Here is a 57,671-nt window from a genome sequence, read left to right as displayed (position 1 = left end):
GGTAGAGGTTCTAAAAGTTGAGCAATTGCCCTCTATACTAGATAAATTCTATTACAATCAGAATATTAGCACTTGGCATTTACAGCATCTGCGCAAAAACTATCGTACAGTGACGACTCTCAGTTACGATTTACCCAAAGCGAGTGTCAATCAAGATGTATCTACTGCGATTCAACTGCCTAAAGAGCTGGCTGATGGATGGTATATCTTAGCCATTAAAGTAACTGGAGACTTTGGTTACGACAACTACGTGATCGGCCAAGTTCTTCTCACCGATATGGGTATTCAAGCGAAAGTGTTTGCTGATCATTTAGCAATCCAACTCAATTCTTTCTCAAATTCCAAGCTTGATGGTACAAGCCAAATTAAAGTGTATCGCCAACATAAGTCTGTCACTCTTGGTGACATGACTGGGTTACAAAAAACATTTGATTATAAAGTACATAATGGTGATATCTTATATGTACAAAATGGCAAACAAGTCAGTGTATTACCGTTAAAAGAAATCCCATTAGACCTTTCTGATTTTGCCGTCACTGGACGTGACTATCAATCAACAGAAGCGTTTGCCTATTCTAATCGTAACTTATTTAAACCCGGAGAAACTCTGCCACTGAACGTGGTATTACGAGACAAAGACGGTCAGTCGCTCCCGAAACAACGTTTATTTGTTGAATACCATAAACCCAATAGCAAAGTCGCGTTATCCCACTGGATGGAGCCGACCAATAATAATGCTGGCTTTTATCAAGATCATTTTGCCATCCCAAGTGGCGCACCTCTTGGGCAATGGATAGCAGAAATTAAAACAACAGCTGATGCGAAAAAACCACTGACTCGCTTTGCCTTTGATGTGAGCGAATTTGTTCCTGAACGTATGGATCTTCACGTCACTCTTCCTAAAGGACAAATTCATACAGGTGTAGAAACGTTACCTGTATCCGTTGAAGGTAAATACCTTTTTGGTGCTCCAGCTAACGGCAATAAATTGAACATCACACCAGCCTATATTCCTCAGCGTCATTTCCCTGGGAATTATCACGATTTTATCGTAGGTACAACGTTCAAAATCCAAAGCTGGAATGATGTACCCGAAGTGGATCCGATTGAACTGGACGAACAAGGCCATTCAACTTTTGACTTGCCACTCATTAAACAATCGTTGCTTAAATCTCCTGTCCTTGCGTCTTATAGTTTTGCTTTGCAAGAGACAGGTGGTGCCAGCGTCATTCGCAATCAACACTTTACGTTGTGGAATGGAAAATCGATCGCAGCATTACGTCCAGCCAAAAAGGAGTTTGATTCCTACGAAAAAGCCCATTTCGATATTGGCTTGCTCGATGGTCAAGGTCAAAGCATGATCGCAGGTAAAGTACAGTATCTGCTCGAACGTAACCATGGCGGTTATTATTGGATCTACAATCAATCTTCTGGGTGGGATCTACGACATGATTCCCATTGGCAACCCGTGTCTTCAGATATACTCAATATCACGAATGGAAAATATCAAGGCATTGATTTTAATGTTGATTGGGGAGATTACCGCCTAACGTTAACCGCACCGAGTGGCGTCACAACACAATACCGTTTTTGGGCTGGGTGGAGCGAAGAAAAGCAGGGGCAGCGTCCGGTAAAACCGGATCAATTGACCGTATCTCTAGACAAAAAAGCGTATAAAAATGACGAACAAGCTACCGTCACTATCAACTCTGACGTTGCTGGGCAGCTTAGCCTTGCATTAGAAGCAGACAATACGATTTGGACCCATCAAGCTACCATTCAGAAAGGTTCACACCAATATCACGTGCCGTTAACTGGCTTGCAGCGTCATGACTTATACCTCACTGCAACATTAGTCGGCAATGAAAATGGGATGCCACGCCGTTTGTTTGCTATCAAACCACTGCAGCTTGATCGAGAAGATCGGCGTCTACACGTCACTATCAATCACCCTGAGAAATTGCTTCCTCTGACAGGGGCAGATATTGTCGTTCAGCTAGATAAGCCAACCCAAGAACCCACTTGGGTCACTGTATCTATGGTTGATCGAGGGATCATAAACCTCGCTCGATATAAAGTCCCCAATATCCATCGCTGGTTCTTTGGTCAACGTCGCTACTCTGCGGATATACTCGACCTCTATTCACGTATTTACCAGCAGCGACCAGATTCGTTTTTAACGCACCGCTACGGTGGTGATACCGCTTTGGCCGCAAACCGCAACCCAGATCAAAGCGTCGAAAGTAAAACCATCACCTTTATGTCGCAATTGGTTCAGTTTGATTCGCAAGGACAAGCAACCATCCATGTTGAGGTTCCTGATTACAACGGCCAAGCTCAAATTGTGGCAATGGCGTTTAACCATAATCAATATGGACAAGCTCAATCTGATGTCATCATTGCTTCGCCTGTCGTTGCAGAATTGGCTGTGCCACGATTTTTAGCACCGGGGGATAACTCACAAACTCTGTTGGAAGTGTTCAACACATCAGATGACACTCAAACAGTCACCGCAACAGTTTCAGCTTCAGAGAACCTTAACTTAGTTAGCGCTCACCAACTCAACGTGACATTGAAACCGGGAGAACGACGTTCCTTAGCCGTGCCATTTTCTATAGGCGAAATTCATGGCGCAACAGGTACAGCAAAACTCAACCTCGCGGTCAACGCCTCTTCTAAATCTGGCAAAACCGTTACTCAGAATCGAAGTTGGTCGATTCCCGTTCGCGAAGCAAGACCAATCTTGACTAATAGCACGTCACTGACCATTGGCACTGAGTTAAATAACCACTCCGTCACCATTAATGACAGTTTATGGCGTAATATCGACACATCAGATATCACACAAACTCAGGTGTATTTTTCATCTTCACCTCAAATTAGCTACCTTAACTATGTCGATGGTCTGTTCCGTTACCCATATGGATGTGCGGAACAAACCACCAGCAAAGCCGTTCCTTGGCTATTAAAAGACACAAGTTTGAACTCGCTAAAGCAACAGGTCGAAAATGGCATCAGAGATCGTGCCATGATTGAAAAGGCACTACTGCGCCTTAACACCATGCAAAAAGGCAATGGTGGGTTTTCACTCTGGGATAAATACGGAGAAGAATGGCCTTGGGTAACGGTATATGTCACCGAATTTATGTTGAATGTTAACCAGCGTTTCCCTGGTTTGGTCTCGGATGAGATGTTGACTCCAGCTCTCCAACGCATTCAAAGTTATCCAACTAATAAAGACCTCACCACCACCAGCTACTATGCAGCATGGGTATTAGCGCGTGCTAAACGTTCTGATATTTCGAATCTCTACAGCTTGTACCGCCGGTTGGATAAAGAAAGCTTGCCTACCTCGGCATCAGCAGCCTACTTGGGCGGGGCTTTCTTGCTGGCTGGCGATAGACAAAAAGCTGATGAGCTGTTCGCCCAAATACCTAACACATCTCGCCGCTACTTCTGGGATGATTACGACTTTGGTTCTCAGCTGCGCGATGATGCGGATGCACTTAATGTATTACTGGAACTCAACAAAGAATTGAAGCTCAGCAATGAGCTACTCGCATTAAAAAACCGTCTTATTGAAAGTGTTATTCACCAAGCTGAAAAGCGCTCTTACTTAAGTACTCAGGAACAGTCCAGTTTAGTGAAAGCCGGGTTGAACCTAAAACAGGAAGCACAAGCCCCTGTCACTATTTCAACCAGTCATGCTGGTACGACAACAGAGCACTCAGCAAAAGGAACCGGAGCCATACAGGTAAAACCGTTCACAACCATTACCAATCAAGATAACAAACCCATTTATCTACAAATCAATACGTCAGGTAGGGCTAACAAACAGAGTCTTCACTCAACGATGGAAGTCATAGCAACGCGACAATTTCTAACCAAAGACGGCCAACCTTATGATGGAACACCACTAAAAATTGGTGACCAATTAATCGTTGAGCTGAAACTGGTCATGAAAGAGCCTGTTCACCAAGCCATGATTGTCGATTATCTTCCGACTGGTTTTGTATTGGACAATCCTGCGTTTACTAACGCTAACGATCTGCTAAAAAGCGTTGTAAAACAGAATCCAACCAAACCTGATATGGTGGAATACCGTAATGACCGTTTCGTGCTAGCCACGACGTTAGATTGGAATGACTGGAGTGAAGAACGCAATACGTACCGCTTTTACTATGTGATGAGAGCAGAAACTCCTGGGGTTTCTCATGTTCCTGCTATGTATGCTGAAAATATGTATCAACCTGAAACCTATTTGTATCAGCCACAACAAACCCACAGTAGTTTAGTGATCCAAAAGCCATGAGGACTACCGATGAAAAAAATAAGCATCATGTTCATCACTGTAAACCTCCAATGATTAGGGACAGTTATATTTCTCGAGGGCATCTCGCGTGATCCCAACGTGGTTTAAACGCGTTACTCAAATAGCGGTAGGGAGCATACTCTCTGCCGCTATGCTATGGGGCGTCCTCAACGTATTCTTTCCACTCAATCTCACTCAGCACACTGACCATTCCGTCACTGTCTATGCGTCTGATGGCAATGTGCTGCGTCAGTTTGCCAGTTCAAAAGGAATTTATCGTATTCCAATTACCCACGAGCACGTCTCTCATTGGTATATTGATAGCTTATTAGAATATGAAGATAAGTACTTTTTCCATCATATTGGGGTGAACCCATTTGCCCTCGTGCGTGCCGCAGCTCAACGACTCTATTACGGCCATATTATATCTGGCGGTTCTACGCTGACGATGCAAGTAGCGCGACTGTTTTATCCTCATCCGCGGACTTATTTTGGCAAAATCGAACAGATGTTCAGAGCCTTACAGTTAGAAGCTCATTACAGTAAGGAACAGATCCTTAATTTCTATCTTACCTACGCACCGATGGGAGGAAATATTGAAGGTGTAGAAGCGGCCAGCCAACGTTATTTTGCCAAACACGCCAGTGAACTATCACCCACTGAAGCCGCCACCCTGGTCGCATTGCCGCAAAAACCGTCCGTGTATCGCCCCGATCGCTATCCACAACGTGCGATTAGCGCCAGAAATAAAGTGCTTGAACGTGTTGCTCCAAGCCTCAGTATTTCGCCTAAGATGCTCGTTCTGCTCATGCAAACACCGATGACTGCCTATCGTCGCCCGGTTCCACTGCATGCGCCATTACTGGCACGCGAGCTCAAACAACACTGGCCACTCGAACACGATATTCATACATTTATTCGCTTTACTCTACAAAATGATGTTGAAAACATACTCTCCCAATACACCAGACGTTGGTCTGCGCCACTTTCCGCCTCAGTCATCATCATGGATAGCCATACTGGCCATGTTCTAGCCTACAAAGGATCTGCAGACCTTAATGACGCAGCACGCTTTGGGTATGTTGATATGACTAAAGCATGGCGCTCCCCCGGTTCAACACTGAAACCATTTATTTATGGTCTGGCGATTGATAAGGGTCTGGTCACTTCCGGCAGTTTAATGTCGGATGTACCAAGATCTTTTGATGGTTACCGCCCTCAAAACTTTGATCGCCGCTTTAATGGTGCAATGCGCCTTGATACTGCACTGCAAAAATCACAAAATATCCCTGCAGTGCAAACCTTTAATGCCTTGGGGCCAGACACTTTTATGCAGGCCCTCAAACAAGCAAACATCAAACTGTTGGTTGATAAACCCAATCTTGCCATGGCTCTTGGTGGCGAAGGCGCGCGACTTATCGATCTGGTCAGTTTATACAGCGCACTTGCCAATGGAGGCAAGGTGGTATCACCGCGTTTTACCGCAAATGATGTTCAACACAGCCCCCCCTTATTGTCTCCACAAAGCAGTTGGATTATTCACTCAATATTGGAAAAAATTGCACCGCCTGATCGTGTCAAAGCAGCGCACTCAAGGCATATTGCATGGAAAACAGGCACAAGTTATGGCTATCGTGATGCTTGGGCAATTGGAACTAGCTATCAGTATACCGTAGGCGTTTGGGTTGGCCGCCCCGATGGTGCGCCTTATGTCGGGCAAACAGGCGCAAATCAGGCCGGCCCTCTCCTGTTCGACATCTTTGATATGCTTCCTGCTGAAGATAAAGCCTTACCAAAGCCAGAGCACGTCACTCAAGAGACCATTTGTTGGCCAAGTGGACTCGATAGTGCTTTGGTTAAGGATAATGACTGTAAACAGAAACAGCACGTATGGACAATCGATCACCGCACTCCTCCCACACTTCGTCAGGATTCAGGCTGGGATCACTTACATCAATGGCCGCAATCTCTTGTCAATTGGTCTAAAAAGACGGGACGCGACATTATAGACAGGTCACAACCTGCCAAAACTCGCCACATTGCTATTTTATCGCCGACAAATCATAGCCAAATATTCTCTTATCCCGGACAGCAACTGCCCCTAACCGCTAGTGAAGATACGGTAAGTTGGTATATCGATGATCAAGCTATCACATCAAACCAGCTTTCATTGGATGCCATAACGAAAGGTACACATAAGATATCTGCTTGTCATGATACCTGTGCATCGATTGAAGTAACGGTGTATTAAACCTCGAGTAAAAAGAAAGCCCGCTCGGGCTTTCTTTTTGATTGGAACTGAACTCACTGATTTGCAACTTAGGATGGAGTTAACGTTAGCCTAAAATGGAATACCTTCTCGATCTAATGCAACCTTTAAAGTCTATTTTGGAAAAGGCATCGACGACGTAGAGCCCAAACTAACCCCAGCACAAATAGGAGGATCATGCCGGTGCTACCGCCACCACCACCGCCCGAGCTTGACTCTTCTTCTGTATCAGAATCGTCATCAGCATCACTGGATGTGTTAGTAAAATCCATTGGGTTAGAAGTAAATGAGTAAGTTAAACCGGTAGAGGTAATATCGTAGCCGCTACTGCTCATAAGCGTATCGATCGCACTATTTATCTCAGAGGCAAAGTAATTAATACTGCTATAACCGCCATAATAATACTGCCCATTAAGACGACAAGAACCACTATCCGTTGTGACATAAGAAGCGATGCCCACTAAACGGATACCATAATCGGCATCCGAAGCGTGATCTGGGTCTTGCCATACCAGTGGGCCACCACTATCACCGCTACAAATACCGTAGTTAGTGCTCGTAGTGGGACTCTGCACACAGACAATATCGTTACCAGAAACATTGTTAGACGCCAGTGATGAACACGTACTGGTTGGTATTCCCGTCAGCAACACGCGTTGTAACGTGCCTGACACTCCGTCCTCATCTTTACCATAACCACTTGCCATCACATTGGTTTCATTGTCTTGGTTAGCAACATACGTATTAGAAAATTCTTGATACATACTGGTCATATTGCTGCTATCCGCTACCTTGATTTTTTTCGCGTTGGCAAAATCAGCGGTGCTCAAATAAATGACTGCGGTATCATGGGAATCATCAAGTGACCCTGTCCAATTCGAGTTAACTGAAAACTGTGAAGATGAAGCCGTTGCCGTTTGCAAGGTCGGATTAGACGAATCTGAATAGTCTAAATAATAAACCGTGACTGAGGTTGTGCTATAAGTTCCTTCGTCTTCCAAACAGTGCGCGGCTGTCAGTACCACGGTATTGTCAATAATCGAGCCACCACAAAGATAATATTTAGACTGTGAACCGTTATTTTTTGTGATTGTTAACCGAACTTGATAAGGCACAAGAGATAAAGAAGTATCCACACCATTAAGAATTGCTGGAGACAAGTTAGCAGACGCAATCTCTAGTGATGCAGACGCAGAAAAGGATGCCATGATGAAACAGTTCATCGTGGTAAAAAGCGTTAATAACTTTCTTTTATTGATGTGAAATTTCATTTACTACCTACCAAATAACGAATCATAAACGAGATAATATTCACACAAATAAATATAGTATCAATATGACAATTTTATTAGTAAGCGCATATCACTAAAATAATAAAATCATGTGTAAAAACAAAAAATTAAATATACCCATTAATAAGTATTTACAATTTAAATACCGGTAACATTATTTAAAAATAGAAACTAAACACTAGCAAATGAATCCTTACATGATTGTCATCTCTATAGTGACTATTATTCAGAAAAAGTTAAGAAGCCCTTATGACTTCTTAACTTTATATGTATCTCCTAATGACTTCAGGATTCAGAGCCTTATCAAAGAGCCTAGAGCAAGTTTTATTCGCTCTTTAGGTCGATTAGTGATTACAACGACGTCTAATCATTGTGACCATTCCAAGTACAAGTAAAACGATCCAGCCGTTACTGCCACCGCCACCACTTGAGGTAGCTTCGCTGCCTGAATTGCTACTATCGGTAGACGTGTTACTCGACTCAGTAGACGAATCACTATCTTGAGCTAAGGTTTCGTTAGTAAATGCCATCGGGTTAGAATCAAAGGCGTAACTTAAACTGAGCGAATTAATATCGTAGTTCGTTCCACCGTTAAGGTTATATACCGCATTGTTGATCTCAGATTTGAAGAAATTGATGCTGGTATAACCACCATAATAATACTGTCCGTTCAGTCGACACGAGCCACTATCCGTTGTGACATAAGAAGCTACCCCAACAAGACGAATACCATAATCGTCATCCGAAGCATGGTCAGGGTCTTGCCACACCAGAGGACCACCGCTATCACCACTACAGATGCTAAAATTGGTATCTGTGGTTGGGCTTTGAACACAGATAATATTATTACCAGAGACATTATCAGAAGAGAGTGAATCACAGGTGTCCGTTGGAATTCCTGCTAATAATACACGTTGCAACGTTCCAGTAACGCCATCTTCGTCTTTGCCATAACCGCTTGCCATAACATTCGTGCTGTTATCCTGATTCGCAACGTAAGAACTCGAAAATTCTCGAAACATTGCCTCTATCTCATCGCTATCTGCCACCTTAATTTTCTTTGCGTTCGCAAAATCATCACTACTCAAATAGATAACCGCAGTATCATGAGACCCGCTGAGTGAACCAGTCCAATTAGGATTGACTTCAAATTCGCCTACGGTTGCTTGAGCGACCTGCTGAGTAGGGTTTGAAGAATCTGAATAATCGAGATAGTAAATATAAATGCGGGTCGTTGCGTAGCTTCCCTCATCCTCTAAACAATGAGCCGCTGTGAGTACAACCCCATCGTCAATAATAGAGCCACCGCATAGATAATATTTAGAACCAGAATCCGAGCTTTTCTGAATCGTTAATCGAACTTGATAAGGCACTGTCGATAAATCAGTATCAACACCATTAAGAATGGCCGGTGAAATAGCAGAAGATGCGACTTCTATCGAGCCGACTGCTGAATTAGAAATAGTACAGGCACATAATAATATGCCAAATGTTTTCACTGCTTTATTAAAAATATTATATTTCATTTATATACCACTAGTTTAAATCGGTTCAAATAAATGCTGACACAATTTAAATGTGCAATGTATATAGAAGTTTTTAATTAATAAACGAATATCACTAAATAACAGATAATTGACTAATTAAAAATTTCACAAGAAATGAAATAACAATACAATTAAAACCACACAACAAAAATAATATTAGATAAAAATATAACAAAAATAATACCTTACACTGTTTTAAAAAACTGAACGTTTTCCTAATTATTTTTTAAATTATTCTATATTTTATAGAAAATAGATATTTATGCACTTTGTTTTATATTTAATTTGTAATTTGAATTAATATCGCAATTAATTGTAATGGATTAATCATTCACACATAATTATTGAAGCAGAACTAAATTATAAAATTTGCAATTTGATATACCCAATATCCTCAAGATGCAGAATTCAAAAGTGACTGGTTATAGAGCAATAAAAAACCTGAGTGCAATATCACTTGCTACTCAGGCTAACTTGTTATGTTGGTAACACGTTTTTACTATGCGTAACTGGCAATCGTAAAAGCGAGTGCAGCTAATAAGATGAAAAGTATTTTCATATCCACCTCCGACACCTTTGAACACCTAACCTCTGGCTTTATTGCTATCGCCTCGGTTTCCAAAGCATCCATGCCGAACACTCAGTGATTAGGTATGCCTTCTCACTGAGCTGAATATAGGTAAATCTATTCTTCAATTTCGTGATAAAGGTGACATTTTGCGCACTATTTTATGCTCTTTTATTACCGATATCTCAATGGCCTCAAGATGTAATATTTGGGCGTCACCAACGAGAACTAGCTAAAAGATAAATCACTCCTTCGCAGACAACAAAAAATGCGCCAATTCGGCAAAGCCGTAGCCGCCATTTTGTCTCGTCATATATTGGGGTGGACACGCTAGTTTAGGCAGATATGGCGTAATATTATTGACGCCTACGCTATTGTTAATCCAAGAAAACATCGGTTCATCATTGCAAGAATCGCCAACATAAGCGACTTCCTCTTGATTAACTTCTCCATTTAACGCCTGACTAAGATAGGATTGACTCGAAGAGCGCTTGCAGTGGTTCCCAGTCCAAACGTTTATATGAATCGAGCTTTCTGTGGCTTGCACAGGGTCTCCAAATACCGTTAGATGACGCAACTGAAGGAGTAACTCTTCAATCAATTCAGCACTAAGCGGTGTTCGATCTTGGGCAATATTAACCGCCACATCGCAAAAACGAAAAGACTGATCATTAGCCAGAGTTAAACCTGGATAGGATGCTAGAACTTGCTTAACTTGCTCTAAAAGATACCGTTGTCGCTTGCGCATCTCAGAAAAAGGCACACTGTAATGATGATGAAATTGCTGCTCACGCTTAGTGATCCAAAAGGCGCCGTTCTCACCGATAACACCATGAACGGGCCATAAACGAGCAATTTGATCACACCACCCCGCACAAGCTCCGGTCACGGGGACCACATTAATTCCGGCTAAACTCAACTGCTGCATTGCATCGAGCGTTTCTGCTGGTAGTTTTCCTTGCCATGTTAATGTGTCATCAACATCAGTAAACAACCAAGTCACTCTCTTTGCCGCTTTTGGCGACCAGTCTGTCAATAATTTAGGCATTGATTCTCTCTAATACTGGTTCATCTCGTACAATAAACTCCACTCGCTTTTTTGTTTCACTATCAAACAGATGAATGCAATCTAAATCGATGGTGATACCAAGACGTTGCCCCAATTCCACATCACAATTGCCAGCGACGCGAACAACTAGCGGCTGAGAATTCAGCTCTTCCATTTTGCAATAGAGCAACAAATCAGCACCGAGGGCTTCCATCATTTCTACTTCAACATAAAAATCAGGATTATCTTGTGTGACTTTTAGATGCTCTGGTCGCAGGCCAATTTTCACATAACAAGTTGGCTTGGTCGGAAAAATAGGTAGTAACCAAGGTCCAATTCTTACGCCGTAATCGAGTAATGTAGCTTCCAAAATATTCATTGCAGGAGAACCAATAAAGGTAGCGACAAAAATGGACGCAGGATGACGATAAATATCAATCGGAGATCCAATCTGCTCAACATGCCCCTGATTTAACACCACTAATTTGTCGGCTAACGTCATCGCTTCTACTTGATCGTGAGTGACATAAATAGAGGTCGTATTAAGTCGGCGTTGCAAGCGTTTGATTTCGAGCCTCATCTGCACACGCAACTTGGCATCTAGGTTAGAGAGTGGCTCATCAAACAAAAACACCTTAGGTTGGCGAACAATCGCCCTGCCCATCGCAACTCGTTGGCGCTGTCCGCCGGACAGTTGCTTAGGTTTACGATCCAATAACGATTTGAGTTCAAGCATCTCGGCAGCTTCGTTAACCAAACGATCAATCTCTGCCTTCGGTGTTTTACGATTACGAAGCCCATAAGCCATATTGTTGTAGACCGTCATATGCGGATACAACGCATAGTTTTGAAATACCATCGCGATATCCCGTTGGCTTGGCTCTTCGTTATTCACCTGACGTCCATCAATTGTGAGCACACCATCACTGATTTCTTCAAGGCCAGCGACCATGCGCAGTAAGGTTGATTTGCCACAACCACTCGGCCCGACTAACACCACCATTTCGCCATCTTCGATATCAAGGTCTAACTGTGAAATCGCTTGGTATCCGTTGGGGTAACGTTTTGCAATATTTGTAAGAGTGACAGTAGACATTTATTTCTCCGAATCCACTAAACCTTTAACAAACGCTTTTTGCATTGCAATCACCACCAGCACTGGCGGTAGCATGGCAATAATCGTTGTCGCCATTATTTTGTTCCATTCCACTACCCCATCGTTCACATCCAGCATCTGCTTAATGCCCAATACGATGGTGTAATAATGCGTGTCCGTTGTGATAAGAAGTGGCCACAAGTATTGGTTCCAGCCGTAAATGAAGGTGATCACAAACAGTGCCGCGATATTCGTGCGAGAGAGTGGTAGCAAAATATCGAAAAAGAACTTGATTGGACCCGCACCATCAATACGTGCAGCCTCAATCAATTCATTAGGTATGGTCATAAAAAATTGCCGGAATAAGAAGGTCGCGGTCGCGCTGGCGATAAGAGGAATCGTCAACCCAGCAAAAGAATTCAGCATGTGCAGATCGCTGACCACTTCGAACGTGGGCATAATGCGTACTTCAACTGGCAACATCAGCGTGAAGAAAATCACCCAAAAGGCCAACATTCGGCAAGGGAAACGGAAGAACACCACCGCATAAGCCGACATGATAGAAATTACCAACTTACCAATAGTGATACAGATAGCCATGATAAAAGAGTTCAACAACATGCGGCTCACTGGCACCGCACTGCTACTCATATGAGTTGAACTCGTAAATAAATCTCTAAATACACTCAACCCCAGATCACCAAACCATAACGGAGCGCCAGTACCAAAATCACCATTGGCATGCGTGGTTGCCATTAATGCAACCCAAACAGGCAACGCCACCAACACGATGCCAAGCACTAACACAAGGTGACAACACACATTAAACCAAGGACGTTGTTCTACCATCAGTACGCCACCTTTTTCTCAACATATTTAAATTGCACCACGGTTAATAAAGCCACCAAAATCATCAACACCACTGATTGCGCAGCGGAAGAACCGAGGTCTAATCCGATAAAACCATCACGATAAACTTTGTAAACCAACGTAGACGTGCTATCACTCGGCCCGCCTTTTGTCATGCCATGGATGATGGCGAAAGTATCGAAAAAGGCATACACGAAATTCACCACCAATAAGAAAAAACTGGTTGGAGAAATCAGTGGGAAACTAATGGTGAAAAAGCGCTTTACTGGTCCACTGCCGTCAATCGCTGCCGCTTCGAGCAAAGACTTTGGCACAGACTGCAGCGCAGCGAGAAAGAACAGAAAGTTGTAGCTGATCTGTTTCCATGTTGCAGTAATCACGACCATCCACATCGCATCACTGCCGTTTAATTTTGGATTCCAATCCATACCGAGTGATTGCAGCAAACCGCTCACCAAACCAATGGTCGGATCGAACATGAATAGCCATAATGCGCCAGCAACCGCTGGAGCAACGGCATAAGGCCAAATCAATAAAGTACGATAAGCCGTAGCACCTCGCACCACATGTTCAGCAAACATCGCGAGGATCAAAGCACATACCAGCGCCAATACCGCCACACTAAGGCTGAAGATTAATGTCGTGGTGATCGACTCTAAGTAATGGGGATCATGAAATAAATTGGTAAAGTTTTCCCACCCAACAAACTCACTGCCCATGCCAAACGCATCTTGTAGCTGAGTCGATTGAAAGATCGCTTGCCCTGCTGGCCAAATAAAAAACACCATTGTGATTGCAAGTTGCGGAGCAATCAGCAATAGCGGCAGCCAGCGATTTTTAAAATAAACAGATGCAGACATCATAATTCCATTTAAAAACAAACAGGTAGGCAAGTACCCAATGGCGACTTACCTACCGGATAAATTCACCATTAATGTTGAGTGCGTTCAAAACGACGTAGCTGTTGATTACCGCGTTTAACCGCATTATCCAATGCCTGTTGAGCACTCTGCTTACCCGACCACACACCTTCTAATTCTTCATTGATGATCGAACGAATTTGTGAGTAGTTACCAAAACGAATGCCTTTCGAATTCGCCGTTGGTGTGCCAGCGCTCATTTGTAAAACAGCAACATCGGTACCAGGATTGTTCTGATAGAATCCCTGATCTTTGGTGAGCTGATAAGCTGCTTTCGTGATAGGTAAATAGCCGGTGAACTGGTGCCAATCAGCCTGAACTTTGGCACTTGAAAGATAAGTAAAGAACTTAGCGACGCCTTTATACACATCATCATTTTGACCACGTAGCACCCAAAGAGAGGCACCACCGATAATGGTATTTTTCGGCGAGCGAATGATGCTCGCATCGTAAGGCAGCTGAGCAACACCAACGTGAATTCCTTTCATGTTTTCACGAATACCAGCAAGAGATGCTGAAGATGCCATGGTAATGGCGCACTCTTGTTTATAAAACAGCGGCAAACCATCCGATTGACGACCACCGTATTTAAACAGCCCTTCTTTGCTCCACTGACCTAAACGCTCAATATGCTTCACAAACGGTTTCGCATTGAACTCAAATTGGGTGTCCAGCCCGCCAAAGCCATTGTTTTTAGTCGCTAATGGTAAGTTATTACGTGCGCCAAAGTTCTCAATTTGAATCCACGATTGCCACGTAGTGGTTAATGCGCATTTAGATCCAGATGCTTGAAGTTTTTTCGCCACCTCATCCATTTCTTGCCATGTTTTAGGCGGTGTTTTAATCCCCGCTTTAGAAAACATATCCTCGTTGTAATACATCACAGGCGTAGAACTATTAAATGGCATCGATAACATCTTGCCATCGTTCGTTGTGTAGTAACCCGTCACAGCGCTTAAGTAAGCGTTAGGGTTGAATTTTTCATGGGCATCTTGCATTAATTGGTACACAGGATAAATGGCCTTTTTCGCGCCCATCATGGTTGCCGTGCCTACTTCATACACCTGAACAATCGCTGGCTGTTTATGAGCACGAAAAGCCGTTATTGCACTGGTCATGGTCTCTGAGTAGGAGCCTTTATACACTGGCTTTACTTCATATTGTGATTGGCTTGCATTAAAGTCTGCCGCAATTTGGTCAACCTTATTACCCAAGGCCCCACCCATGGCATGCCACCATTCAATTTCCGTTTTAGCTTGTACTTGAGCACTCAACAATGCAGCAACAACTGCTAAGCCTGTCAGATGTTTTATGGACATTATCCGTTTCCCTATGGTTATCTTTGTTGTGGTAAAAACCAGCGCATGAAAAAGATGAATGCCATTTACACTAAGAGGCGGGGATGACGTTTCAATGACAGAAATGTATCAATTTGAACATCTTACATTTTCACTTTAATGACATATAAGAGTCACAAATACCTGCAATGCTGCTTAAAAAATCGAAATGAACATAATGGAGCAGTAAATGAAAATAACCGCACATCGCGGCTTATCAAGCCAAGCGCCAGAAAACACCATGAGCGCCTTTCTCAAAGCGATTGAATTTGGAGTTCCGTGGATTGAATTAGATACTCAGCTCTCTTCAGACGGTATCCCTGTGGTGATTCATGACCAAACCGTTAACCGTTGTACTAATGGCAGTGGTATTGTGACGCAAATGTCGTTAGCTGAGCTGCAATCTCTCGATGCTGGGCTGTGGTTTAGCGACACATTTCGCGGTGAAAAAATCCCAACCTTGGAGAGCGTATTATCTCTTACCAAGAGCCACTCTATTGCCATTAATATCGAGCTAAAAACCAGTCCTGGTGATGATGTACCAACACTATGTGAAAAAGTCGCCCAACTGATCATCGATAAACAATTCAATCCAGAGCAGCTGTTATTTTCTAGCTTTGATACTCGCGCTTTAATCGAGATAAAACGACATCTACCAACGATCCGTCGCGGCCATTTGTGGCAAGAAATCCCCGAAGATGCAGAAGCGACATTACATGAAATCGATGCCTTCAGTGTGCATTGTGATTATCGCTTTTTAACTAAACCACAAGCACGTCGGCTAAAAGCGCAAGGTTATGAGATTTACTGTTACACACCAAACTTTCCCACCCTTGTTAAAAGTTACTGGAATTGGGGCGTTGATATGATGATTACCGACACCCCACAGAGTTTTCTCGAAGCGAAACAAGATTAGGGGGCGGTGATGTTAGATAACAACTCGGCACCGTCATTAAGTCACCGTCAAAAACAGATTGTGCAATTAATTCAGCAAAGTGATTACTGCTCAATCGAACATCTAGCGCAACAATTCGATGTCACCCCACAGACAATTAGGAGAGATATTAACAGTTTATGCGATTTTGGCTTAGCTCGCCGCCATCACGGCGGTGTGGGGGCACCTGCCACATTGAGTAATCAAAGCTATCGATTACGACAAGAGACTCATCGAGAAGAAAAGCTAGCGATTGCACAGCAAGTCACACCATTGATTCCCAACGGCTCTACCATTTTCTTGGGAATAGGTAGCACAATCGCCCTAATTGCTGAGACACTTTACAATCACACTGAACTAAGAGTGGTCACTAACAATTTCGAAGCCGCCCACATTTTATCTCAATATAGCCATATTGAGACTTGGGTTCCCGGTGGAATGATTCGCCCAAAAGATCAAGATATTGTCGGCGAGTCTATCAGCCAGTTTTTCGGCCAATTTTATGCAGATATTGGTATTATTGGCTGCGCCTCGATTACCACTATTACTAACCCAACCAACAACCAAACCGAACAGTTCGCAATGGAGCATGAACCACGAGAAGCGATTGTAAGCCAAGCTATTCTCAATAATGCTCATCAAAAATGGTTGGTTGCGAGCAATGAAAAGTGGCAACGCCATACCAATGCAAAAGTGACAGCGTTAAGTACATTTCATCGTATTTTTAAATCTGGCGAATCATAACCTTGGGATTACTTGGGGATTTGAATATTACCATTCACGATATATAAAATTATAATTTCTCACTCACTTACTACGGAAATTATTTATTCAAATAGAGGCTTTATTGATAAGATAGCACCCCTAAATAATGATCATTCACTGATGTGATGTTGAGGCCCCAAATGACAGCAAATATCGCGCTAGATAACCTACCTAAAGATCCAACTGAACGTATGAATCTGTTTTTCAAAACCGTCGCAAGCGATCTAAAGATCTGGTTACTGATCGACGAACATGGCAGTGTATTGCTGAGCGCCGACGATGAAGACTGCGTTCCCGTGTGGCCAAGTGAAGAGCATGCCAAACAATGGGCAACCGATGAGTGGGAAGGATTCACTCCTGAAGCCATTTCAACAGCAAAATGGAAAAGCCGTTGGACTCCCGGCCTAGAAGACGACGAATTGTCTATTATTGTCTTCCCTGATCAACAAGGCGAAGGCATTGTGCTCTATCCAGAAGATTTTGAATTTGAACTAAAAAAACGCGAAACCAAACGTCGTTAATACCGTTGCCAACAATCTTAAAGTCCCCATAATTCATTAACGGTCCACAGCTTAACAACTTGCTAAGCTGTGGTTTTTATTAAAATCCTTTCACTATCCACAGAAACGACTCCCTCAATATGATGTAATTGCTGGCAAATCTATTGGGCCATTACAGGTAATTTTATGCGCTTTCATATTTTCGTCTCAAATGCCCAATCCGGTTCGATCAGTTGCTACCGATTAGAAAGTGAACAAGCTGATAACTGCAATGAACTCTTTTCCCGCGTGAGTGACATAGAGGTGGCACCGCTAGTGATGCCTATAGCGATAGATGAACACGCTCAACTTCTTTATGTTGTTAGCCGCTCTAAGCCTTACCAATTACAGACTTATAAAATCAACAATTCAAGTCTTGAGCTAGTCAACACTTTTCCTCTACCTGCCAGCATGGCAAATATCGAACTGACACCAGATAGAAACACGATTTGGATGGTGTCATTTAATGATAACCTCTTGGCGAGATTGGATGTAAGCAATCCATCAAATCATGAAACCATAACGTATTCGTGCGGTAAACATCCACATGCGATAAAAATCAGCCCAGATCTGCGCTGGTTTGTTCATACCGAATTAGGCTCAGATACCGTTAAAGTCATGCCTTATTCTACGCACAATGGTCCCGAATTCTCTCAACAAATCGAAGTGCCACTTTCCCAAGGTTCAGGGCCTCGTCATCTCATTTTTTCTCCATCAGGGAAGACCTTGTATGTTTTAACGGAAATGTCTGGTGAAGTCTTTGTTTACAGCGTAACTGATGGAAAATCAGAGAATGATCCGCCCCTTTCCTTTGTGACACAGAAGGCCATTCTTCCCTTTGAACACTTTGGTTTATTGCTTGGATTAATGCCAGAAAATCGCATCGCTGATAACGCCGCTCACCAACGAATATGGGCGGCAGATATCCAGATTACGCATAACGGACAGTTTCTATACACCACAGAGCGCAATTCAAGCCAAGTATCACTCTTTCATGTTAATGAACATCAGATACGTTTTGTTACTCGTTTTACGGTAGAAACCTGCCCAAGAAGTATCGCGATTACACCGGATGATAAGTGGTTAATTGTCACTGGCGAACATGCCAACGTTACTGGTTTATATGCCATTAATCCTTCTGATGGCAACTTAACCCACCAAGCCACCGCCCCGTGCGGACAAGGTGCAAGTTGGGTGTCGGTTATTAAAGCTTAAGAACAGTATTTCTAGTTTATTTTTAAAAAAACGTTTTAGAACAGTGTCTTAAATGCTTATATCAGATTAACAGTTCCAAAACTCTATTTTTTAATGGGGACACTCACCTTTACAACGGCGAGTAATCGTTCCGTTTGATATATCTCTCCATCTCGCTAAGAGAAAATGCGTTAAATGCGCATTCTGGCTATGGTTTTAATCTATGAACTGAATGAACAAGATCTTCGACACCTTGCCTAACTTGGGCTAACCCCTCTTGTACTTCACTAATGCTATCTTGTCCTTGAATAGCGATACCACTCACCTGAGATAAATTACTATCCATCTCATCTATCATATCGTTATTACTGTGAACAACAGTAGCGATCTCAGTCGTAGCTTCAGCTGTCCGTTTGGCAAGTTGCCTGACTTCATCAGCCACTACTGCAAAACCACGGCCCCTGTCTCCTGCTCGTGCAGCTTCTATTGCCGCATTCAATGCTAATAAATTAGTCTGCTCTGCAATCCCCTGAATTGTCGTAACTATATCATCAATACTCTTAGACTGAGTAATGAGCTTTGAACCAACTACACTCGCCTTTTTGACTTCCGATACTATATTTTCAGATGTTTTCACCGCTTCAGTTAAAATATCCACTGCCAATTTAGTTATAGCCGATGTTTCTTCAGATGTGCTTGATGCCATATCAATAGAGTCAAGGACGTTGTTAATCCTTTCTGTTATATTAGAAGCGAATTTTATCACTTTAACAACTTTACCTTTATCATCATAAATAGGGTTATAAGAAGCCTCTAACCAAATTAATTCATTATTTACATTTCTACGTTTAAACCGCCCTGTTTTAAATTCTCCCTGTTCTAATTCTTTCCAAAAATTAGGGTATTTTCTGTAAAACTCTTCTGAACAAAAAATTTTATGATGCTGATTTTTAATATCTTCAAGACGATAACCTACAGTTGTCAAAAAGTTATCATTAGCCGAAATAATAGTCCCGTCAGGATTAAACTCTATCACTGCAAGGGAACGATCAAGTGCATGTAGTATTGCTTTTTGAGATTTTCTTTGGAGAGTTTCTTCTGTAACATCCCTTGCGATTTTAATTACTCTGATGACGCTACCATTTTCATCCTGAACTGGAAAATAATCAGCAGAGATAAAAAGAGGTGAACCATCTTTTCTTACTCTTTCAAATACCCCGCTCATACTTTTACCGGCTCTTAGTTCTTCCCAGTGTTTTTGGTATTCTGTACTCGAACTAAGCGATTTTGAACAAAATATTGAATGATGTTTACCCTCAATCTCACGAAATTCATAACCTACAGCATGACAGAACAACTCATTAGCAAAAGTGATGTTACCTTGAGGACTGAAAACAATAAAAGCGGTATACTTAATGATAGCATTCATATTTAATTTTAAATCATATACATACTGATTTTCTAATTCTGAAGTGGGTACATCCTTTTTTTTACTAAACCACATATATTCCCTCACTAGCCGCAAATAAACTACGATATTGATGTATCAAGCTTCTGGTCCGGCAAATTCTGATTATGTTTTTGGAGTTAACCTAAAGTGAGTTAAGTCTAAGCGTTAGAAAAGTCAACTATCTAAGCCCGATACTTCAACAAAAATTGTGCGGTTTGTGTATACAATAATGCCATTACAGCAAGATATGAAAATTATCATGATGGCATGAGAAAGTGATCAATAAAAATTGACCACAGTTTTAGAGTTTTCCCTATATAATCCTTCTGACTTATGGGTATTAAACCACCTGTAGCATTATTAAAATTGGGTCAAATAAATCCTGCTACACTTCCTTCATACTAAATAACTAACAGGGTTAAAATGGAGCATTTTCGTGTCAGCGAAGATCTAACTAGCACGTTGATGGGCATTACTCTTCCATCCACAGATTCTGAGCTAGATTGTCACAACAACTCTAAACTGACACGGATTAACTAAATTGAAAATAAAGGTATCTTTAATTAAATAAACCTGTATAGTGATACTTGCTCTGACAAAGAGTTGTTTCAAGATAAAATATAAAGAAAGTTTTCCAGCGTTATCCCTAGCAAGTTTCTCTCTGTAATCTCCCTTAATTATCTATCCTAAAAATAATACCTATGTTCAGTGCACCTTAATTTTTATAAGTGGCATAATATGTCTAATCAAATCATTGCTAATGAGAATAGCATTAATAAAAATAAATCCATTCAAAATAAAGAAATTTCAACCGATGAAAAAGTAGAAATGGATGGCCTTCTTCAAAGAATTGCCAATGGTGAAGCTGGTGTTGTTTTGGAGGAATTACTTTGAGAAATAACGGCTCCTAAATTCTGTCTGCAGGACACTATTGATGGGATTATTGAGAAAAGGCGAGATTTCACAGGGCTTGTGTATTGTCATACCTATTATGAAATCAGTAACCCCCACCATTCGTTTTTTGCCCAATTGGGTTTTGGCTTTAATTGAGTCCTTTAGATGAGCCCCCCAAGCCCGGCGGTGTTCGTAAGATTTACCGGTGACAGCATCCTGGCCGCAGAGGAAAGAGCGGCATACACAGCGATAGATACGAAATACACCGGGAGAAAACTTATAAGTGAAATCAAAGGAACTGGAAAACGAGACGAAGATAGGGTGTATATCCTCGTTAACTAACAAATCACTCGCTATGCTAATTGCCCTATCAAAAGTGTGTAAGTAACTAAAAGAACCCTATAGGCAAATAGAAATCCAGTTCAAACTCTTCGTTTTGATTGAGAAAATGATTTTTAATGTAGTGAACATATGCCGGAGTTGGACGCAATTTAAAGCCGGATTCAGGTAGCCATTGTTCTAATATCAAGCTCAACTTCGGTAAGAGCTCACCATAAATCCCACTCAATGGAAATACTGCATGTAGTCCACCCGGGATAACAAATTGATTGACCACGCCACGCACTGAAATCGGCCTTTCTATCTCAATGCATGCCACATAACGACACTGCTCTAACGCCACCCATGCAGGATTCGAATGATGTAATCCATATTGAACGGAAAAATCACGACCTTCCGTCATCGCCCACGCTTTTAATAATAGCCAAGCATGTGAAATAGAACGGTTATAACCCGTGTGGCGAACATAAGCAGCCATACGACTTGGCACTTCAATTATCTTTGGCATGGGCAAATCATGATTCGCTACGCGCTCATATCCCAACGCAATTTCTTTATCCTTCAGGTATGGCTTATCTGATATCTGTAAATCGTGGTTACGCCATTCCTTTGGCGACATATTGAATACACTTTTAAATGCTCGATTAAATGATGAAGCGGAGCTGAAGCCACTCTTATTCACAATATCAATCACCTTTGCCTGCGGATCAAACATAAACTGGTTAGCCGCATATTCCATACGAATACGGCGAATATACTGATTTACCGATTCACCAACCACACGTTGAAACGTTCGATGAAAATGCTGCTCTGAATAAGACGCAACTTTTGCAAGCTCACGAGCTGTCAAATCTCTACTGATATCCTGATGGATATAGAAAAGCACATCATTAATTCTTGATTGTTGAAGCTTATTCATAGCGTAGAGATATATAGCATAAATGGACATGTTAGTGAGCATATATGGACCGACCTTCTTTGCCAATAGTCATTACTATTTTCAGACCAACCACAACAAAATTTGAGTCTTATATGGAAACTGCCTACTCAGTCCAACAAATACAATCTTCCTATATACGTGAAATCCTTGCTGCTGCCAGTGATAAAAATGTTATTTCACTTGCAGGCGGTTTACCCGATGAAAAAACATTCCCTATCCATTTAATGAAACCCGCTATAGAAGCACTTACTGCAATGACTGATGTCTTTCAATATGGTGCAACCATTGGGTATGAGCCATTAATTGTTCACCTCACACAAACATATAATCTACCAGAAACACATCGCGTGATGACGTGTACTGGCTCTCAACAAGGCCTGGATTTAATTGCCCGAGCATACGTAAACCCCAACGATACCGTCGCTATGGAAGCACCTTGTTATCTCGGTGCAATGCAAGTCTTTCGCTTAGCACAGGCTAATTTGGTTACCGTATCTCAGGATGAATCCGGACCTGATATCAATGAATTAGAATTATGTTTTAAAACAACATCACCCAAGATGTTTTATGCGGTTCCGGATTTTCATAATCCAACGGGCGTATGTTGGTCACTTGAGAAACGCAACCAAGTCGCAACACTGTGCATCAAATATAATGTTGTGCTTATTGAAGATGCTCCGTACCGAGAATTACGTTTTTCTGGTGAGCCCCTTCCTTTAGTCTCTGACTTTTGCCCAGACCACTCTATTGTGCTGCGTTCACTATCTAAAATAGCATCTCCAGGTCTGAGGTTTGGGACTGTGAGCGGAAAGCAGAGTTATTTAGAACCGCTATTAAAAGTTAAACAAGGGGCAGACCTACACTCTAGTACGCCTATACAAGCAATAATACTTGGTTTATTACAACATGCTGAATTTCCTAAACATCTGGAAAATATACGTGCTATTTATCGATCTCGCTATGACACTATCTTTCGGGCAGTACAGGCCTATCTACCCGATGAATGCAAAATCACTCCAACAGAAGGCGGGATGTTTGTCTGGGTTACCCTCCCAGAATGTGATACCTACAAATTAGCAAATGAATTATTAGCGAATAAAGTTGCAGTCGTCCCAAGCCCCGTATTTTATCCGACATCAGCTGAGCCACCATCCGCAATACGTCTCAACTTTACCAATGCAGACCCAGAGGATTTAGTCACCGCAATTCAGCGTATTTCCCAAGTTCTGAAAAATACACCGTACTAAGATAAGTTAATAGGAAGGAATATTACTTTTTGTAGGGTAAACGTTCATTAATAAAATATGAACGTTTACCCTAGCTGATGATGGGGCATTTCCAATTTAGCCATCGCGATGTCGGATAAAAAAGTCATCGCTAAATGAGCCTATTCAGGATGACTTTTCTAATCCGTTATTAATCGCTATTTCACACCATTTTCCCAATGTGGCCAGTCAGTTACAATTTTTTGTGCTAGGGTGTTTGAAACTCGGTAAGCGTTGATTACCGCTGGCATGTATCCACCTGATTTTGCTGATAACGACTCAATTGGGGTTTGGTTTGGGGCTTCTCGATCAAAGTTAGAACCGGTACGCATCACTAATATTCGGTTGAAATCCAGCTTCCCAGCCTCGGCCCCCCGTTTTAGAGCGGTTAGGCTGGCATTATCTTCCATCTGCGTCGTGCAGTAGTTTGCTTTGCCGTTAGTAACCATCGTGGTATATGCCTGCATTGACTTAGCTATGTCCGAACCGTGCCAATAGGTATCACTAGAAAGAGTATCGCAGATAGACACTTTTGGCGTCTGGGCTCCAGGAGTGCCCGCCTTGTACTGCTGTCGATATTTTTGTGCTTGTTCCCCATCACTCAAAGCAACATTCGCAGTTAATTTGTAGGCTTTGTTCACCAACGCGTCGTTAAGTTTATAGACTTCAGTCCCTGCGCTCCATTTAGCTTTTTCGCTAGGCTTAGTGGCACCTAAAGCCAGCAAACCTGATGTCCAATCTTGCGGAATCTGACGTGAGTCGATTTCATGAATGAGGCCACCATCAATCACATAACGTGCCCAATTCGCTGAGCCAAGCGTTCCGTCATTTGGATCCACACCACCGATCCCAGAAATAATAAAGTAAGTGTCGCGTAGATTTAATTGTGGGCTTAGAGCAACGGCACTCATTGTACTTGCTGCATTGGCATATCCCATCGCGGTGGTGACAAGACAGATACCCTTGCCATTACATTTTAGTTCTGGGTATTCGGCGCTCAGACCAGCGATATGATAGCTATGCGTGAATGTATTCGTTTCTAACCAAGGTTTAGCTTCACTGCCAAACATAGTCACGATGAGCACTTTAGGGCTAATGGTTTGTGCTGAATCCGAACTTTGAGGCGTAGTGACACAACCGCTACTTAACAAGCCAAGTGCAATGGCTAGTGACAATTTTTTCATGATATCCCTAATATATTTCCGTAGTTAGGCCGTTGATACGAAATGAATAATTGATCAAATCAATGGCAATATAAAAATAAAACTATATAGAAAGCTAATACGAATTCATACCAACAATTTACACAATAAAAATCTACATATTTTTTAACGGGAACACTCACCTTTACAGTTTGGTTGATAACCTTACAGCCCACCAAAGTAACGAACAGCTGAATAACCAACGCGCAATGTTAGATGCCCGTGAAAGTTACGCCGTTTCTATCATCCAACCGACGGATACAGCAGGTTAACTTATTTAAAGCCCTAGGCGGCGGTTAAGAAACTGACACCCAAGCTCAATAAACTAGATCTACTGTTTTTCATCGTATATATCCACGCATTTCTACGTTGAAGTTTGATATTGCCCCTGCCTGAGTTTTTTTGAAAAAACTTTTCAAAAACTAATTACAATATGGTTGTTAAACATCGATGATAGAGTGTGTCGTCGTGAACATCCTCGATGTTCATCAATTAACATAATGCCGGAAATCAACCGACCAATAGTCGAAGGTATACTTTTACGCTAAAAAGCATAAAGGCAAACACCGCGTAATTGGGTCGGCTTAATTTGACTTATTAGCTGAACAAACGTAAGCGCACCACAAACACCACATTCTAATCACCCGTTGCCCACTCTATGATCACATCTCCAATCCAAAGGAGATGTGATATGTACAAACGACGCACCGACCAAGAATGGCTTTCTCTGATTGAGCAATGCCAAGCCAGTTCACTCACACAACACGCTTTTTGCCAAAAGCACGACATTAGCGTATCGACGTTTTACGCCAAGCGGCAAAAGCTGAGTGTTAACTATTCCGCGAATCAGAGTGGTTTCGTTAAGGCCGAAATGATTGAAAAGACTACGTGCCTCAAGGTGACCCAGACGTCGTTGGCGAACATGACTTTGATAGCAAATAACGTCGAATTGAGTATTCCTCAAGGCACGCCGACACACTATCTTGCAGAATTGATTGGAGCCTTGTCATGAAACGCATGATGACCGCGCCAGTGGTGTATTTATACCGCGAGTTTGTCGATTTCAGAAAGTCTATCAATGGTCTGGCGCTGTTGATTGAATCCGAAACCGACCTCGAGCTAGGCTCAGGGGCATTGTTCCTCTTCACCAATAAACAACGCGATAAAATCAAAGCGTTGTATTGGGACCAAACGGGTTATGCGCTCTGGTATAAACGCCTCGAAAAAGCTAAGTTTAAGTGGCCCACGCAAGAGAAAAATACGGTGTTTACCTTAACGCAATTTGACCTCGACAGGCTGCTTTCTGGCTTCACAATAATCGGCCATAAAGCGATAAAAATCGACAGTTTTACAATGGGTTAATGGCAATAAAAGTCAGATAAACCAAGCCTTTTTTATCGGTATTAAGTACAATAACGACCATGAAAAAGACGACCCCCGACATCAATCCAGACAGCCAAAACATCGCGGAACTTCAAGCGATGGTGAAGGCGTTGATGTCTGAGCAAGAAGCTTGGCAGCAAAAAGAATCACAGTGGCAACAAGAGCGCCAATCCTTAATTGAGCAGTTCAAACTGGCACTTGACCGTCAGTTCGCCAAACGCTCTGAAGCGTTAAAACCGTATAACGAAGCTCAGGGCGACTTCTTTAATGAAGTGGAATGCGAAGCGGAGAAAGTCGACGAATAAGTGGTGACCACGACGACCACAACAAAGCGCCGAGGTAAACGCAAGCCATTACCTAAAGACTTACCTCGCGAAACCGTGGTTCTTGATCTGGACGAGCACGATAAACAGTGTCCTTGCTGTCAACACTCTCTGCATCAAATCGGGGAAGACCGTAGCGAGAAACTGGAGTTCACGCCTGCCGTTCTCAAAGTTATCGAATACGTTCGTCCTAAATACGCGTGCCATCATTGTGAGCAACACGGTGAGACTAACCCTGTTCACCAACAGCCAGCGCCAGAGAGCATTATCCCGAAAAGCTTCGCCACAGAAAGCTTGCTGGCCAATATCATCTTAGGTAAATACCAGTACGCTTTGCCGCTGTATCGACAAGAAACCTTGTTCACACAATCGGGCATCGACTTATCAAGAACCACCATGGCTCGCTGGGTTATCCAAGTGAGCGAGAAGTTCCAACCCTTGTACCAAGCCTTAAAAACGCACTTACTTGAGCAAGTGGTGGTGCATGCCGATGAAACCCCATTAAATGTTCTACAAGAAGAGAAGCGCAGTTACATGTGGCTTTACTGCTCAGGAGCTGACTCTCCGCAAGCTTGTTTACCGGATATGAAAAACATCGTCTTGTACGACTATCAAAACAGTCGCGCGAGAGCGTGCCCAATGGACTTCTTGGGAGATTACTCGGGTTACCTGCAAACCGATGGTTATGCGGCGTACGATGGTCTCACTCAAGTGACAAACGTCGGTTGCTTCGCTCATGCTCGCCGTAAGTTCATGGAAGCAAAAAAGCTCTAGGGAAAAGGCAAGACTGGGAAAGTGGATATCGCACTGGCGAAAATCCAAAAACTCTATGCGCTCGAAGCTCGCTTAAAACCTTCGTCAGCCGAAGAGCGTTGGTCAGAAAGACAATCACACGCCAAACCGATATTGGACGACCTGTATCAATGGCTCACGACACAGAAAGTGTTCGAATCTAGCCTACTGGGTAAAGCGATTAAATACACCTTGGGTCAATGGCCAAAGTTGGTGCGTTATGTGGATGATGGGCACTTATTCATCGACAACAATCGAGCAGAGCGTGCGATAAAATCGATGGTCATTGGCCGAAAGAACTGGCTCTTCGCCAACACATCAAAAGGTGCTGATGCCAGTGCATTACTCTATAGCATCATAGAGACGGCTAAAGCCAATGGACTCATTCTCTACGATTACATGGTCAAGTGCATGAAAGAGCTGGCGAAAGCAGAGCCTGACATCAACTCACTTCTTCCGTGGAACTTCTCACACTAAAACGCCCCGTGTGTTCATGGGGCGCTTACTGTATATTATCGGTTGATAAAAGTTGTAGAAAGTGTGAAGTTGGTCGTTAACACTCAATATCGTAACAAAAATAGCTAACAGATATCAGCTTCTTTCTGAATTAGTGCGAGCATTCATACACTTTCAATTTATCCATTTTCCATACGTCAGCATCAGCTTCGGAAAAAATAGATAGATCTATTCCAAAGTGTTTATCTCTATGAATGCTAACAGCATGGGAACCTTCAGTAGGAGATTCCATTTTACTATTAAGATATTTAGGTGAAACAGAAGCACAACTGGTTAGCAGAGCGGTAATGAGTATTGCATATGATTTTTGATAGAAAACATAGTCAGTGAGTTTATTAATAATGGTTTTAAGGAAAAGGTAAAAAGTTTATATAAAAATTTCTTAGATTACATAATTTGAGCAGACCTTCAGAATTTTCGTTCATTACTTTGCAATACCTAAGTTAATTCATAGTTTACTAAAATAGGTAGAAACTGTAAGAAGTTTTTGTCCATTACCGCGTCAGCCAGATCTTAGCTGACATGTGATCACCAAGCGATTCTGTCGTACCTTAATTACCAAGCGACCTTGGCGGAGCCGTTGCGACAAACGCAATGCTGGGGGGGGGGGGGGGGGGGGGTACACAGTGGATAATTTTGGCTGGAGTGGCGGAAAACGCTATCACGAACAGAAACTTGAAGAGGCAGAGGCGATTACGCCATAAATACCACAACAAAGTAAGCATCAGCCGCAGCCCTCTCCGTGCAGCGGCTTTGCTGTTTATAAATCTGCCAATCCACCTCTAAAGTTTCATATAAATTAAACTATTACAGGTTTTTCTGGTCTAATCTAAACGATCTAGCACAGATATCCATCAGAGGTTTTAATAAGAATAATGAAATTTTCAGGTCTTGCATTAATGCTTGTCGCGACCTTATACGGCAGTCATACCCTAGCTGCTAAAAAAACAGTTTCAGCAGACAATGCGATTACTTCGGTCAAATCTTATGGTTTTGTCGATCTTGAAGGGGCAAAAACATCTGCAATCATTGTTGAATACAACACACCGATTGATGCAAAGTCTGTCGATAGTAATGATTATCAAATTACTGACTATGCACTTTATCAGGAACGTCAGCATGGCTTTGATAAGACGATTGAACGTGATAACGACAGTGTGAAAGGAAATGAAGGACATATCACCAAAGTGTATGTCAATAATAAACCCATGCCTTCCATAAGCGGCGGAACAAAGTCAGGTCGCTATGTCATCCTTGAGGTCAATACAGCTTATATGCTCAAAGCACAAAACCTCGTTTATACTTCAACGATGATGGCCGGAGTAAAACAGATTTCTGATATCCAGGGGGAAGATGCGAAAATAACAGCTGGGACAAAAGAAATCGTTAACTACACCATCACCCAACAGAAAAATAAATGGAGTGGTGGTCTGCAAAACGTGATTACGGCGGATAAAAGCACAATCATTCTGCCGCAGTTTGACTCCCAAAGCGGCTGGACATTGCATCGTATCGGCGATGGTGCATTCAAAGCCACTCATACTTACAGTGAATATACGGGTAAATACGAAGACTTCGAACTGCCATACTCGATATATGTTCCTGACCCTGAGCAATTAAAACAGCACAAGGGCAATATTTCTCTGGTTCTGCATATGGAACATGCCGGTGCCAATAATACCGATCCTATGGCGGCACTTACCTCTTCAAAAGCAGCGGTTAAACTGTCTGGTGATAAAGTCCAGACGTCAAACCCTGCCATTATAGTCGTACCGCAAATAGAAGAAAGTCGTCGTTCAACCAATGATTTAGTGTCTTCCAGTGAAGCAAATACCGCGGTTTGGGAACTGGTAGATTCCATACTGAAAAAATATCACGGCTACATCAATACTGATCGAATTTATGGTACCGGACAATCAATGGGCGGAATGCTGCTATTAAGTATGGCGGCTCAAAGAGATAACTTTTTTGCCGGTATCGCCGTTGCTGGTTCACAATGGTCAAATAACTACAATAAAAACTTCCAGAATAATGGCTCGCCTGCGCGTACACCTGAAAATGACCCTATCAGTTTCAATGGTTTTGGATTAGACAAACACAATTACCAAAACTGGTATTACATGGTTTCAGATGACAACATACTGGTTCATAGCTGCTCTGGTGATTCAATGGCTTCCGGTGAGTGGAACGCTCTTTCTGACTACTATAAAGCGGCAGGAGTAACAGTGACTCATGCTCAGTGGGATCCTTATCTGCCATTGGAGACACAGAATACCAAAGAGAAAGAAGTTACGAACCACGACAATACAACCCCCGGCTCTGGAATAAACTGGATCTCATTCACCCGCGGTAACCATATGTCTACCTGGAAATATGCGTACCAGCTCGATTATCCTTTCCAGTGGCTATTTAGCCAACGCCGTCAATCAGAACAGGAAAGAAAAAAAATCACACAACTGAGTCGCCCATGGCTTGGTCGGGATGTTCAGGGAAATATACAAAAAGGATCAGGCACAGCTCAGCTAAATTCAACCCAATTTACGCCACATGGAGCAAGTAGCGTGTTTGTTGAAGGTTGGACTCCGGTATCAGCATTCAACGCGATGTTGAATCAGCTACCAGCGGCAAACCAGATTACGCGTAAAAGCAGCAAAGAGATAGAGGAAGCGAGCCAAGCCTATAACCAGCTGACACAAGAAGAAAGAAAACAGATCAAAGGGATCGAGCGATTAACAGAAGCTCAAAAACAAATATCAGCTTTGAATAAAAATTAAACTCAAACAAAATCGGCAGATAACGAGCTGATAACAATCACTGGCGTTTACGATAATGTGGCTACCGATGTATTGCTGAATGAAAGATGTGCAGCAAAGATCAACACGCTCTAGCTAAGCCAGAGCCTGGTATCTACTCACTTCTTCCCTGGAGCTTTTCACACTGAAACTAAACGGCCTGTGGGATCATGGGGCGGATACGAACAAACTACGGTAACTATTCATAGCTATATTTATTTTCAATTTTTCTTTTTTCTACTATGTACTGCTCGTTACTTATTTTTCCTAATGCAAGCTTATCATCTAATTCGCTCATCTCTTTCTTTATCTCTTGCTTAAGATAATGTTTGGTAACATCGTAATTTATAGACTCCGCTCCTTGCTTACCACTGAAGGGATCCCATAGAACAGAAAGAGGCCAAAATAATAGATTTACAACACCTAAACCTGGTTCACGCGCATAAAAAGACCCGCCACCTGGCAATAAACCCAAAGCCATTCCTGTATTGGGATTTTTTTCTTTAATTAGTACACCATCTTTTTCCATTGCAGCATACTCTCTTTGCTGCATTGAATTTAGTCCAGATGCACACCCTGAAAGAAATGCAGCTAGAATCAACGATATAGTTATCTTACTAAACTTCATTTTGACCCTTTTTAATGTTAAATAAACTTAATTCTTACTACATAAAACAGCTAGCAGTGTCTTTTCAGCGGATAGTATCTTCATAATATTTTTAGAAAATACAGACACCATATCAGTAACATACTGTTCTATAGATGTTATATTTCTTTGTACTTACAAATTGCAGAATACGATCTTACATTTATAGCAATTCAACTATGTTCATAATCTGCTATTAGTAAATATAGGTTAAAGTTATGAAAAGAGATGTGTCTCTCAAGTCTTAAAATAGAAAATAATGGGGCAAAACTTCTTTAATACTTTTAAATCAAATTAAATGGATCAGATCAGAATATATTCTTATCTAAGTAAGAACATAAGCATTATACCTACCTCTAAGTAACTGTTTTTAAATGCTGTCTACTGGAAGACTATTATGAACGAAGTTCACCGGAGCCAAGTTTCAATGAACGAAACTTCGCTCCGGTGGAATGAACCTATACACAAAAGTTAGCTTTACAGTCAAATTGTAACAGAGTGCTACCTCATATTTATTCATCCCTATCATTTTGTTATGTTATAACATTATTGACATTACATAATTAGAAAGTATAAATCCCTGTGCAGCCAATTGATTCAAGCCGTTCAATACTGACCGTTGACAATCTATCCATTTCAATCAATGGACAAATTCTCGTTGAAAACATTAACCTTTCGCTATCGCAAGGCGAGCGGGTCTGTCTTCTCGGTGCGTCAGGGTCAGGAAAATCGTTAACAGCACAAGCTATTAACGGGACTCTGCCTCCCTATTGTGATGTTTCTGGTTCAATTAACATCAATGGTATTGATGTAACAGCAAAACCAGTATTAGCACGTCAGCCGCAAGGCCGGGTCGCGACCATTTTTCAAGATACGTTCAGTGCCCTAAACCCACTCATGAGCGTGGGAAAACAGCTTTCGCTCAGTACACAAAACCGTTCCAATCATGAGCTGCATGATGTACTGGCGCAAATGCACATTGACCCAACGTCGGATCTGTTATCTCGTCTGCCTTCTGAGTTATCTGGAGGCCAGCGCCAGCGCCTCTGCATCGCTCTAGCCTTATTAAGTGGTGCCAATGTATTGGTGGCAGATGAGCCAACCACTGCACTGGATGTACTAAGTCAAAAGCAGGTCATTGAGCTGCTGAAACAGTACTGTGGTCCGCAGCACCTATGTGCTCACGATGAGCATTTGCACGGCAGCCCACTGTCATTGCTGTTCATTACTCACGACATTAATGTGGCAGCCGAACTGTGCGATCGGGCAATCGTTATTTATCAAGGCAAGATTGTTGAACAGGCTCCGATGCACCAGTTACTTCGTTACCCTCAACACCCCTATACCCAAAGTTTGGTTCAAGCGGTTAAGAGCAGCCGTTTATCTCATATCACCGCTGCCAATTCAGCTACAAGGGCTTATGCATGAACGCTGATACTCCATTTTTGACCTTAAACAACGTCAGTTTTACGCCCAATCAACAGGCTATCATTCAGGATCTCACGTTAGCCTTCACTCAACACGAACGCGTGGGACTGGTTGGCGCATCGGGGAGCGGTAAATCTACCTTGCTCAAGCTAATTTTAGGGGTTAATCAACCCAGCTTGGGACAACTCGCCTGCCAAGGAGAGCCTATTCGTAAACGCTTATGGCATTCGTTGAATTGGTATCGCGAACAGGTGCAATACATACCGCAAGATCCACAAAATGCTCTGCCACCGATGCAAAGTGTGGCAAAGGTATTGGCTGAACCAGTAAAACGCCTCAAAAAACGAGAAGTGACGTTATCCGAACTCATTCACGCCCTAAAGCAGGTTGGACTGACAGAAGAAACACTGAATAAAAAAGCCGGCGAACTTTCTGGCGGACAAGCACAACGAGTGGCATTAGCTCGAGCTCTAATGGTAAAGCCTGTTTTTCTACTGGCTGACGAACCAACCAGTGGTTTGGATTTACCCCTACGTGAGCAGATAAAAACATTATTGCTTGAGGTGTGCCAACAAAATCACATGGGACTTTTACTGGTCACCCACGATATGTCGATTGTGTCGGGGCTATGTGACCGACTTTTGGTGATGAACCATGGTGCGATTGTTGAAGATCGCCCAACCCAAGCGGTGCTTACTTCGCCACAGCACCCATATACCCAACAATTATTGGAGGCGGTACCTAGCATAGAGCTGGAAACGTCTCATTTCGAAAGGCGCTCCGCGTAATTTGTAATTCTTATAGGATGAAGTATCAATGAAACTATTAAAGCAGTGGCCATTGCTTAGTGTTGCCATCTGTGCCTCTTTATTGTCGGGTTGTTTTGATTCGACGAGCGACAAACCTGTCTCACAAGCGAGCACAACAGAAGCAACGCAAGATCGCATCAAGCTAGCCATGTTATTGCCGCCACGCTCAGGGTTAACACCGCTGAGTGATGACGCATTTAAGTTGTCCCGTTGGAGCACAGCCGAAACCTTGGTGATCTTAGACCAAGCTGGCAATCTGGCTCCGGCACTTGCAACAAAATGGGAACAGATTTCACCAACCGAATGGCGCTTCGAACTTCGTCCGAACGTGCAATTTCATGATCACAGCCCATTTAATGCCAAGGCTGTAGTCAACTCACTGCAAGTGGCCGCTAAGGCAACCCCAAAACCACGTATTCTTGATGGCATGAACCTTACCATTAAGGCCGATGGTGAACACGCCGTTATCGTGACCAGTTCAAAACCTGATCCTCTTTTGGCGCAGCGTTTAACCAGCCCGCAATTATCCATTTTGTCACCGAATGCCTACCAAGCAAACGGTGTGATTAATCCAATTACTGCCGGAACCGGTCCGTTTGTACTGACGGCAGTAAATGGCACCAGTTCAGCAACCTTAAATCGTTTTAACGATTACTGGGGTGAGAAAGCCCAGGCATCGGGTATTGACGTGAACTTTGTTCCTGATGGTATCGCTCGTGCTGCTGCACTGCGCACTGATAACGCCGATATTGTTGAAGCAATTCCGGTATCGCAAGCCCCACTGCTTGACCCTTCGTTAGTTCATGAAGTGCCAATGCCACGCACCAATACCCTGTATCTCAATACCCGTTACGGTGTGATGAAAGATCCTGCAGTACGCGCTGCGGTTCGCGAAGCCATTAATCGCGAGCAAATCGTCAATAATGTGTATGAAAAACGTGCTGATATTGCCCAAGGTCTATTAGGTCCAGCGCTACCTTGGGCGGCGAAGTTGCGCCAACCCGTTGAACACACTGTCGCACCTGCTGATCCCAAAGGCATCACTATTACTTTGGCGACGTTTACCGACCGTACTGAACTACCGGAAGTGGCAGTTTACCTCGCACAACAGTTAAACAAAGCTGGCTTTACCGTTAAACAAGATGTTCGTGAATACTCACAAATCGAATCGGATGCACTAGCGGGCAAGTTCGATGCGTTTATTTTGTCACGAGCAACCGTATTGGACTCTGGCGATCCAGTGGCGTACATGTACAGCGACTTTAGCTGTAAAGGATCGTTTAATATTGCGCAGCTTTGCCAACCAGAGATTGATCAAGCACTACAAGTCGCTGGCAGTCTACCTGCAGGGCTTGAACGCCAAAAAGCGATCATGGCAGCAGAGAACCTGATTTTGGCCAGCGATGCGGCCATTCCTATGCTGCACGAGCGTGTGATCCAAGGCGAATCGAAACGAGTGGTTGGCGCCATTCGCGATCCTCGTGAACGCACCTTGATTGATAGCCATACCTACATCAAAAACGTCGAGTAATTCGCAATCGTAACCTATTAATAGCAGTAAGAACCGTGTAACCATGAAACGACTTTCTTTACGTTCAATCGCCGCTTGGTCTGGCCTAACTTCGCTAGGGTCACGCATAGTGACCATGGGTGGAGTGGTGATATTAGTTGCCCTCCTCCCTTGGTTATCAGGGCAAGCTCCTGCACTGGCTTTGCTACGCGCACGCTCTGCAGAGCAAAATCCCAGTGAAGAGACACTGAATGCCATTCGCACTTCTTTGGGGCTCGATCAAGGGCCATGGGCATTGATGACACAATGGTTGCACGGTTTATTGCAAGGTGACCCTGGTGTCTCTTGGGTGTCTGGTCGCCCAATTTTAGGGGGCATGCTCAACGCCGCGAGTGTCTCTCTGACATTAATGGGGCTCGCTTTTTGTGGGGCAGTCATCATCGCCCTAACACTTGCTCTTCCCACTATTCGCTATGGGCTACGTGGACAAGCGCACCGTAGCCAAGGTGTTATCGCGGTTATGTTCACCGCCCTACCAGAATTTTTGCTCGCTTCGGTATTACTGCTCATCGGTGCTGTGTGGCTACGTTGGTTTCCGCCTTTTGGCTGGCAAGGGTTTCACTACGCGGTGTTACCTGCACTGTCGATGGCGATTCCTGCCGGTGGTTATCTAGGTCGTTTACTCTCAGATACGATTGCTCAAGTGTTTACCGAACCTTGGGTCGCGACTTGGAGCGTGGCGGGTATTAGTCGTCGTCATATTACTTTTGCCGTACTTAAACGAGCGTTAGCCACTATTCTGCCTTTGGTTGGTTTAGTCGTGGTATCACTGACTGGTGGTGCCATTGCAGTGGAAAAAGTGTTTGCGATTCCGGGCATTGGTCGCGCTACTCTTGGGGCAGCCATTGCCAAAGATGTACCGACACTGCAATTGGGTATTTTGTTGATTTTATCGCTCGCCTTTACCATCGGTATCGTAGTCAATGTGATTAAAGCGCTCATTTTGGGTCGTGCACTGCGCCAAGGGGCGCTACCTCAGCCTAAAGAAAACAGCATTCAAGTCACCGGCTCTGCTCGAGTTATCCCTTGGGTTTGTCTTGGATTGCTGGTGCTGGTCATCGTGTTTGGTTTACCGCGCGATCCGTTTGCTATCGAACATATGCGCTTGTCATCGCCTTCACTCACACTACCATTTGGTGCCGATTCGATGGGCAGAGACATTCTCGCTCGCGTCGCCCATGGCAGTTTTTACACCTGCTTTTTAGCCATCATCATCTCGCTGATTTGTTTAGTGATTGGCTTTGTTGTCGGTCAGTTTCCACGCCTTATGGCGGGGCCAATTGAAATCGCCAATGCTCTACCACCGGTGATTACCGGGTTATTAATTGTCGCTATTTATGGTGCGGGGATCTGGGGAGCAAGTTTAGCGGTGATATTGGTCAGTTGGGCACCTTTGGCCGCGCACGCCGCCGCTCTGACAACAGAAGTCAAAGCGCGCACTTACATGCAAATGCTACCAATGATTGGAGTTGGGCCACTCAGACGCAATGTGTTTTACTTGCTTCCTGCGGTATTTAAGCCACTATTACGCCATGCCATGTTGCGCGTGCCGGGCATTGCACTTGCTCTTGCTTCACTAGGGTTCCTTGGCTTGGGCGCTATGCCACCAAGCCCAGAATGGGGCCGTATTCTGTCTGAAGGTATGCCCTACGTAGAGCGTAGCTATTGGGTGATATTAGCTCCCGCATCGTCACTTATCCTGCTATCAATTTTAGCTGTTAGCGCGACTAGCGTTTGGGGCAGTAAACGCTAATTTTTAAACGTTTAAAACGGACACACACCGTTATTAAGGTGTGTATCTCTTCATTCTTTCTTCCATAGCGATAATGCCAGATGGCACCACCATAGAGATACAAGACTAGGAAAACTGCGAAGGTGTAGGAAGCGTTATAAGGTGATATGGACACATATTAGAAAGCTAGTTAATTAGCTCACCTTGTGGCGACGAAACTGCACCATGCTAATTAACCCTATACCTAAAAACATTAAGCCAAATATGTCAGGTTCAGGGACAGTACTGACTCGCAATACCGCGATTCCTAGTGACGCGGATGAGCCGGATGCGGATTCTGCCGCTTCAATATACTCATAAGTAGAGAATCTGCCGTAATTATCTGATATGCCTTCTAACACTATGATCCCGTATAGATCATCATTGTCATCAGCATCGTCAAAAATAGCAGCGGTTCCGATATCCAAATAACCATTTCCAGTATCACTTAACGTCACTCCAAGTAAGGATAACATTGCAGTAAACGTTGAGTAATTTGCCTCTGAATCACTGTAATAATAAGAATTATCTGTTCCGTAACCGAACTGGTCCAATAAATCTTTCATATCTGACGTAGTTGCTATTGACCATCCAGAACCGTAGTCAATACCATTGATGACGAGGTTGCTATCGTTCGCTATGATATTATCAAGTAACTCTTGCACCGATATTTCAGTCGTTATATTCCATTGAAGCCACTCATAAACCGTATCACCATCAGTGTAACTTAAAATATTATTTTCAACCGACGCTCCACTTATAACGGTTGCTTGAGCTATTCCGGAAAATATAAGTAACACAAATACACTTAACCACCTCTTCATATTCGTTCCTTTATTATTACCCCAATCAACTTGTTGATTTAAGGCATAAAATATGCCCACAGGAGGAACTTATATAAAACAATTAGTTATGTTGTTAATATGGATTTTAATGCTATGAAGTGTAAATAAATCATACATATCAATATATATTATGGTATCGACACTTACAGTACTATTGGGTATCTAAACTCTGTTAGATTTAATTCTATAAGTTTACATATTTAATAATAACAGTAAGATTTCAACTTATTTACCCTGTAGATGACGCACTACTAAAAATAAAAATGGCCAGATAATCTGGCCAAATATCAATAGCGGGGCTGTTCTATCACCTAACCCACTACTTTGTCAGCGTTAATTTATCAACTTGCTTAGCCTGTTTGATAGCGGCAAATAACGCTTTGCGGGCAGCTTGCTCGCTAATGGCGTGATCGCGTTTAGTCACTTTCATCATAATAAAAGCAGTCGCGTTATTTTGGTTATCCTGCACACCTTTATCAACAATCGATAAGTTGGTGTAAAGAGAAGCTAATGCACATGAGCCGATAGCGGCAGTGCCAGAGGGTAACTCACCTTGTGCGACTCGACGTGCAGATTCGGCAGTACCCGCCGGAATCGCCTGCTCTTTTAATCCTTTAATGCTGTGTTTCCAGCGGTCAATTTGCTTAAGCGCTGCTGGGTGAGAAGCAATCAAGCTGATTGGTGTGTTAGCCGCAACATCCTTTTTATTCATCAGCACACACATTTCAATTGGCATCGTCACATAAGCTTGCAGCGCAGTGGGTTTATAGTGCTCAAATGCGGTGACTGTTGCCTGAACCAGTTGGCCTTTGATGGTGGTATTTTCCACGGCACTGAACGCATAGGCATCATGCTCGCTGGCAGATTTCATAACATTTAAAGGTGTTCCTGCATAAATGGTGTCGTGTTTAAGCGCCGGTCTTTGGGCAAACAGTTTCGCTATTGCTTCATTATTGAAGCTCCCTTTAGATGCTTGAACATAAATGTCGCTACTGGCCCAAGTAGGTGCCGCCAATACAGAACTCGCCATTAAAGCTGCAGACATAACGATACGTTGAAGTGCTTTACTTCTCATTATTTTACCTTTTTTAATTTATTGATTTTATTTATGATTTCAAAGTAAAGCTTATCTTGAACGGATAAAATAAGCCCTACTCAAAAAAGCAGGGCTTACCATAATGATTAACGTCGTTATTTACAATGTTTTGGGTGGGAGATCCTGAAGTATTTCATTCACTTGTTTATCTGTTAGGTCATAATTCAAAAAACGGTGGTAGAAAGATTTTGTTTCTTTTGCCATATCTAGATTTTTGAAATGTTCAGGATGGAGCGTTTTCGCCGCCCACTGAACTTGTAATGCGGTTTCTGCGCCGTAACGATCCCATAAAAAAGCGCCATTGGGATTGATATACACTTGGTGATGTTTCACCGCATTAACACTTGCCCACATCGGATCGCTTTCTAATGCTTTTAATTCACTAGCGCGAGTGGCTGGGTCAGGCATTGCGCTGCCACCAAAAATAATCACATCAGGATTCCACGCCAACATCTGCTCTTTAGACGTCACTTTTAAACTGCCATGCACATCTTCTGCAACATTAACGCCACCAGCGGCTTTAATCCAAGCATCAATCAACGAATGACCGCCATCGATAGTCAACGGATTAAAGTGCACTACATGCAATACGCGTGGCTTTTTACTTTCAGGCAAAGTGGACGTATAAGAGCGAACCTGTTGCAATTTCTCTTCTAGATAAGCGTTAAAATCGTCGGCGCGTTTTTGCGCATCAGGACCAAGGATCTTCGCGGTTAAATCAAAGGTTTTTTCCAACTCTTTAAAGTTAGTAAACGTCAGTTGAACATTAGGGATATTCAATTCTTGCAATTTAGTACGCATACGCGGGGTAACAATAGAGAAAACCACATCAGGTTTATCTTTCAGCATTTCTTCTACGTTCACGTCTGTTTTAGTAAACGCGGGAGATGCCTGTTTCATTTGCGGGTTCACCACCGCTAGCCAAGGACGTTTTTCTGGAGTATCGACGTTCACGTAGGACACCACTTTAGCTCCAGCTCCGAGCATAGATAACACTTCTAAATGCGCAGGCCACGCATCACCAATAGCATGAATCTGCGAAGGTGCTGGGACGGCTACTGCAGTACTACTGGCATCCGTTACCGTTTGCTGAATCGCTGCCATTGCAGGCATACCAACAGATAAACAGGACAAACACGCCACTGCTGCCAACGCTTTTGTTCTCAGCATTCCATGCTGACGAAATGACACTTTCTTTGCAGACATAAATTACGCTCCATTATCTGGCAAGGTTCACTTATACCACTGGCGTGCACGAATGCACGGGGTGCCCGTTTCTCTCACCAATTTGGTTAATTTGAACATCGACACCATAGGCATCACGTAGATTGGCTTCGGTGACAATCTCAGCCACGGAACCAAAGAGACAAGGTTTATCTCGCCTGAACAACAATACTTTTGACGCACACAAAAAGGCTTGCTCTGGAGAATGCGTGATCATAATGATGCCAAACCCTTCACTCGCAAGCTGGCGAACTTGGCGCAACACAGCGACTTGATTACCAAAATCTAAGCTAGCAGTCGGTTCATCCATAGCAAGCAGCGCTGGTGCTTGAGCAATGGCCCGCGCAATCAACACCATCTGTTTTTCACCACCGGACAGTTCTGGAAAACGTCGCTCAGCCAAACGGCTAATACCGAGTTTATGCATGGCATCATCGACCAACTGCCAATCATGTTTACTCGGAAATGCAAACGCACCTAAGTGGGCTGTGCGCCCCATTGCTACCATTTCTCGCACCGTAAATGGAAACGGCGTGGCACTGGCTTGAGGCACGTACCCCAACACTGTCGCTAGCTGTTTACGTGACCAACTCTCAATGTTGTCATCATTAATGCGAATCTCGCCCCCGAGCTTAGGGATTAAATTTAACATCGATTTAAACAGCGTCGACTTCCCGACCCCATTAGGACCAAGAATACACAGCACTTCACCACTGGTGACGGAGAACGAAATATTTTCAGCAATTACTGTTTGGCCATACCCACATTGCAGATCATGCACCGACAATTTCATCATCTGTCTGACTCCTTATAATCCTTTGCGACGTGCCATCAAATAGAGAAAGAAAGGAGCGCCGATCAATGACGTTAGAATCCCGATTGGGATTTCCATGGGTAACAGGGAACGAGCCAAATCATCCACTAGCATGAGATAAGAACCACCCAAAAAGATACTGGCTGGAATCAAGACGCGGTGATTTGGCCCCACTAACATACGAACTAAATGAGGAATCAATAAGCCAATCCAGCCAATCACACCACTCACCGCCACCGATACCGCCGTAAGCAAGGTCGCAGCCAGTATCAAAATAACGCGCACTTTACTGACATTAATCCCTAACGCCGACGCCTCTTCATCTCCTAGAGATAAAAGGTTAAGTTGCCAGCGCAACATAATAATCGGTACAAGTCCCACCACTAACGGTGCAATCATCCAAAGCATATTGGACACCGTCGCCGATGAAAGGCTCCCCATTAACCAAAAGGTGATTTCTGGAAGCTTTTCTTCTGGGTCGCCAAGGTATTTGGTTAACGAGATGATTGCGGAAGCGAGTGCAGAAATCACAATACCGGTTAACACTAAACTGAGCAGTGAGTCGTTATTTCGTCCTACCGCATTACCGACAAAATAGGTAATCAGTACTGCCGCAACTCCAAACGTAAACGCCATGGCCTGCACCATAAAAAAGCTCATGGAACATAAAATTGCAATCGCAGCGCCCAAACCTGCTCCAGAGGATGCGCCCAATATGGCAGGAGATACCATTGGATTACGAAATATGCCTTGGTATGTAGCGCCTGATACCGCTAGCGACGCACCAATTGCCATCCCCGCAGCAATACGCGGTAAACGCACTTTAAGTAGCACCAAAGCGCCTAAACCGTGGCCAGTTAATGCGTCCCAAAAATCAGAGAGAGGAATCGTGAATCGACCAACCACAAAGGAAATGATAATGGCAACAAAGGTCAAACCAATTAAAAATGTCATCGCACCAATAGAGCGAAAAGAAGTATGAACAGACAAAGAATCTGTTGTTGAGGAGTTGTTCATATGAATTATGCCATGACCATAGAGAAGAAATAGCGGTGGCTAGTCTCAAAGTGAAAGGAAAACTGGGTAGTTTGTTTTCTCATGACGATTTTTAAATATTTATCTGCCATTGCTGCTATTTCTCTCTTCTAGTGGAATAGAGTCAACTCACCCATGTGGGTTAAGCATCACACATCGTATACTCAAATTATTTATTATTGGCAGAACGGCGTTAAATTTAATGATTATTGGAGTAAATATGATCAATAACTAAACATGATATAATTAAAACAATCAGTTAGTAAAATTTTTTCGTTTAACTGATAAACTACCATTGCATTTTTCACCATGCAATCCACTTTTTTAATTAATGATTAATGCAAATCATAGAAATGAAATAATAAGAGCATTTATTATTTGAATTAATAATATTAAATTGTTTATATATAACTAAAGAATACAAAAAAGCTGACTATGAAAGTCAGCTTTATTTATTTTACCGAAAATAACGTATTATTTTTCTGCCTGTGGCTTACGTGGTGCGCGGCGACGTTTCTGCCCTGCTGGTTTGTTGCCACCAGTGGCTTTGTTATCACCAGAACGTTGACCCGATTTATTGGCAGGACGACCTTGGCCAGATTTGCCTGCAGCCGTTGGTTTTCCATTGTTTGGACGACGTTTTTTCTTCACCTGCCCCTGCGTGTTAGCCTCACCAGACTGACCTTCTTGCGGCTTCGCCTTTGGTTTTTTCGGTTTCTTAGGCTTTCTCGGTTTGATTGGTCGAGTATCTAATGCTTTTTCCGGCACGGGATTAGTGGGTTTGTGACCTTTCAGTTCCATACGTGGCAGCAACTTTTTGATCAAACGTTCAATCGCAAATAATAAATCCGCATCAATGGCACTCACAAATGAAATCGCTTTGCCGCTTTCACCAGCGCGTCCAGTTCGGCCAATGCGGTGTACATAATCTTCCGCTACTTTTGGTAGATCAAAGTTAACCACTTGAGGTAATTGAGGAATATCAATACCACGCGCTGCAATATCAGTGGCAACCAACACGCGGACTTCACCAGATTTAAAGTTCGCCAGGGCTTTAGTACGAGCACCTTGACTCTTATTACCATGAATCGCCGCGGAAGAGACCCCTTTATCCGTTAAGTATTCAGCCAAACGGTTCGCGCCGCGCTTAGTGCTGGTAAATACTAAAACTTGGTGCCAGTTCCCTTCTTTGATCAGTTGCAGCAGCATTGGGGCTTTTTTCTTAACATCAGCAGGGTATACACACTGCTCTACGGTTTTTGCTGTTGAGTTTGCTGGCGTAACAGAGATCTCGACTGGATCGTTGACCAAATCTTTTGCTAGTGCACGAATCTCATCAGAAAAAGTGGCTGAGAAAAGCAAGTTCTGACGCTGTTTAGGTAATAACGCCAAAATTTTACGAATATCACGAATAAAGCCCATGTCTAGCATACGATCGGCTTCATCCAGCACTAACACTTCTAATTGATCGAACTTGAGTGCTTTTTGATTATACAGGTCTAGTAAGCGACCAGGCGTTGCCACTAATACATCCGCCCCTTTACGTAAACGCTGCATCTGTGGGTTAATTTTCACGCCACCAAACACCACCGCACTGCTCAAAGGCAAATGACGACTATAAGTAAATACGTTTTCTTGAATTTGCGCGGCTAATTCTCTGGTTGGGGTTAAGACCAATGCACGGACCTGATTACCACGAACACTTGGGCCATGTGATAAACGCTCAAGTATCGGTAAGGTAAAGCCCGCTGTTTTCCCTGTCCCGGTCTGCGCTGCTGCCATCACATCATTGCCTTTTAATACAGCAGGAATCGCTTGCGCTTGGATAGGAGAAGGCGTGGTATAGCCTTTCTCTTGGATGGCTTGAAGAATTGGAGCAGATAGCCCTAACGAGGAAAAACCCATATTGATACTCAATTAAAATTTATAAGAACGACGCACTTAATTTACCAGTGCGAAAAGTGCGCCATTCTGAGGCTTTCCTGAGCAGGTAGCAACTGTTAATTACAGATCTTACCCATTTATTAATAAGAACGAAAAACGGTAACCAATGACTATCGAGATTCAATCTTCCATCCTTTGAGGAAAATTGATGCTAATGTTTTTCAGCATAATTTGTGGAATATTACGCTCCAACCACTGATCCACTTTTATTTCGAACGTACAGATTCGCCACCTTATACGTATGATTTTCACCTAGTTAGCGTTTGATCCGCTCAGGTCCCCCCAGTGGCTTTATCTTTAATAGTACCAATTTTAAAATAACTTTTAGTTATAAGTTAACCTAAGACACTAATTGGTATGGCATATTTATCGGTGTAGGGTTCTAGTTTCCAAAAGGTTAATAAACACGTTGTACTGGAACTAGCTGAATGAATCTTGCCATTATTGTTATCGCCCTGCTGACTCTTATATATCTTGCATATCGAGGTTACAGCGTTATTCTAATTGCACCACTATGTGCACTTGGTGCGGTGTTACTTACCTCTCCAGCGGCTGTAGGTCCCGCATTCTTTGGCATTTTCATGCCCAAAATGGTGGGATTTCTGAGTAATTATTTTCCAGTATTCATGCTTGGCGCTATCTTTGGCAAGCTAATGGAAGTCTCTGGTTTTGCTCATACTATTTTGAGCTATTTCATTCGCACCTTCGGCACCAAATACACCATGTTGATGGTCATTGCGGTTTCCACACTACTGACTTATGGCGGTGTCACCGTCTTTATCGTTGTATTTGCCGTCTATCCATTTGCGGCAGAAGCCTTTCGCTCTGCGGGCATTCCTAAACGTTTATTACCCGCTTCAATTGCGCTTGGCGCCTGTACCTATGCCATTGATGCACTGCCTGGTTCACCACAAATTCAAAACATTATTCCAACAACATTTTATGGAACCACAGTGTGGGCAGCCCCTTGGATGGGGTTAATAGGTGCATTGATGATTTTTGGTGGCGGTTTTGCCTACTTAAATTGGCGCTTACGCTGCGCAAAACGTGACGGTGAGGGTTATGGCGAAAACCATATCAACGAGCCTGACCATTCTTCTCAAGAAAAAGTGTCCTTAGGAAACCCAATTATTGCATTGATTCCGTTAGCATTAGTATTCGTTGTTAACTATGTACTATCGAATTCATTGCCGGATTTATTGCCTAACTCTTATGTTCTGCAATTATCAGACAGCAGTTCACCAGTAACGGTGTCATTAAAGAAATTAAGTGGTATCGGTTCCGTTATGCTTGCATTGTCAAGTGCCATCCTATTTACATTGGCAGTGAGCTGGTCAAAAATTATTCCGCAGTTAAAGGAAAATACCAGTAAAGCAGTGAGTGGGGCGATGCTTGCTTCAATGAATACTGCATCCGAATTTGGCTTTGGTGCCGTTATTAGCGCGTTACCGGGCTTCGCCATTGCTACTGGAGCCCTGAATTCTTTTGAATCACCGCTGATCAATACTGCGATCACTGTGAATTTATTATCCGGTTTAACAGGGTCTGCTGTAGCCGGTTTGAGCATTACACTGGCGACCTTATCTGACCAATTTATACAAGCTGCGCATCAATATGGCATCCCAATGGACGTAATGCATCGCATCTCATCCATGGCATCTGGTGGTATGGATACCCTGCCACATAACGGCGCAATCATTACGTTACTGTTAGTGTGTGGATTAACACATCGTCAATCTTACAAAGACATCTTTGTTATTACGCTAATCAAGACAGTTACCGTTTTTGCGATCATTGGTGTCTACACACTGATGAACGTTCAATAATCACTATTAGTTTGGAGGGAACATGTCAAACTTAAATCCTTTAGTTACCGCATCATGGTTAAATGAACATCTCAATGACAACAACCTTGTTGTGGTGGATGGCACATTTCATCTACCAGACACTGGCCGCAGTGCCAAAGAAGAATTTGTCCAAGAACACATTCCAGGTGCTCGCTTCTTTGACTTAGACGTTATTTCTGATCCAGAAAACCCTCGCCCACGTAAAGTGCCACCACAAGACATTTTTGAGCGTGAAATAAGCAACCTAGGTATAGACAACAACACCACTGTTGTTGCTTATGATACGCGCGGTTTATACAGTGCCGCTCGCGTTTGGTGGCTATTCCGTTTTTATGGCTATGACAACGTTGTCATCCTTGATGGGGGTTTCCCAGCTTGGCAAGCCGAACAATTGCCCGTCGAAAATGGCGTAAAAGAGCACGCAAAAGCAGAATTTAAAGCACCGGGTAAACGCAAAGAGTTGTTGGCGCTTTGGCCACAGGTTCTTGAAGCCTCTAACCAACACGATCAAATTCTTGATGCGCGCCCAACTCCGCGTTGGCAAGGTAAAGACGCAGACCGTTACCCTGGTACGCGCCAAGGTCGCATTCCAAATAGCCTTAACCTACCTTGGGCAAACGTGTTGGATCCTGAAACGAAAAAACTGCTTCCTAAAGAAGAGTTACGTCAGCTTTACCTTGATGCTGGTGTCGACTTTAACAAACCCGTTATCGCGTCATGTGGTTCAGGACTTACCGCCTGTATCCTAGCGTTAGGGATGACACTGGTTGGCCATACTGATTGGGCCGTTTATGACGGTTCTTGGGATGAATGGGGTCGTAACTTAGATCTTCCTGTCGCAAGCGATTTCTAATTAATTTACACCTCGAGGGCTCGTTTTAACGAGCCCCCAAAGCAAACACCAGTCACTCACTGACTAAAAGCAATACAAGTAACGGAGAACATCGTGGAAGAACAATGGCCTGAATACCTCAAACATATTGGTAAAAGCTCAGTCAAAATGCAGCAGGCAAATCCAGACATGATCAAAGCCTTTCAAGACATGAAATCGGCAACTCATTCTAACGACGTCATTGATAACAAAACGAAAGAATTGATAGCAATTGCGGTTTCTGTTGCTCGTCAGTGTGATGGTTGTATTGCGGCACATGCTCGCCAAGCAAAACTGGCAGGTGCAACACGTGAAGAAGTGGGCGCAGCGATTCAAGTAGCAATGACTGTCGCAGCTGGCGGTGCATTTGTATATGGCTCAAAAGTATTTGATGCCTTCGATCAATTCTAAGTTCAGTGCGGTTTGTGCTGAGCAGACACTTATTTAAATTATCGGTTTTATTATGACACAGTTAACAATCGGCTTTATCGGCTTGGGCAACATGGGTGGCCCAATGGCAAGCAACCTAGCCAAAGCAGGCTATAACGTCGTGGGTTTTGATGTAAACCCAGAAGCGATTACCCGCGCAACAGAAAATGGTGTACAAGCAAGTGATTCACTCCTTAATGTGGCGTCTTCTGCGGACATCATTTTCACCATGCTGCCAAACGGCAAGTTTGTGAAAGAAGTATGGGAACAAATCATCGACCACGTAAAACCAACGGCAACATTGGTTGACACATCAACAGCAGATGTAGAGACATCGAAACTGGTCCATGAATTGGCTAAATCTCACGGGGTGAAGAGCGTGGATGCCCCTGTTTCGGGTGGTGTTACCGGTGCGCAAAATGCAAAATTGACCTTTATGGTGGGTGGAGAGCAAGATGCCATTGATGTGGTGCTGCCTTTACTGGATATCATGGGACAAAAAGCCGTAAACTGTGGTGGTCCTGGCGCAGGCCAATCTGCCAAAATCTGTAACAACCTGATCTTAGGTATCAACATTGTTGCGGTATCTGAAGCTTTTGCGTTAGCGGAAAAACTGGGACTATCCAGTGAAGCGTTGTTTGATGTGGCCTCTACATCAACAGGACAATGTTGGGCACTCACTACTTACTGCCCGGTTCCAGGGTTAGTACCCACTTCACCATCTAATAACAATTACAAACCGGGCGCTCCTGCGACCATGTTGTTGAAGGACTTACGGCTTGCTCAAGATGCAGCGAAAAGCAGTGACGCATGCACACCGCTAGGCAATCACACTATCGATATCTTTGAAGACTTTATTAAAGATGGCTTTGGTGAGCAAGATTTCTCTGCGATCATCAAGTATATCCGTGCTAATCAAGCAAAATAATTAGCGACGATGAATTAGGTTCTAGAGGCTCACTAGAGCCTAATTTTTTGCTATCGTTTGGTAAATATACACATAACGCTAAGCGCGAAATGTGTCGATCATCCAATCAATAAATACTTGTAGCCGAGCGCTCTGATGGCGATTTGGAGGATACACAATATTGAGTGGCATACTGCGCTGTTTCCAATCTGAAAAGAGTTCTACCAGCTTGCCTTGAGTGATGTACGGCTCAGCAAACAACCGCTCATGCTGAATAATGCCAAGTCCATTTAAGGCCATATCCAAAATACCTCGACCATTATTAGCGGTATAACTCGCTTGATCTACCACTACTTTCTCAGAACCTTGCTCATATATTAACGGCAGAGAATTCGTCGATGAGGTCCGAAAATAAGCCACCGTGGGGTAGGATTTTCCAAGCAATTTTGGTGAGTCAGGCATACCATATTGGGCAATAAAAGCAGGAGAGGCACTAGTAACAAACTCTAAGTCGAGTAGCTTGCGTTCGACCATACCTGGGATTTGCTGTCCCCCTAATCGAATAACGCAATCTATACCTTCATCGATCAAATCAGCTGTTCTATCATTAATTCCCAAACCAAGGGTAATATCGGGATATTGCCTCTGAAAATCTTTTAACGCTGGAATAAGTTGTAATGTGGCAAATGACACTTGGCAATCAATTCTTAAATGTCCACTTGGGGCATACTTTTTCCCTGAAATTTCAGCGTCAATCGCTTGCAACTCACTCATTAATTGATAAGTACGTTCGTAGTATTCCATCCCCTCTTGAGTGATGGTGATTTTTCGTGTGGTCCGATGCAATAACTTCACTTTTAGGTGCTTTTCTAAATCCATCACGGCTTTGCTTATTGTGGACGTTGGCATTCCAAGTGCTTCTGCCGCTCTATTAAATGCGCCTTTTTCAACAACTTTTTGAAATGCTTTTAATGATTGAAGTTGATCCATAGTCGTAATTTATTATCCAAAATATTGGATAGTGTAAACATAAAAATGCCATTTTATCCAGAGATGAAAACAATCATAATGGCATCACTCGGTAGCCAGTCCACTGCCTCCGACGCTAAATTCACAAAAAAAATGAGAAGTAAATTTATGAATAGCTATTTAGTACATATGATCCGAGAATTCGATGCCTCTGAAGAACTTTATCAGGAGCACTACAACTATCTCTATGCACTTCGTGACGAGGGCCGACTGGGTCTTGCTGGCCCCTACAACAACGTTCAAGGCGGCGCTTATGTTTTTCAAGCTAACTCTCTAGAAGAGGCTGAGGCAACTGCAAAAACAGACCCTCTTGTTGTTGCCGGCATTGCTCAATTCGTTATTTTTGAATGGCAAGCTCAACAACTTTAATCTTGCCTTGATCCTATAAAATAAGCCCCGATAACACTGGTTATCAGGGCTTTGGGCCATCCTTAAAACAGAATAAAACCGGACATACTATGAAAAAAGCATTAGTGATTAACGCCCATCAAAAATATGAAGGCTGGGCAGAAGGGAAATTAAATCAACTGTTTAGCCAAGTAGCTAGCGATACCTTGTCCACACTTCATTACGACATCAAAACAACCACAGTTGATGAGGGTTACGATGCGAATGAAGAAGTAGAAAAACACCTTTGGGCTGATATCGTTATCGTCCAAACCCCTTTGTACTGGATGGGTGCACCTTGGCTGTTCAAAAAGTACATCGACGAGGTATTCAATGCAGGGTTAGGAGATAAATTGGCGGCAGATGATGGTCGAACCCGCAGCGATCCAAGTAAAACGTATGGCTCTGGTGGTCTAACCTCAGGGAAAAAACTGTTGGTTTCTGTCACGCTCAACGCACCAGAAAATGCCTTTAATCAAGAAGAGTTTTTCGAAGGTCACAATATCGATCAACTGTTTATGTGGCTACATAAAGCATATCAATTCAACGGTTTTGAATCTGTGGACGGTTTTGCTACCTTTGACATTTTCAAAAATCCAACCATTGAAGAAGACGTGAAACGCTACGAAGATCATTTAATCACAACGTTCCAATACGCCTAACGTTTTGACATGATTTAGAATGGGTAAAGTCTCGTTAATTTACCCATCCTTTTCCTTTCTGTCACAACATTCGTCAGTTCCAATCCAGCCTAAAAATAGTACCATTTTGTACAAATTTCCTCTTGGAGTCAGTGATATAGTCACTACAGACTCGATATACAAAAGGAATTGCTCATGTCGTTAACTCATCCTGCTTATAAAGTCGCTGCAGTTCAAGCTTCCCCGGCTTATTTAGATCTTGATGGTGCTGTTGCAAAAACAATCGCTTACATAAAAGAGGCGGCGGAAAATGGTGCGAAGTTAGTTGCCTTTCCTGAAGTATGGATTCCAGGTTATCCATGGTGGATTTGGCTTGATACACCTGCGATGGCGATCAAAAAAGGCTATATCCGTAAGTACTTTGATAATGCATTAGCTTACGATAGCTCAGAAGCCGACCAGATTCGTAGCGCCGTGAAAGAATACAATATCACTGTTGTGCTTGGCTTAGCCGAACGTAAAGGCGGCTCGCTCTACATCGCACAATGGATACTAGGTCCTGACGGAGACACCATTGCCCAACGTCGTAAAATCAAGCCTACTCACGCAGAACGTACTGCATTTGGTGAAGGTGACGGAAGCCATATCGCCGTTCACGACACGCCTCTCGGTCGGTTAGGTGCTTTAAACTGCTGGGAAAACATCTTGTCTTTAACCAAATATGCGATGTTTTCACAAAACGAGCAGGTGCACGTGGCCTCTTGGCCAAGTTTTTCGACGTATAAATTTGCTCATGCCATCAGTGATGAAATGGCCATTGCAACCAACAAGGTGTATGCCATTGAAGGTGCCTGTTTTGTTATTGCTCCTTCTGCCATTGTTTCTGATGAAATGATTGAGCTGTTATGTGATACCCCAGAGAAACATGAACTCATTAGTGCGGGAGGTGGTCACACCGTCATCTTCGGCCCAGATGGCGCACCGTTAGTCGAACCTTTGGGAGAAAAAGAAGAAGGCATTATGTATGCCGACATTGACCTAGGCATGATCGGTGTAGCGAAAAACTCAATGGATGCTTGCGGCCACTATTCACGTCCAGACATTACACGTTTGCTGTTCAATAACCACGCAAATCGTCCGGTAGAAGAGTTGTCTCCAGAAACAATTGCGGAGCCAGAAGACAAGGCGCCTTTAGAATCGGACAGTGCTCATCAAGCATAAACTGATATCTACCACAATCAAGGTAGCCATAGTCACTAACTACCTTGATTGTGTATTATTAGTGAGCCAAGCGAATATGATGATATTGAAGAAAGAGTTTCCAGTTCCGCAACAAAAATATGCCACATCCAATCCCTGTTAATGAAATCTTGGCAGCATTCCAATACCAGTTTGGATGCAATACAAGCATTACAGATACAAAATAATGCCCGATAAATAAACCCATTAACACAATCATAAGGTTCACATGACCAGATAGACACAGCGCCCCTAATTGATCGCGATAAGCACGTTCAATCTGCTGACCAAATAGATAGATTCCCAAAAGAGTTCCCACTAATACAGCCAATAACCAGATCCCCACGAATAAAGCGGATTTTCCATAAAGCTCATCCAAAGCAAACAAAATCAAAGCCACAGGAAAGAGTAACAAAGAGCGAAATTCAACCCTCTGCTCCGCCATGCCTTTGTAACCTCGATAAAAAAGATACATCAGTAAAAACCAAACCCAAACGGGTGTATGTAATACGATTGTCATCAACATAACAGCGCCCTTTTCAACAATACAATTTATCGTTCATATTGTGCCCATTGACTAAGATCTATACGACGCCAGAAAGGTAACATTTAGACGACAAGTGCTGCTATTTACCTCTATCACGTGTGGGTTATGGATATACTCACGTTGAAATGGAATGACCATTCCTCTCGGGGTTGAAATTGCTATAGACTATTAATTCGACACTTGAGGTCATTTGAATATATACACTACGACTTATAAGTTTTTAGTTTTGAACCGACTTAAGAACTATGTTGATAATCTCCGTTTATCATTGTGTCAATCAACGGCTCCATTCAAAAGACCGTAATGTCATACAAACGCAGTTTTTCTTATCAGACCAAAAACCATCAAACACCATGATTGACTTACTGCAAAGGTTTTGAACTCCATTACTTGGAATCAGTTGTATAACTCAATAGCCCAAAACTCCAAAAAAAAAATCACGATATTCTGTTAGTTCGGTATGTCCTGTCTGTATAACATTAGATAAGCTTATGCATAGCATAAATTTTCAGCACGTTTACAATACCTTCTTGCCCATGTAATCATTGTGTTAGATTCAATGACAAGTTGAAAACACTCATGTCAGCTTAACTTAAAAGAGTCTTCATCATGGCAAATCAAATGACAGTGCATTCATCTTCTCTTTGCAGAAATTCAATCGTAATAACACCGACTAACCAAAGGTGGTGACTCGTTTGATTCTGAAGATTGCCATAACCTAAGCGCACTCACTGGTCATATTCTGATGACGGCAATTATTAACGAGTATTATTAGGGCTAATCATCCAGCCGACATTTGCACATTTTCCAAACAGTTAAATGATAGAAATGGACAATTATTTAAGGACGATTAAATGAAATTTAAAACTTTTGCAAACAATAACAAATCGATTTTGAAGAGTGGGATTACCATCTCACTCCTAATGACGCAGTTCTCTGCTTATGCCGCTGAGCCGCAATCTTGTCAATCCATTACATTTTCAGATCCTGGTTGGAGTGATATTGGCGCTACCAATGGCGTTGTCACAACACTACTTGAAGGACTAGGGTACAAAACTCAAGTGTACATGCTCAGTGTTCCTATCGGTTTTGAAAGCTTAAAGACAGGAAAAGTAGATGTTTTCATGGGTAATTGGCTCCCAGCCCAGAACGCGTACATTAAAAAATATCGCGCGAATGTTGATGTTGTTCGCACCAACTTGGACGGCGTCAAATTCACCCTAGCTGTACCCGACTATGTTTATCAAGCAGGTGTTCATAGTTTTACTGACCTTAGTAAGTTTGCAGATAAATTTGGTGACAAAATTTATGGCATAGCACCAGGATCACCAGCAAACGAAAATCTCAAAACGATGATCAATTCAAATGACTATGGGCTTGGCGATTGGCAGGTCGTCGAATCCAGTGAACAAGGAATGTTGTCTCAGGTTTCAAGATCGATCAAGCGCCATAAATATATAGCGTTTTTAGCATGGGAACCACATCCGATGAACGTCAATTTTGACATTCGCTATTTGAGTGGCGGGGACAAATACTTTGGGCCTAATTACGGCAGTGCGCAAATACAAACTTTGACAAAAAAAGGGTTTGGAGACAAATGCAAAAATGTCGATACCTTACTGCATAATCTCGCCTTTAATGTTGATATGGAAAACGAGATTATTAACCAAGCGAATAAGAATGATATTAGTGCTAAAGAAGCCGCAAAAAAATGGATATCAGCTCATCCTCAATTACTTAATACTTGGCTAAAAAATGTCACTACCTTTAGTGGCGACAAGGCCCTTCCTACAATTAAACAAAGACTTAATATCGAAAGCTAACGTTTAACGATATGGGAACAGTGATTTTCTAAAATTCAGCAAGAACGAACAATTGTTTGAGTACAAATCGATTTGACGCTCTGGTATTAACATCCATTCTCAAGATGTTAATACCAATACGACTAAAATCGTTCTTGCTGACTAAATCTAAGAGCCTATCTTTGCATAACCTCTGCTGTTTTTTAGGTAAGTTTTAGATCATTAATTGATAAATTTATTAAGTATATACCCAAATGACCTCAAGATGCAGGATTCAGAGCTTCATCAACGAGCCTAGGTCAAGCTCAATCACGGCAGGAATGGTCATTCCCTTTTAACGTGATTGGGCGCAGAAATAGGTTTGTTGATGAGCTCCCGAAGGGCGAGTTTTATTCGCTCCTAGGCTGTGTTACTGATTTTTAACGTAGAATGACTATGTCTTCAAATCAGTGCCTTGCCTAAGAGCGAATACATTCTCGCTGAAACAGCATCTTGAGGTTACTTGGGTATAACTACTCAATACTTCATGTAATGCGTGCAATAAAATATCCGCATGCTCACGATTAAAAATCAGTACGGCTGACGCAGCGACTATTGACACATAGTTACCACCCAAGGTATTAAACTAGAGGGATTGTTGACCAAAATGTTCTTGAAGTTTTGCAGTCATTACCACAGCAGCAATAGGAAGAACATTCCTCATCGTTTTTCCCATTACCACAATCAAGGTAGCCTTAAGCACTAACCACCTTTCTTTTATGCTATTAGTGCTCCAAACGAATGTGCTGATATTATTTACTACATATAAAGAATGAATATTAATGATAATTAAAACAGTATAAAGATACAAAATTCCTAATCTATATCACTAAATATGGAAAGTTCTTTAACCTATAAAAGGTTATATCATCACGAGTCGATATAAGTGTTCATCAAACTAACCTACATAACTATACATAGATCATATTTTTTGAAAAAAAACTAAAAAATATTATTAGATTTATATAAATATTCAATTTTTTTTGCCAAGAATAAAAGTTTGATGACTACTTAATATCAGCTTTTTTGCTCAATAATTAATCAATTGTTTTTGCCAACTCAATTTAAGACCAGAAATAGAACCAATTTAAATGATAATCTTTACAATCAGGTTAAAAAACAAACAAAAAATTTAACATTATTAATTTTTAATAATTAGATGAACTCTATAATCATTCAAATATTTCGAATAATATTTTTATCTTAAATGAGTAGGAATGATAAATATAATTTTGTAATATCTGTTAGCTCCTAAAATAGGTTGCTATTCTATATATTAAGGATTTTATTCTAATGACACTTAAAAAATTTAAATCCACGGCTGTTGTAATAGCAGCTATGATCTCTCTTTCTGGTTGCTCAGCAATGAGTACTGCGATTCAACATCGTAATTTGGTAACTAATACTAAAATGTCAGCCACAGTTTGGTTAGATCCAACCCCCGTTTCACAACATACTGTATATCTTCAATTGAGAAACAGTACTAATAAAAAACTAGATATAACTAAAGTGCTTACTGATAAATTAAAACAAAAAGGTTATACCGTTACTTCAGATCCAGCTAAAGCACATTATTGGCTACAAACTAACATTATTAAATTGGAAAAAATGGATCCAAATGCAGGTCTTGCTCTGTTGAACCAAGGATACGGCGGTGCTGTCGTTGGTGGTGGTTTAGCTGCTTTAGCCATGGCATCACATACGCATAGCACAAGTTCTGTTGTAGGGGCAGGTCTCATTGGTAGTGCTATTGGTTTTGTAGCAGATAACATGGTAGAAGATGTAAACTTTGGTATGGTAACAGATGTTCAAGTAGTTGAAAAAACCAAAGAATCTGTAGACTCTAGTCAAGTCGCTCATTTAAATAATGGCATCGGAGGCTCCACTAATACTACTGTAAAAACCGTCGCCAATAAAAAGCGTTACCAAACTCGAATTTTAAGCTCAGCAAATAAAGTAAACCTTGATTATGTTGATGCGGAACCTGCGTTAGTTGAAGGGTTAGCAACAAGTGTTGCTGGTATTTTCTAAAACAAAAATGCCATTCTGATAACTTTAGATTAAATTTTAAAATGAAATAGCCTCTTATGTAGAGGCTATTTTTATAGGTAACTTTTTATATTATTAATTGATAAAATTATTAAGTATGACTTCTATCTGATTTATTAGATATCATTTTTATTAAAAAATCTAATTTAGTAAATGTTTATTTAAATTGTTATTAAACCAAACTCTTTAACACTTCACTTAATGAGTGCAATAAAATATCCGCATGCTCACGATTAAAAACCAGCGGTGGTCTAATTTTTAATACGTTACCATTAGGCCCAGAAGCACTTAGCAATACTTTCTTTTGCCGTAGTGCATTCACAATTGTGATAGCCAAAGGGCCATCGGGGGTATGCGATTCTTTGTCACAAACGATATCGACACCAATAAATAGTCCCGTCCCGCGCGTTTCGCCAATCACCGAAAACTGCGTGCCTAGCTCACGTAAGCCTTGTATTAAATAATCACCAGTAAGACGCGCATTTTCAATGAGGTTTTCTTCGTGGAGAATATCCAGTACAGCAGACGCAGCGGCTATAGAAACATGGTTACCGCCAAAGGTATTAAAATAGCGGATCTGTTGCCCAAAGTTTTCTTGAATTTCTGCAGTCATCACTACAGCCGCAATCGGAAGCCCATTCCCCATCGGTTTTCCCATTACCACAATATCAGGCACCATATTATGGCGTTGAAATCCCCACATGTGACTGCCAGTGCGGCCAAAACCGGGTTGCACTTCATCGGCAATATAAAGTGCTCCAGCTTGCTCAACTGCCTCTTTGATATCACTTAAAAATCCCGCAGGGTCGGCAAAAACGCCATCAGTTGAAAAAATACCATCAGCAATAAAAGCAGCAGGTTTGATGCCATGACGACGCATCGTTTTCAATGCATTATTGACGTGCTCAGCCATCACCTCTCCAAGATCACGACCATTTGCGTTACGCTTATCTGGTGCAGGTATGGTGTAAACATGCTGACCAATCGGTACACTTTCACCGATCGATGGCGAGATTTCTGCTGATGCGGTAGTGACACCATGATACGCATTTTCAGTGATAATAACGCCCGTGCCACCCGTAAAATGTTTGGCGATACGTAACGCTAAATCAACCGCTTCACTTCCCGTACAAGTATACATAACCCGGCTGAGAGACTCGGGGAATGTAGCTAATAAACGCTCGGAATAATTGAGAATATGCTCATCGAGATAACGGGTGTGCGTATTCAGCGTTGCAGCTTGTTGTGCCACAGCCGCAACAACTTTAGGGTGGCAGTGACCAACAGAAGGGACATTGTTATAAGCGTCTAAATACGCATTACCTTCTGCATCATAAAGCCATACGCCTTCGCCTCGAACAGGATGAACTGGCTCTTGGTAAAATAACTTATAAGCGGGACCTAATAGTGCTTGGCGGCGCTCAATAATATGTTTTTCTTCCGCCGCAAGATTTCCCATCTGATTAGGATTGAAACCATTAATCATTCCCCCTTGGCTACTCATTTTCTGCCTCCTCAAAAATGGTGAAAAATCGTCTCGTCATTTCTTCTCTACCAATGGCATCAAGCAATGTAAGTTGAGTTTTTAGGGTTGGCCAGAATCTCAACAAATGCGTTTTCTGATCAGGGAAGATAGTTGCGCGCCAAGCAGAAATGGTGAGACGCATAACGATACGCATAATGATCGCTGGATAAAGGAGCTCTATCTCAAGTGGACTCATCGATTTGATACTCGCGTATCCCTTTATCACATCACAGGCTTCATCAAGAACATTTTCTGAGGTGCCTAATTGATAAGATATCGCAACCGCTGTATCAAACAACACGGGAGCATAGGCCATATCACCAAAATCAATGATGCCACACACCTCATTCGGACACTGCTGATCAACTAAGACGTTTTCCGGGTTGAAATCATTATGGATAAATTGTGTAGGTAGCTGATCCATCACCGGTATTATTTCATTATCGAAACAATCAAGAGCCTGCGTTAAGCGATGTCTTAACTCAATATCATCAATAAATTCGATAAACCCTCTCATCATCGACGCATGACTCATATCCCAAATAATGGGTGGCAAATCAGAGTCTAACGTTATCGGTGATAATGCCGTT

Annotated in this window: 45 protein-coding genes and 1 pseudogene (2 of these 46 cut by a window edge); 25 read left to right on the top strand and 21 right to left on the bottom strand. The window is 42.5% G+C overall.

Annotated features, from left to right (window positions below; all coding sequences use genetic code 11):
• Together I1A42_RS24205 and pbpC are read left to right on the top strand one after the other, a co-directional pair.
• On the top strand, positions 1–4,312 hold the 3' portion of the coding sequence (locus tag I1A42_RS24205; RefSeq protein WP_196125565.1) for an alpha-2-macroglobulin family protein. The gene continues 482 nt to the left of window position 1, outside the view; only the last 4,312 of its 4,794 coding nucleotides appear in the window; its start codon lies beyond the left edge, outside the window; it ends in the stop codon at positions 4,310–4,312.
• Positions 4,313–4,400: 88 nt separating this feature from the next.
• Positions 4,401–6,563 carry a penicillin-binding protein 1C gene (gene pbpC, locus I1A42_RS24200; RefSeq protein WP_196125562.1) on the top strand — a complete coding sequence of 721 codons (2,163 nt, stop codon included), beginning with the start codon at positions 4,401–4,403 and terminating at the stop codon, positions 6,561–6,563.
• Positions 6,564–6,688: 125 nt separating this feature from the next.
• On the opposite strand, the gene I1A42_RS24195 is transcribed toward pbpC, so the two are convergent.
• From I1A42_RS24195 to ugpB, 7 genes are all read right to left on the bottom strand, one after another.
• Complete coding sequence (locus I1A42_RS24195; RefSeq protein ID WP_196125560.1) at positions 6,689–7,852, bottom strand: S1 family peptidase; 1,164 nt, start codon at positions 7,850–7,852, stop codon at positions 6,689–6,691.
• 365 nt (positions 7,853–8,217) lie between these two features.
• The gene (locus tag I1A42_RS24190) at positions 8,218–9,399 is read right to left on the bottom strand and encodes a S1 family peptidase (protein WP_196125556.1); all 1,182 of its coding nucleotides are present in this window, start codon (positions 9,397–9,399) and stop codon (positions 8,218–8,220) included.
• An 833-nt stretch (positions 9,400–10,232) separates the two neighbouring features.
• Positions 10,233–11,036 (bottom strand): HAD-IIB family hydrolase, encoded by an 804-nt coding sequence (locus I1A42_RS24185; protein ID WP_196125555.1) that lies wholly within the window; start codon positions 11,034–11,036, stop codon positions 10,233–10,235.
• Complete coding sequence (locus tag I1A42_RS24180) at positions 11,029–12,132, bottom strand: sn-glycerol-3-phosphate import ATP-binding protein UgpC (RefSeq protein ID WP_196125552.1); 1,104 nt, start codon at positions 12,130–12,132, stop codon at positions 11,029–11,031. Before I1A42_RS24180 ends, I1A42_RS24185 begins: the two co-directional genes overlap by 8 nt.
• Complete coding sequence (ugpE, locus tag I1A42_RS24175) at positions 12,133–12,981, bottom strand: sn-glycerol-3-phosphate ABC transporter permease UgpE (RefSeq protein WP_196125550.1); 849 nt, start codon at positions 12,979–12,981, stop codon at positions 12,133–12,135. It lies immediately after the preceding gene.
• Positions 12,981–13,862: a sn-glycerol-3-phosphate ABC transporter permease UgpA gene (gene ugpA, locus I1A42_RS24170; RefSeq protein WP_161157531.1), complete on the bottom strand. Its 882-nt coding sequence runs from the start codon at positions 13,860–13,862 to the stop codon at positions 12,981–12,983. The genes ugpE and ugpA overlap by 1 nt, the downstream gene beginning before the upstream one ends.
• 71 nt (positions 13,863–13,933) lie before the next feature.
• Positions 13,934–15,241 carry a sn-glycerol-3-phosphate ABC transporter substrate-binding protein UgpB gene (gene ugpB, locus I1A42_RS24165; RefSeq protein WP_196125547.1) on the bottom strand — a complete coding sequence of 436 codons (1,308 nt, stop codon included), beginning with the start codon at positions 15,239–15,241 and terminating at the stop codon, positions 13,934–13,936.
• A 208-nt stretch (positions 15,242–15,449) separates the two neighbouring features.
• Between ugpB and I1A42_RS24160 the strand changes: the two genes are divergently transcribed.
• The 4 genes from I1A42_RS24160 to I1A42_RS24145 all read left to right on the top strand — a co-directional run bounded on the left by I1A42_RS24160 (position 15,450) and on the right by I1A42_RS24145 (position 18,712).
• Positions 15,450–16,175 (top strand): glycerophosphoryl diester phosphodiesterase, encoded by a 726-nt coding sequence (locus I1A42_RS24160; protein WP_196125544.1) that lies wholly within the window; start codon positions 15,450–15,452, stop codon positions 16,173–16,175.
• Positions 16,176–16,184: 9 nt separating this feature from the next.
• Positions 16,185–16,937, top strand: a complete 753-nt coding sequence (locus I1A42_RS24155) for a DeoR/GlpR family DNA-binding transcription regulator (RefSeq protein ID WP_196125542.1) — start codon at positions 16,185–16,187, stop codon at positions 16,935–16,937.
• A 212-nt stretch (positions 16,938–17,149) separates the two neighbouring features.
• Positions 17,150–17,479 carry a DUF2750 domain-containing protein gene (locus I1A42_RS24150; RefSeq protein WP_230389906.1) on the top strand — a complete coding sequence of 110 codons (330 nt, stop codon included), beginning with the start codon at positions 17,150–17,152 and terminating at the stop codon, positions 17,477–17,479.
• A 165-nt stretch (positions 17,480–17,644) separates the two neighbouring features.
• Positions 17,645–18,712 carry a lactonase family protein gene (locus I1A42_RS24145; protein ID WP_196125537.1) on the top strand — a complete coding sequence of 356 codons (1,068 nt, stop codon included), beginning with the start codon at positions 17,645–17,647 and terminating at the stop codon, positions 18,710–18,712.
• A gap of 187 nt (positions 18,713–18,899) precedes the next feature.
• On the opposite strand, the gene I1A42_RS24140 is transcribed toward I1A42_RS24145, so the two are convergent.
• A complete protein-coding gene (locus tag I1A42_RS24140) occupies positions 18,900–20,195 on the bottom strand; it encodes a methyl-accepting chemotaxis protein (protein WP_196125535.1) in 1,296 nt (431 codons plus the stop codon).
• Between the two features lie 684 nt (positions 20,196–20,879).
• On the opposite strand from I1A42_RS24140, the gene I1A42_RS24135 reads away from it, so the two are divergent.
• On the top strand, positions 20,880–21,035 hold the full coding sequence (locus tag I1A42_RS24135) for a hypothetical protein (protein WP_196125533.1): 156 nt from the start codon (positions 20,880–20,882) through the stop codon (positions 21,033–21,035).
• A gap of 388 nt (positions 21,036–21,423) precedes the next feature.
• On the opposite strand, the gene I1A42_RS24130 is transcribed toward I1A42_RS24135, so the two are convergent.
• The gene (locus I1A42_RS24130) at positions 21,424–22,293 is read right to left on the bottom strand and encodes an AraC family transcriptional regulator (RefSeq protein ID WP_196125766.1); all 870 of its coding nucleotides are present in this window, start codon (positions 22,291–22,293) and stop codon (positions 21,424–21,426) included.
• 113 nt (positions 22,294–22,406) lie between these two features.
• Between I1A42_RS24130 and I1A42_RS24125 the strand changes: the two genes are divergently transcribed.
• Positions 22,407–23,561, top strand: coding sequence for an aminotransferase-like domain-containing protein (locus tag I1A42_RS24125; RefSeq protein WP_196125764.1), 1,155 nt, complete (start codon positions 22,407–22,409; stop codon positions 23,559–23,561).
• 176 nt (positions 23,562–23,737) lie between these two features.
• On the opposite strand, the gene I1A42_RS24120 is transcribed toward I1A42_RS24125, so the two are convergent.
• On the bottom strand, positions 23,738–24,763 hold the full coding sequence (locus tag I1A42_RS24120) for a purine-nucleoside phosphorylase (protein ID WP_196125531.1): 1,026 nt from the start codon (positions 24,761–24,763) through the stop codon (positions 23,738–23,740).
• Positions 24,764–25,472: 709 nt separating this feature from the next.
• Here I1A42_RS24120 and tnpA point away from each other — a divergent pair.
• From tnpA to I1A42_RS24100, 4 genes and pseudogenes are all read left to right on the top strand, one after another.
• Positions 25,473–25,793, top strand: a complete 321-nt coding sequence (tnpA, locus tag I1A42_RS24115; RefSeq protein ID WP_161157513.1) for an IS66 family insertion sequence element accessory protein TnpA — start codon at positions 25,473–25,475, stop codon at positions 25,791–25,793.
• A complete protein-coding gene (gene tnpB / locus I1A42_RS24110) occupies positions 25,790–26,143 on the top strand; it encodes an IS66 family insertion sequence element accessory protein TnpB (protein ID WP_161157512.1) in 354 nt (117 codons plus the stop codon). The genes tnpA and tnpB overlap by 4 nt, the downstream gene beginning before the upstream one ends.
• 59 nt (positions 26,144–26,202) lie before the next feature.
• Positions 26,203–27,756 (top strand): annotated as a pseudogene (tnpC, locus tag I1A42_RS24105) (IS66 family transposase).
• 914 nt (positions 27,757–28,670) lie between these two features.
• Entirely contained in the window at positions 28,671–30,569 is a 1,899-nt protein-coding gene (locus I1A42_RS24100) for a peptidase (RefSeq protein WP_196125529.1), read from the top strand.
• A gap of 217 nt (positions 30,570–30,786) precedes the next feature.
• On the opposite strand, the gene I1A42_RS24095 is transcribed toward I1A42_RS24100, so the two are convergent.
• On the bottom strand, positions 30,787–31,215 hold the full coding sequence (locus tag I1A42_RS24095) for a hypothetical protein (protein WP_196125527.1): 429 nt from the start codon (positions 31,213–31,215) through the stop codon (positions 30,787–30,789).
• A 600-nt stretch (positions 31,216–31,815) separates the two neighbouring features.
• On the opposite strand from I1A42_RS24095, the gene I1A42_RS24090 reads away from it, so the two are divergent.
• The 4 genes from I1A42_RS24090 to I1A42_RS24075 are packed head-to-tail and all read left to right on the top strand — an operon-like array spanning position 31,816 to position 36,793.
• Positions 31,816–32,661 (top strand): ATP-binding cassette domain-containing protein, encoded by an 846-nt coding sequence (locus I1A42_RS24090; RefSeq protein WP_196125524.1) that lies wholly within the window; start codon positions 31,816–31,818, stop codon positions 32,659–32,661.
• On the top strand, positions 32,658–33,449 hold the full coding sequence (locus tag I1A42_RS24085) for an ABC transporter ATP-binding protein (RefSeq protein WP_196125522.1): 792 nt from the start codon (positions 32,658–32,660) through the stop codon (positions 33,447–33,449). The genes I1A42_RS24090 and I1A42_RS24085 overlap by 4 nt, the downstream gene beginning before the upstream one ends.
• Positions 33,450–33,477: 28 nt before the next feature.
• Complete coding sequence (locus I1A42_RS24080) at positions 33,478–35,001, top strand: ABC transporter substrate-binding protein (RefSeq protein ID WP_196125520.1); 1,524 nt, start codon at positions 33,478–33,480, stop codon at positions 34,999–35,001.
• A gap of 43 nt (positions 35,002–35,044) precedes the next feature.
• Positions 35,045–36,793: an ABC transporter permease subunit gene (locus tag I1A42_RS24075; protein ID WP_196125518.1), complete on the top strand. Its 1,749-nt coding sequence runs from the start codon at positions 35,045–35,047 to the stop codon at positions 36,791–36,793.
• 173 nt (positions 36,794–36,966) lie between these two features.
• Here I1A42_RS24075 and I1A42_RS24070 read toward each other — a convergent pair whose 3' ends face one another.
• From I1A42_RS24070 to I1A42_RS24045, 6 genes are all read right to left on the bottom strand, one after another.
• On the bottom strand, positions 36,967–37,635 hold the full coding sequence (locus I1A42_RS24070; protein ID WP_196125505.1) for a hypothetical protein: 669 nt from the start codon (positions 37,633–37,635) through the stop codon (positions 36,967–36,969).
• Between the two features lie 340 nt (positions 37,636–37,975).
• Positions 37,976–38,731, bottom strand: coding sequence for a prephenate dehydratase domain-containing protein (locus I1A42_RS24065; RefSeq protein ID WP_196125504.1), 756 nt, complete (start codon positions 38,729–38,731; stop codon positions 37,976–37,978).
• Positions 38,732–38,851: 120 nt separating this feature from the next.
• The gene (locus I1A42_RS24060) at positions 38,852–39,958 is read right to left on the bottom strand and encodes an ABC transporter substrate-binding protein (protein ID WP_230389754.1); all 1,107 of its coding nucleotides are present in this window, start codon (positions 39,956–39,958) and stop codon (positions 38,852–38,854) included.
• A gap of 31 nt (positions 39,959–39,989) precedes the next feature.
• Entirely contained in the window at positions 39,990–40,772 is a 783-nt protein-coding gene (locus tag I1A42_RS24055; RefSeq protein ID WP_202436509.1) for an ABC transporter ATP-binding protein, read from the bottom strand.
• A 12-nt stretch (positions 40,773–40,784) separates the two neighbouring features.
• Positions 40,785–41,807, bottom strand: coding sequence for a FecCD family ABC transporter permease (locus tag I1A42_RS24050; protein WP_196125502.1), 1,023 nt, complete (start codon positions 41,805–41,807; stop codon positions 40,785–40,787).
• Positions 41,808–42,299: 492 nt separating this feature from the next.
• Entirely contained in the window at positions 42,300–43,730 is a 1,431-nt protein-coding gene (locus tag I1A42_RS24045; protein ID WP_196125499.1) for a DEAD/DEAH box helicase, read from the bottom strand.
• A 467-nt stretch (positions 43,731–44,197) separates the two neighbouring features.
• On the opposite strand from I1A42_RS24045, the gene I1A42_RS24040 reads away from it, so the two are divergent.
• From I1A42_RS24040 to mmsB, 4 genes are all read left to right on the top strand, one after another.
• Positions 44,198–45,595, top strand: a complete 1,398-nt coding sequence (locus tag I1A42_RS24040; protein WP_196125497.1) for a GntP family permease — start codon at positions 44,198–44,200, stop codon at positions 45,593–45,595.
• Between the two features lie 22 nt (positions 45,596–45,617).
• A complete protein-coding gene (gene sseA, locus I1A42_RS24035; protein ID WP_161157501.1) occupies positions 45,618–46,469 on the top strand; it encodes a 3-mercaptopyruvate sulfurtransferase in 852 nt (283 codons plus the stop codon).
• Between the two features lie 93 nt (positions 46,470–46,562).
• Positions 46,563–46,898, top strand: a complete 336-nt coding sequence (locus I1A42_RS24030) for a carboxymuconolactone decarboxylase family protein (RefSeq protein ID WP_329604863.1) — start codon at positions 46,563–46,565, stop codon at positions 46,896–46,898.
• Positions 46,899–46,950: 52 nt separating this feature from the next.
• Positions 46,951–47,844, top strand: a complete 894-nt coding sequence (gene mmsB / locus I1A42_RS24025; RefSeq protein ID WP_161157500.1) for a 3-hydroxyisobutyrate dehydrogenase — start codon at positions 46,951–46,953, stop codon at positions 47,842–47,844.
• Positions 47,845–47,922: 78 nt separating this feature from the next.
• Here mmsB and I1A42_RS24020 read toward each other — a convergent pair whose 3' ends face one another.
• The gene (locus I1A42_RS24020; protein ID WP_161157499.1) at positions 47,923–48,813 is read right to left on the bottom strand and encodes a LysR family transcriptional regulator; all 891 of its coding nucleotides are present in this window, start codon (positions 48,811–48,813) and stop codon (positions 47,923–47,925) included.
• A gap of 78 nt (positions 48,814–48,891) precedes the next feature.
• Between I1A42_RS24020 and I1A42_RS24015 the strand changes: the two genes are divergently transcribed.
• The 3 genes from I1A42_RS24015 (at position 48,892) to I1A42_RS24005 (ending at position 51,101) form a co-directional block, all read left to right on the top strand.
• Positions 48,892–49,221, top strand: a complete 330-nt coding sequence (locus tag I1A42_RS24015; protein ID WP_230389752.1) for a YciI family protein — start codon at positions 48,892–48,894, stop codon at positions 49,219–49,221.
• 89 nt (positions 49,222–49,310) lie between these two features.
• Entirely contained in the window at positions 49,311–49,901 is a 591-nt protein-coding gene (locus I1A42_RS24010) for an NAD(P)H-dependent oxidoreductase (protein WP_196125495.1), read from the top strand.
• A 174-nt stretch (positions 49,902–50,075) separates the two neighbouring features.
• Positions 50,076–51,101, top strand: coding sequence for a carbon-nitrogen hydrolase family protein (locus tag I1A42_RS24005; protein WP_196125493.1), 1,026 nt, complete (start codon positions 50,076–50,078; stop codon positions 51,099–51,101).
• Positions 51,102–51,159: 58 nt separating this feature from the next.
• Here I1A42_RS24005 and I1A42_RS24000 read toward each other — a convergent pair whose 3' ends face one another.
• Positions 51,160–51,645, bottom strand: a complete 486-nt coding sequence (locus I1A42_RS24000) for a DUF6622 family protein (RefSeq protein ID WP_161157495.1) — start codon at positions 51,643–51,645, stop codon at positions 51,160–51,162.
• Positions 51,646–52,520: 875 nt separating this feature from the next.
• On the opposite strand from I1A42_RS24000, the gene choX reads away from it, so the two are divergent.
• Positions 52,521–53,489: a choline ABC transporter substrate-binding protein gene (gene choX / locus I1A42_RS23995; protein ID WP_196125491.1), complete on the top strand. Its 969-nt coding sequence runs from the start codon at positions 52,521–52,523 to the stop codon at positions 53,487–53,489.
• Positions 53,490–54,800: 1,311 nt separating this feature from the next.
• Positions 54,801–55,538, top strand: a complete 738-nt coding sequence (locus I1A42_RS23990) for a complement resistance protein TraT (RefSeq protein WP_161158661.1) — start codon at positions 54,801–54,803, stop codon at positions 55,536–55,538.
• A 190-nt stretch (positions 55,539–55,728) separates the two neighbouring features.
• Here I1A42_RS23990 and I1A42_RS23985 read toward each other — a convergent pair whose 3' ends face one another.
• Both I1A42_RS23985 and I1A42_RS23980 read right to left on the bottom strand, forming a co-directional pair.
• Entirely contained in the window at positions 55,729–57,060 is a 1,332-nt protein-coding gene (locus I1A42_RS23985) for an aspartate aminotransferase family protein (RefSeq protein WP_230389750.1), read from the bottom strand.
• A protein-coding gene (locus tag I1A42_RS23980; protein WP_196125489.1) for a phosphotransferase crosses the window boundary here: on the bottom strand, positions 57,053–57,671 show its 3' portion. Its footprint extends 464 nt past the window's final position; 619 of the gene's 1,083 nt are visible here — the last part of the coding sequence; its start codon lies beyond the right edge, outside the window; the stop codon is at positions 57,053–57,055. The genes I1A42_RS23985 and I1A42_RS23980 overlap by 8 nt, the downstream gene beginning before the upstream one ends.

This window comes from Vibrio nitrifigilis, assembly GCF_015686695.1.
In the GTDB taxonomy this organism is placed as follows: domain Bacteria; phylum Pseudomonadota; class Gammaproteobacteria; order Enterobacterales; family Vibrionaceae; genus Vibrio; species Vibrio nitrifigilis.
This window is presented reverse-complemented; position numbering and strand designations above follow the sequence as displayed.

What these genes read in the sequence shown, in the direction of transcription:
- I1A42_RS24195 (WP_196125560.1), bottom strand. Translation starts at nt 7,852, where the DNA reads ATGAAATTTCACATCAATAAAAGAAAGTTATTAACGCTTTTTACCACG.
- I1A42_RS24190 (WP_196125556.1), bottom strand. Translation starts at nt 9,399, where the DNA reads ATGAAATATAATATTTTTAATAAAGCAGTGAAAACATTTGGCATATTA.
- I1A42_RS24185 (WP_196125555.1), bottom strand. Translation starts at nt 11,036, where the DNA reads ATGCCTAAATTATTGACAGACTGGTCGCCAAAAGCGGCAAAGAGAGTG.
- I1A42_RS24180 (WP_196125552.1), bottom strand. Translation starts at nt 12,132, where the DNA reads ATGTCTACTGTCACTCTTACAAATATTGCAAAACGTTACCCCAACGGA.
- ugpE (WP_196125550.1), bottom strand. Translation starts at nt 12,981, where the DNA reads ATGGTAGAACAACGTCCTTGGTTTAATGTGTGTTGTCACCTTGTGTTA.
- ugpA (WP_161157531.1), bottom strand. Translation starts at nt 13,862, where the DNA reads ATGTCTGCATCTGTTTATTTTAAAAATCGCTGGCTGCCGCTATTGCTG.
- ugpB (WP_196125547.1), bottom strand. Translation starts at nt 15,241, where the DNA reads ATGTCCATAAAACATCTGACAGGCTTAGCAGTTGTTGCTGCATTGTTG.
- I1A42_RS24160 (WP_196125544.1), top strand. Translation starts at nt 15,450, where the DNA reads ATGAAAATAACCGCACATCGCGGCTTATCAAGCCAAGCGCCAGAAAAC.
- I1A42_RS24155 (WP_196125542.1), top strand. Translation starts at nt 16,185, where the DNA reads ATGTTAGATAACAACTCGGCACCGTCATTAAGTCACCGTCAAAAACAG.
- I1A42_RS24150 (WP_230389906.1), top strand. Translation starts at nt 17,150, where the DNA reads ATGAATCTGTTTTTCAAAACCGTCGCAAGCGATCTAAAGATCTGGTTA.
- I1A42_RS24145 (WP_196125537.1), top strand. Translation starts at nt 17,645, where the DNA reads ATGCGCTTTCATATTTTCGTCTCAAATGCCCAATCCGGTTCGATCAGT.
- I1A42_RS24140 (WP_196125535.1), bottom strand. Translation starts at nt 20,195, where the DNA reads ATGTGGTTTAGTAAAAAAAAGGATGTACCCACTTCAGAATTAGAAAAT.
- I1A42_RS24135 (WP_196125533.1), top strand. Translation starts at nt 20,880, where the DNA reads ATGTCTAATCAAATCATTGCTAATGAGAATAGCATTAATAAAAATAAA.
- I1A42_RS24130 (WP_196125766.1), bottom strand. Translation starts at nt 22,293, where the DNA reads ATGAATAAGCTTCAACAATCAAGAATTAATGATGTGCTTTTCTATATC.
- I1A42_RS24125 (WP_196125764.1), top strand. Translation starts at nt 22,407, where the DNA reads ATGGAAACTGCCTACTCAGTCCAACAAATACAATCTTCCTATATACGT.
- I1A42_RS24120 (WP_196125531.1), bottom strand. Translation starts at nt 24,763, where the DNA reads ATGAAAAAATTGTCACTAGCCATTGCACTTGGCTTGTTAAGTAGCGGT.
- tnpA (WP_161157513.1), top strand. Translation starts at nt 25,473, where the DNA reads ATGTACAAACGACGCACCGACCAAGAATGGCTTTCTCTGATTGAGCAA.
- tnpB (WP_161157512.1), top strand. Translation starts at nt 25,790, where the DNA reads ATGAAACGCATGATGACCGCGCCAGTGGTGTATTTATACCGCGAGTTT.
- I1A42_RS24100 (WP_196125529.1), top strand. Translation starts at nt 28,671, where the DNA reads ATGAAATTTTCAGGTCTTGCATTAATGCTTGTCGCGACCTTATACGGC.
- I1A42_RS24095 (WP_196125527.1), bottom strand. Translation starts at nt 31,215, where the DNA reads ATGAAGTTTAGTAAGATAACTATATCGTTGATTCTAGCTGCATTTCTT.
- I1A42_RS24085 (WP_196125522.1), top strand. Translation starts at nt 32,658, where the DNA reads ATGAACGCTGATACTCCATTTTTGACCTTAAACAACGTCAGTTTTACG.
- I1A42_RS24080 (WP_196125520.1), top strand. Translation starts at nt 33,478, where the DNA reads ATGAAACTATTAAAGCAGTGGCCATTGCTTAGTGTTGCCATCTGTGCC.
- I1A42_RS24075 (WP_196125518.1), top strand. Translation starts at nt 35,045, where the DNA reads ATGAAACGACTTTCTTTACGTTCAATCGCCGCTTGGTCTGGCCTAACT.
- I1A42_RS24070 (WP_196125505.1), bottom strand. Translation starts at nt 37,635, where the DNA reads ATGAAGAGGTGGTTAAGTGTATTTGTGTTACTTATATTTTCCGGAATA.
- I1A42_RS24065 (WP_196125504.1), bottom strand. Translation starts at nt 38,731, where the DNA reads ATGAGAAGTAAAGCACTTCAACGTATCGTTATGTCTGCAGCTTTAATG.
- I1A42_RS24060 (WP_230389754.1), bottom strand. Translation starts at nt 39,958, where the DNA reads ATGTCTGCAAAGAAAGTGTCATTTCGTCAGCATGGAATGCTGAGAACA.
- I1A42_RS24055 (WP_202436509.1), bottom strand. Translation starts at nt 40,772, where the DNA reads ATGATGAAATTGTCGGTGCATGATCTGCAATGTGGGTATGGCCAAACA.
- I1A42_RS24050 (WP_196125502.1), bottom strand. Translation starts at nt 41,807, where the DNA reads ATGAACAACTCCTCAACAACAGATTCTTTGTCTGTTCATACTTCTTTT.
- I1A42_RS24045 (WP_196125499.1), bottom strand. Translation starts at nt 43,730, where the DNA reads ATGGGTTTTTCCTCGTTAGGGCTATCTGCTCCAATTCTTCAAGCCATC.
- I1A42_RS24040 (WP_196125497.1), top strand. Translation starts at nt 44,198, where the DNA reads ATGAATCTTGCCATTATTGTTATCGCCCTGCTGACTCTTATATATCTT.
- sseA (WP_161157501.1), top strand. Translation starts at nt 45,618, where the DNA reads ATGTCAAACTTAAATCCTTTAGTTACCGCATCATGGTTAAATGAACAT.
- mmsB (WP_161157500.1), top strand. Translation starts at nt 46,951, where the DNA reads ATGACACAGTTAACAATCGGCTTTATCGGCTTGGGCAACATGGGTGGC.
- I1A42_RS24020 (WP_161157499.1), bottom strand. Translation starts at nt 48,813, where the DNA reads ATGGATCAACTTCAATCATTAAAAGCATTTCAAAAAGTTGTTGAAAAA.
- I1A42_RS24015 (WP_230389752.1), top strand. Translation starts at nt 48,892, where the DNA reads ATGGCATCACTCGGTAGCCAGTCCACTGCCTCCGACGCTAAATTCACA.
- I1A42_RS24010 (WP_196125495.1), top strand. Translation starts at nt 49,311, where the DNA reads ATGAAAAAAGCATTAGTGATTAACGCCCATCAAAAATATGAAGGCTGG.
- I1A42_RS24005 (WP_196125493.1), top strand. Translation starts at nt 50,076, where the DNA reads ATGTCGTTAACTCATCCTGCTTATAAAGTCGCTGCAGTTCAAGCTTCC.
- I1A42_RS24000 (WP_161157495.1), bottom strand. Translation starts at nt 51,645, where the DNA reads ATGTTGATGACAATCGTATTACATACACCCGTTTGGGTTTGGTTTTTA.
- choX (WP_196125491.1), top strand. Translation starts at nt 52,521, where the DNA reads ATGAAATTTAAAACTTTTGCAAACAATAACAAATCGATTTTGAAGAGT.
- I1A42_RS23990 (WP_161158661.1), top strand. Translation starts at nt 54,801, where the DNA reads ATGACACTTAAAAAATTTAAATCCACGGCTGTTGTAATAGCAGCTATG.
- I1A42_RS23985 (WP_230389750.1), bottom strand. Translation starts at nt 57,060, where the DNA reads ATGAGTAGCCAAGGGGGAATGATTAATGGTTTCAATCCTAATCAGATG.